Source organism: Sphingobacterium sp. B29, from assembly GCF_001952815.1.
GTDB classification, from domain to species: domain Bacteria; phylum Bacteroidota; class Bacteroidia; order Sphingobacteriales; family Sphingobacteriaceae; genus Sphingobacterium; species Sphingobacterium siyangense.
Window position 1 is genome coordinate 1,441,785 of sequence record NZ_CP019158.1, and the last position, 57,671, is coordinate 1,499,455.

Sequence of the window (57,671 nt, forward strand, 5' to 3'; positions counted from 1 at the left end):
CTAGCGCCGATCCAAATTTCGCAGTTATTTGAGCATATCTATCAGCTGCTTGAACCAACCTTGATCCAGAAAAATATTGATGTCGATATTATTCTGAAAAATACACGGCTAATCTTATCTGCCGATGTCAATTTGATCGAGCAGGTTATTATCAACTTAATGTTGAATGCAATAGATGCGGTTAAAAATAGGGAAGAAGCCTATATTAGTTTATCTGCTCTTGAAGTAGACGGAAAGGTGCAGATTCGGATTGAAGATAACGGGGCAGGAATTCCTGCTGATCTTCAGGAGCAGATCTTTACACCATTTTTTACAACGAAGAAGACGGGTACAGGGGTCGGCCTTACCCTGAGCAAACAGATTATGCTTTTGCACAAGGGAACTATTTTCCTCAATAGTACAGAAGGCGAGGGGAGTGTTTTTGTGCTTCAGTTTTAGGAGGGCATTCCTGCAAACTAAAACCTAATGTTCCATGTGAAAAATCATAAAATTTAGCGATGTTTGCAGCGAAATGAACTACATGCTTAAGTATTGGCGACATTATTTTGTATCCCATAGTCGCCATGGGACCCATTCTCCTTTTGTTTATAAATTGGTAGACGAAGTAATTTATCAAAAGACATCCAAAGCGAGCGTTTCAGAATTACCACAAACTATTCAAAACGAGAGCAAGGTAGAACAGAAAAAGTATGCATTAATCGATCGATTATTAAGGACATTTGCTTACGACAATTTTAGCTACTGGGCCGATCATCCGCGCGAAAGTTATAGGAGTCTTTTGCACGACCAATGTGGACGTTATGCGTACCGACATATTTATTATATTGACCAGGACGATCTTGACCTGAATTTTTTGGAAAATATTGGGGATCGAGATCTATTAATTATAAACGAGCCCCATTTATCAGTGAAAAGGGAAGTCTATTGGAATAAGCTGAAGGAGGATGATCATAGTGTAGTTACGATAGATCTATACCGAATTGGGTTGGTTTACTTTAGAAAAGGACAGCGAAAAGAGAATTTTCTGATTCGATTTTAGCCTTCTGTTCCGATCTAGCCTTCTGTTCCGACCTCTTTTTGAATGTCGATGGTCAGTCATCTACAGCGTTCCGTTGGGCATCAACTATTTTAGCTGAAGTTGAGGGAATTGGAGAGGAGGGGAAAAAGGAAAAGGTGGATGTCATTAGGCAAGAATAAACAAGAGCATCCATGCCTATATGGATGCTCTTGTTTATTAAAAAGCTTCACTTAGGGACAGATAGAAACCCGACTGTCGTTTTTCTCCGGGTCTTTGTTCACCAAAAGAATAATCAAAGCGTATGCTGCTATTGTGTTCGAGACTAAAGAAGTAGCGTAAACCACCACCATAACTTGCGACATATCGACTGCTATTTTCCTTGGAAAAGGTCGATCCGAGTCCTGAAAATCCAACGATGCCAAAGCGTGGATGAAAGCGATAACGCAGTTCAGCCTGTGAGGCAAGATAATTCTTGTCCCGGTAACGTCCGAGGTAATAACCGCGCATCATCATGTCTCCACCGAGCTCACGGTAGTTGTAAAATGGGACGGTTTTTCCAAATGTGGAACGAAAGATTCCTTGCAGGGCCAGCGTGACTTGGTTGTGCAGGGGAATAAAGCCACGGAGATCTACATCGAGGTTTGCCCCCGTAAAATCAGTACTTGTCCATAACTTTGGAGCATAGGCCAGCCGCAATTTAGCATAATACCCCTTTGTTGTATAAGAAACGTTGTCCCTATTGTCAAACAATTGCGAAAGACCTATGAGTAGCTGTTGTCCGCCATGCTTTCCAATAAGATCGGAATGATTGAAAATGCGATCGGCACTGTCGCTACGAATGGTGAAGTTATCGTATTGAATGTTGATACCCGAATACAGGTTGTTGCTGATTTTTTTCTCGGCTTCGAGTTTGACGCGAAATAATTTTTGATCAATGCGTTCTTCATCGGCTTTCCAAGTGTCCATACCGACGCCATAATAGTTAAAGGGCCAATTACGGTAGCGTATTTCACTAATCAGATGGTAGTCGTTGTTTTTAGTCCAAAGATCGGTCTGTAGTTTGAAGTTGGACTGACTATTGGATGTAAAGGTTCCCATGACCGTGACGGTGGAGGTGCGGATTTTGGGATCAGATTTGTCCAGATAAAAATTATACGCGCTCGCCAGGCCGTATTCAACTCCCGTTTCCTGCGCATAACCAACGGCCGGTAAAATCATAAAACTACCGGAACGTGTCGAATCTCTTTCAGCGGAAAGAAATTTTTTACTCAATTTTTGAATAATATTTTGAGCTTTCAATTCGGCCGATCCCATTAAAAGTACCGTAAATAGTACGGAGTATCGGGTAAGTTTTGAAAGTGATTGCGGTAAAATTTGCATGCCCAAAGATAGTATATTAGCCAAATAACCAAAACAGGTAAATATGGAACCAAAAATTATTGTGCTGCATATCAGTATAATTGCCAAAAACTGTCTTTTTTTTTTTGACAAATATTTTTGTAAAGTGAGTTTTGTGTCTATCTTTGCATCAGCAAACAAGGGAACAACGGTTCAAAACAACAAAAGTTTGCTTAGTTCTTTAAATGAAAAAAAATAAAAAAATAAACTTGCAGAAATCAAAAGTAAATTCGATATTTGCACTCGCTGAAAAGGTAGAAATGCTTGGTCAGACGTTGATAGATTGTAAGTTTAAATAAAGATATTAGAAGCCTCTTTAGCTCAGCTGGTAGAGCAACTGACTTGTAATCAGTAGGTCATTGGTTCGATTCCGATAAGAGGCTCTAAATGTAACGAAAGTTACAGGTCTGGAGGGGTTCCAGAGCGGTCAAATGGGACGGACTGTAAATCCGTTGCTTCGGCTTCGAAGGTTCGAATCCTTCTCCCTCCACACTTTATTTTAATTAGGGTGTTAGATTTACTCTAGTTTCTAATTATTAAGCGGAAGTAGCTCAGTTGGTAGAGCGATAGCCTTCCAAGCTATAGGTCGCGAGTTCGAACCTCGTCTTCCGCTCAAATTTTTCAAGTATTAAATTTAGTCTCTATCTTCTTTGATAATAATGTATCTAAAGGTGGGGGCATTAATACGTAAATAAGGTTTTTTAGTAAGCCGAAGTAGCTCAGGGGTAGAGCACTTCCTTGGTAAGGAAGAGGTCGTGGGTTCAAATCCCATCTTTGGCTCGTACTTGTGTAAAAGTTAAGCAAGAGTATATAACAAATAGAAATAATTTATAATTACTAATTCGCATAAACATGGCAAAAGAGAAATTTGACCGTAGTAAACCACACTTAAACATTGGTACTATCGGTCACGTTGACCACGGTAAAACTACAACTACAGCTGCTATCACTAAAGTATTGGCTGATAAAGGTTTGTCAGAAGCTCGTTCATTTGATTCAATTGACTCTGCTCCTGAAGAAAAAGAGCGTGGTATCACAATCAATACTGCACACGTAGAATATTCTACAGCTAACCGTCACTATGCACACGTTGACTGTCCAGGTCACGCTGACTACGTTAAGAACATGGTAACTGGTGCTGCTCAAATGGACGGTGCTATCATCGTAGTTGCTGCGACTGATGGTCCTATGCCTCAAACTCGTGAGCACATCTTGTTGGCTCGCCAAGTAGGTGTTCCTGCGTTAGTAGTATTCATGAACAAAACTGACTTAGTTGATGACCCTGAGTTGTTAGACTTAGTTGAAATGGAAGTTCGTGAGTTATTATCATTCTACGAATTCCCTGGTGATGATATCCCTGTAATCAAAGGTTCTGCTTTAGGTGCATTGAACGGTGAGCCTGAGTGGGTTGAGAAAATCATGGAATTAATGGATGCTGTAGATAACTACATTCCAATTCCTCCACGTTTGACTGACTTACCTTTCTTGATGCCAGTAGAAGACGTATTCTCGATCACAGGTCGTGGTACAGTTGCTACAGGTCGTATCGAAAGAGGTGTAATCAACTCTGGTGATCCAGTTGAGATCTTAGGTATGGGTGCTGAGAACTTGAAATCTACAGTAACAGGTGTTGAGATGTTCCGTAAAATCTTAGATTACGGTGAGGCTGGTGATAACGTAGGTTTATTGTTACGTGGTATTGAGAAAACTGATATCAAACGTGGTATGGTTATCTGTAAACCAGGTTCAGTAACTCCTCACGATCATTTCAAAGCTGAGGTTTACGTATTGTCAAAAGCTGAAGGTGGTCGTCACACTCCATTCTTCAACAAATACCGTCCTCAATTCTATTTCCGTACAACTGACGTAACTGGAGAGATCTCTTTACCAGAAGGTACTGAAATGGTTATGCCAGGTGATAACGTTACAATCAGCGTGAAATTAATTTCTGCTATTGCGATGGAAAAAGGTCTACGTTTCGCTATCCGTGAGGGTGGTCGTACAGTAGGTGCTGGTCAGGTAACTGAAATTATCTAGTCTTTAATAAAGATTTAGAATCACATAGAATAAGCTAATCGACTGAGGTTGATTAGCTTATTTTTTCGATAAGCGATTTATCGGATTAGAATAAAAAAAAGTGAAAAAAGATTTGCAGAAAGTGGTTTAAAACACTATATTTGCATCACAAAATAAGAAATACACGGGCATAGTTTAAAGGTAGAACGAAGGTCTCCAAAACCTTTGGTCTGGGTTCGAGTCCTGGTGCCCGTGCTTATAAAAACAGATAAACTAAAATGGCAAAAGTACTTGATTTTTTTAAAGACTCTTATGTAGAGATCACTGAGAAAGTGACTTGGCCTACATGGTCTCAGTTACAAAGTTCAGCTGTTATTGTGCTTGTTGCGTCTCTTCTTATTGCATTGGTTGTCTTTGTAATGGATAAAGCTTCAAGCGTAGGGTTAGAATTCTTGTACGGTATTGCTTCTTAATTTTTCAATCGTATTTATTTATGGCAGATCAAGGTTTAAAGTGGTACGTAGTTCGTGCTGTAAGTGGTAAAGAAAAGAAAGTAAAGCAATATATTGATGCCGAAGTTAGCCGTTTAGGTATTGAGCACTTGATTCCTCAGGTGTTGATTCCAATGGAAAAATACTACTTGATGCGCGATGGTAAGAAAGTTGCTAAAGAACGTAACTACTATCCTGGTTATGTTTTATTAGAAGCAGCTCTTGACGGTGAGTTAGAGCACATCATCAAAAATATCAATAGTGTAATTGGTTTCTTGGGCGATAAAGCTGGTAACGCGGTTCCTTTGCGCCAAGCAGAAGTAAATCGTATCCTAGGTAAAGTGGATGAAATGGCCGAGCAAGGTGAAACCATTAACGTTCCTTACTATGTGGGTGAAACAGTGAAAGTCAACGACGGTCCTTTCAACGGATTTACCGGAGAAATCGAAGAAGTCCACGAAGATAAAAAGAAATTAATCGTGATGGTGAAAGTCTTCGGTCGTAAGACGCCACTTGAACTAAACTACATGCAAGTAGAAAAAGAGTAAGATTAGTAATTAACGATAGAGAAAAGCTTTTCATGAAAATTGGAAGGCTTTTTTTGTATCTTACTACAAATGAAAAGGCCAACTATTTATCTATTCGTATTGGTGTATGTGCTGACATTGCTGAGCTGTGCAAATGTCGAGAAGTACAATCGATTTATTGAAACTCCCCTGGCGGTGGAAGCTATGCAGCAAGACATCAACTATGTTGAGCATAACTTATGGAAAATGCATCCAGACTTGTTTCTATATGTGCGAGAAGATCAGTTAAAGGGTAAGTTCGACAGCCTTCGTAGGGCGATCCGCCAGCCATTATTGCCCAATCAGTTTCAGTTGGCATTAGCATCTGTACTGGCTCAAGTTCGGCAGGGGCATATGACGCTGAGTCCCCTTATTTCCAAATTTGACCCGAAAGGTAAGGATAAAGTCCGTTATCAAAAAAGTAAGGGTCCCTTTTCACAACTGGGATTTCATTGGCAGGAAAATACACTCTATCTCTCAAAAAATGGAACGTTAGATTCAAGTTTGGTAGCAGGCTCTAAAATTCTTTCTATTGAGGGGATACAACCACAAAATCTGTACACAAAATATCGTCCAACCTTTACGTCGGACGGCTATAATACGACATTTATCGATCAGGCTTTTGAGCGTTTATTACCGCGGTATTACCAATTGGAACTGGGGTATAAAGATTCTATTTCGGTTTTGTTTTCTCGCGCCGATAGTACATATCAGCGGACTGTGGTCAGAAGGTTTGACAGTGTCGATACAAAGGCTAAATCAGGGATAAGGGCCTCGGTTGTGAAAAAAGTGAGCCAACCTGATCAGAAGAAAAGTGATCAAAAAAAGCAGCGTAAAATCTTTGGGTATAATGCCAACCTAAAAAGAATGAGTAAACAGCTCTCTTTCCCTGTTAAAGGCGATAGTAGTGTTGCTTTATTGAAAGTGGTTGACTTTTCGTATGGACGTCCAAAAGAAGCCTATAGAAGGATTTTTGATCGGCTGGAGCTTAATTCGGTCCAATACCTGATCTTGGATCTTCGTGGCAATTTGGGTGGACGTTTGTCCGATGTCCGTGAACTATACAGTTACTTAGTGGAAGAGGATAAATTCCAATTTGTTCAGCCGGCAGTTATCACCTCAAAATTCAACTTGCCGTTTTATCAGGTAAAAGGATTGCCGGGCTGGTCTTATCCCATTTTATCACCATTTATTATTCCAAGTGCTGTAGTATCCTGGACAAAGAGCTTCTCCAAAGATGGGATAAATTATACCCACCTTACAGGGAGCAAAGTCGAGAAATCAAAAGGCAGTCGCTATCGCGGTGATTTATTTGTATTGATTGATGGCGGTACTTTTTCTGCTGCGAGTTTAATTGCTACAAATCTAAAAGTTGGGAAGCGGGCTGTGTTTGTGGGCGAGGAGACAGGTGGGGCAGCTAGTGGCACAGTTGCGGGAGTTCTTCCAGTGCTGAAACTTCCAAACTCCCATCTGCGTTGGCGTTTTGGCCTAATGGATGTCAAACCTTATTATCAAGTAAACGAAGCGGGGCGGGGTGTCATGCCGGATATTCCTGTCGTGCGGAGTGTTGATGATGTTATCAAGGGGAAAGATCCAGTATTGGATAAGGTGTTGAAGTCTATTAAAAAATAAGGAGAAGTGTAAGCGGGGGATTAGGCTTTACTTTGAGATCGTTTCCCTTGAAATAAGGCAATTATTTTCTTTAGAACAAGTTTGCTATAATGATAGATTAAGCCAAATATATTCTCTCCTGTTATATCGCTAGCCAAAGCAGGTGGTAAAAGTTCATAGATCGTGATACCAAAATAATCCGCTATTTTGTATACCTGCTCTACCTTTAGCTTCGTCTCATTGCGTTCGATTTTTGAATAGGCAGCCTGTGATATCTCCAAAACGAATGCAACAGCTTCCTGTGATATCCTGAGACTTTCTCTTTTCTGCCTAATAATTGTTCCGATTTCTTCTCTTGCCATTCTTTAAAAACCCAAATTATCGAATGGCCTAATTTAATAAATATAACTTGAAGTTGTGAAGTTTTTCGATGTTAAAACTTCTAGTTATAGTCTATAACCCTAGGTTGTGGTAGCTCAGCCTCTTTTCCATGAATTTTGATAAAAATAAATATTGAGATATCATGGAAAAGAAATTAAAAGAAATTAATGTTAGCGAGTTGGATGCAAATGAAGTGTTGGAGATTGAAGGAGGATCGGAGCGGGAGGGTGAGAAAAATACAAATTGGTTAGAATCCATATGGAATTATCTTAAACCTTAAAATGCGTCTTTCAATTCGATAGCATAGGGGCTCATAATTAGTGCTAATATGGAGCCAAGAACAAATGCGACCAAGTGTAAGGATCTATTTATTTTGGATATTTTGATGAGGGAAAGTAGTACTGATGTTAGTAAAGCATATATCCAATAGTGCGTTGAATTATGAATCCATGGAATGAATAAATGATTCATTTTTTGCAAAGGGAAAAATAGTCCAGAAAAACCGAATAGTCCAAAGGAAAGGCCAGATGAACCCACAGCGGTAAATGTGAAGTCTTTCTTTTTAAAAAGTGTTTGGATGAGATTTGGTAGGATTATAAGAAGGAGAAAAATAAATATAGTAAAGACGTAAGCAATAGTAATTCCGTGTGCTTGATTTAAGACAGCACACATATCATACCCTAATCCAAAAATTACAATACAATTAAACAAGAGGTGAATCCAGTTGCGATGAATCAAAGCCGAGGTAAGCAAAGTATGAATACGCTTACCTCTTGCTATTTCGTAGGGGTGCAGGATCAGTGCATGGAAAAACGATTTATTATAAAATCCAATGATGCTGCATACCAATATAATCGGTACGACAATATAGGAATAGGGGGATTCGGCGAAAGTTGGGAATATATCAAAGAATTTCATTAAACACTATTAATTTGCGTTGTAAGTTAATTAATAAATTTTAAAATACAACCTCAGGTTGTGGTGGATGTAATGGGTAATGCCCAAATTTGTATCGTTGATCAACAGAAGCAGTTGCCGAAAAAGCTTTAAAATAGAGTAGGATTCAATAAATAATTTCTAATTTTATGAAAACAGTGAAAAAAAATTCTCTTGCCTTATTGGCGGTAATATTTACTCTTGTAGGTATTTCTAAGATTGATTTGGTGAAAGCATCAAATGCAGGCGTGAAAGTATGTCCTGGTGATGGCAAAGGTTGCGTTCTTTGGGGTGCAATTGAAAAAGGCGACGGTAGTGGCTTTATTGAAATTGGAAAGGACGACGAATCTCAGGATACACCAGCTGAACCAGGAGCCTAACTCTATTTTATAACAAGTCTTGTAGCTAAGGGCTACAAGGCTGTATTTAATTTAAGCTATTTTTTATGAAAATTATTTTAGTGAAAACTATAAGCACATTATGTGTTATGGTATGTGTATTTTTGTCTATGCATTCCTATGCGGGTACAAACGAGAAAGACCATGCTTCTACCTCCAATGGTGTTAGAATCTGTCCAGGAAGTGGCTCTTCTTGTATTCTGTGGGGTTTGGTTTATAAAGGTTCTGATAATTCTCATGTTGAACCAATGCCAGATGAGGAATCCCAACCAACACCCTCAGACAATCAGTAAAATTTAAGTATATAAATTCATCTAATGAAAATCCAATTGTTAATACCAAGTTTAGTGTTGTTGATTTCCTGTGGTTTAAAATCACCAAGCAGCTTCAATGCACTAGAAAAGCGAAATATTGTTGTTTGTGATGCACTTCAAATTGAAGGGAAGACCATCTACGGTGATTTGCAAAATGATTTGGAGGCTGTACCTTATACTAAATCATTAAAACCTGCAGATTTCGGTGATAAACTGTATCAAATAGCAAGTTCCAGTGTGGAACGGTATTATCTCAAAGAGAGTAATCAACAAGTTCATTATTGGGATGCTGCTAATCTTGAACATCATACAATGGACGTATCTAAAAAGTATCCTTTTGGATTGGTTATAGGACAAGATGAACATAGTATATATTTCTATAATTCATCTACAAAAGGAAAAAGTTTTGGTACGTATAACTTAGTTTCTGAAAAATTGAATATTGTCAATTTTGATGGATATACTGTAATTAGTACAGCCAAGCTCAGCAAGAAACCAGATATTTTGCTATCCACAGGAGTAAAGGATGAAAGATTGGGTTTTTACCTTATTGATACCTTGCAACAAACTCAAACATTGATAAAAGCAATTGAGACTAAAGATCCCGTTAATGGAGACCCTGGTGTCTATGGTGGTAAATTTTATGTATTCCAAGATCGTATACTGTATGTGTTCGATAATCGATCAAGCTTTTATGAATTTGATCAAGACGGAAGATTTGTTCGTGAAATTACCACTATAGATACCTTTGATTTTAAGGGGAAGTCCAATAAGGCATACAATATACAGCTGGAAGGGTTGTATAAAGGTCTAGAAATCTTTGACAATATTTTGTATGTACGGACAAATATTATCAGCACTAAAAATAGTTATATACTTTATGATCGGTATGATCTCGTGGAAGGAAAATATAAAGATAGCTTTAAGCTCAATTTTGATTTTGATATCAGTCAATATTCTTATCCCATCTTCACCAATCATTTAACGGCTGATAAGTTTAGCTTAATATTTGGGGATAAATATAGGTCTGGTCGTTATGCCAAGATTACGTTATTTTTCAAAAAATAACTTTATGAAAAGATATCTTTTATATTTTATTGTATCGGTTATACAATTTGGGCTTTTTGTGTTACTCATGATTTCTGTATATCAAAAGATTAAAAATTTTGAAACTTTCATGGATACATTAGTTGGAACTAATTTGTTTTATGTAAATTCCGTGAAGTATTTTGCGATAGCTGTGATCGTTGCGGAGTTGATTGTTGCTTTCTTCTTATTGGCCTATCGAAAAATAGGATTTTATTTGACTATTCTTCTTTTTGCAGTTTATACCCTCTATATTATTATATTAGAATTATACTATTTTTATCCTTCCTGCGGCTGTGGTGGTATTATGGCGCAATTACCATTCAAGGAACATTTAACTCTTAATCTTATTTATATAATTTTGGCTGCGATTAGTATTCTATTCGTGAAAAAATCAACATATGAAAAAAATATTGTTATCGTTTAGTTTTTGTATATATGCGTTACTTTGTGTTGCGCAAAATCAATATAAGATTACCTATAAAGGAACATTGCTTTCCTCTTCTCTCAATGCGAGATTGGAGCAAGAAGTAAATGATCCAGTGTTTTTGCAAGGATATAAAGATTTGATTGAGGGTTTCGAAGTACAATATGCATTGTATGTTGATGTATCCAAGGGGAGATCAATCCTCTTGGAACAGAAAGAAATTGGATTGGATGGTCCTCCCCCATTCAAACATTTATTCTCTTTTTATGATCAGGCCGGTAACCTATATTTTGAAGATCTATTCCGCGGTAAGCAATTTAAGGTGCGAGACTCGCCGGCAGTATTACAATGGGATGTAAAACAGGAAATAATGAAAGTTGGCAATTTTAATTGCCGTAAAGCAGTCCTTAAGAATGATCCTTTCAATACCGTAGTATGGTTTTGTGAAGATTATCCGATTAGTTTTGGACCCTATATCGGAGCTAAACTTCCGGGTTTGGCAGTTTTGTTGGAGAATGATTACTATGTTATCAAAATCGATAAAATAACAAAAGAGGCATTTTCCAAGAATATCGAAAATCAAATGAATGCAGCTCAGAAAAAGACTGGTATTTCTTACGCCAAGTATAGAGAACAGGTAGCCCCTTTGCTAAAAAAGATGAAAACTGAAAATATTATTGATTAGGACAACAAATGAGGTTTTGGTCGGGTATTTTCTTCATTTTATTCTTCATTTTTTCTTGTTATTGTGCTTCAGCTCAGCTGCTTGATGGTCGTGTAGTTTCCCGAACCAGTGGAGATCCGATTTCAGGAGCAATAATTAGTCTCTATAGTGTACAGGATTCTGATCGTATGCTGCACTATATGACGACGGACGACAAAGGCAGATACCGTTTGCGTGAACATGGATTTCCGTTCATACTAAAGGTGAGATCTATGTCTTTTCAAACTTTTCGAACTAAAGTGAGTAAAGCATCTGATTTTCCTGCAGTGATCATGCTAAGCGATGAGTCTATTCGCATGGATGAAGTATTGGTAAATATGAACAAAGGCTTTGCGTCCTTTAATAATGATACGACGGTCTATAATCTTAAGGCTTTGAATCTTCAAGATAGAGACAATCTGAAAGAGATTTTATTACGGATTCCTGGATTCAAAGTCGATGAAAATTACAAAATCGTGCATGGTGGGAAAGAGATTAATAAAATTCTGATCAATGGTAAAGAAGTCTTCGAGTTTCAAAATAAAATAGCTTTGGAGAACATGGAATCTGGAATGTTAGATCACATAAGAGTGATTGCCAATTATCAGGATCCATTTCGTGTCAATCTTGGCAATGAGCATGAAGAGAAAGTGTTGGATCTAAAGGTGAAAGATAGTTTTACGAATATATTGAAAGGAAATGTGGAAGCATTTCTAGGCTATAAGAATAAGTATAAATTTAAACCCTTTCTCTTTTATTTTGGCGACAATCTTTCTTTGTTTTCGTTGACGAATATCAATAATGTCTTTGATAAGGACTGGTCGAGTGAGGATTATGCAGGCGCAATACGTTCTAACAATGTCGCTTCAAGTTATTATTCCTCTCAGAATAAGAAGGTATTTTATACGAAGGACATTACGCTAAATAATGAATCTAGCTTATTGAATGCGACAATGATTAAAAAGAACACGGAGCGATATTCATTACAAGCGGTTCTGAATTTAAATTATTTGAAGTCCATCCGACTCTCTGAAGAGAATTCCAGATTTTTAGGAAATAATCTTTATGAAAAAAATAGTACGGATAGTTTGCGCGCTAGAATGATCGGTACTATGTTGAATTTCCGATATAAATTGAGTGAAAGTAGTATTGCCAAAAATATCTTTTCCAGTTATCAAGACCGTTTGAAAGGAGAGGGAAGTTACGAATCAATATATCCTCAAACAAAGGAGCTTTTTAATCTCGGAGAGATGACGGAGCAGAGGAGCAATATTTTATCAAATCGTTTGACTTATGAGACCAAGATAAATAATGCCTTAGCCTGGAATATGGGCTGGGACTGGAAAAATGAGATTTCAAGAGATACTTGGCAACTTCAATATTTAGAGACAACGAAAGAGCAGACTAATCGGAATAAACAGAATATTAAATTTTCAAGCAATGAAAGTATATTGCATACTAATTTGAGACAGCTTTTGGGAAAAGTAAATACACTTGTCTATGAATTATCTTATAGTAATATACATAATAGCTTTATTCCTGATAATATTAACCAAGCCAAAACGCGATATATAGCTCGCACAGAAGCAAATTTTAATTTAAAACGCTTTAACCTTCGTAGTACAATAGCCTTGCAGCGTCAAAGAATCGAAGTATTTGATTCTATATCTACTTCTACTTTTTTATTGGCTAACATTAATTTGGATTACTTTTTGGATCGATTTAAGAAAAATCGTTTAATTTTTAATTGGGGAAGAACTACCCAAGCACCTGACGTCAAATCAGGGCTAAGCCAGCGCGTAATCTCTTATGATCAGACAATACTTGGAAACCATCAATTGCTGCATGATATTTATGCAATCAATACAGTAAAGCTCGGCTATTTATATGATTTTCCATTTAAAGGGCAATCTTTTAGAATAAATCTCTATAGACAGCACAGTGAAAAAGCGCTGGTACAATTTATTGATATGACTTTTCCGCTTTTAAGAAATTTGAAATTGGTTCAGGGTTATCGAAATGTAGGGCTAGATGTCTCTTATGCACAAAATCTTTTTAAAGATCAGTTTCCTATGAATGTTTCCTTGCTCTATAACTATCAGAACAACCGCTCTTATCAGTTTTCGGGTGCTGGAGAATCGCAGATTAAGCAGCGGAATCATGGTTATATGCTAAATCTAAATTCTTTTTCCTCAGGAGCGATCAACATTTCTATGACCCTCAAAAACGATTATACACGGTATGGTTATCAAGATGGACTTCTAACGGATCAGAACTCACTAATGATTTTGTTGGGGCCAAAATTTAATCATAAAAGGACGGAATGGAAGACAATGCTTAAATATAGCGTTATAAATAGTGTTGATCAACGGCGCGAGTTTATGGATATAGATCTTTCCTCGGTATATATCATTAGTAAAAAGCTAGAACTGATATTGACTTGTGAAAACATGTTGCAGAATTTAGGTTTTAAAAACAACGCTGTTTTGTCTGTTTTTAATAATCAAAATGGAATTGAAAATTTTCAATCTTTTAAGAATTTAGTTGGATATAGTGCGGTGGGTGTCAAGTACAGATTTTGATGAAAATTTAAAAATACAACCTCAGGTTGTGGTGGATTTAATCAACAATAGACAGTTTTGTATTGTTGATTAAAACCAAGATGAAAAGAACAAATATTATATACCTGCTGCTGATAGTGGCTATAATTATAGGGTTGATATTATTACCGTTTATCAAAGTGCCGATTTCAATTTCGGCACAGGGAATCGTCAGGCCTACGATGGAGAATACAAAGATGCTATCCTTGGTCAGTGGCCGTATTATTGACAACCGTATAGTAGGCAACAATCAGCAGGTAAAACAGGGGGATACACTACTAATCATTGTTTCCGAAGATCTGGAAAATAAATTGTCTCTAAATAAGGGTTTAACGGATGACTATGCGAGGCAAATCGCTGATCTAAAACTTATTCTTGATGGTAGGGCAAAAAGTCTGCAAAGTGGACAATATCAACTGGAATATCTGTCCATGGAACAACGTATGTCTGAAATACAGTCGCAGCTTACCTTAGCACGCCGTGAACTGGACCGACATAATCAGCTATTCAGCCAGGGGGTGGTTTCCCAAGCAGAACTTGATAAAACACAATACTCTTTTGAACAACTTGAACATCAGTTTTTGACGATACGGAAGCAGCAGATGGCGCAATGGAGCGCTAAGTTGGTCGAACTGAAACAGAAGGCACAGTCGCTGTCGTCCGAGAAAAAGTCTATCTTGATTGATGGTCAAAATTATATTGTTCGAGCGCCCATAACAGGTACAGTGGTTAATTTTAAAGGATATCAAAAAGGAGGACAGCTCGTGCAGGGACAGGATATTTTGGAAATTTCGCCAGAGGATCAGCTTATAGCTGAATGTATGGTGCCTGCCAAATCGATCGGCTATATCAAAAAGAATCAATCGGTCAAATTCCAGATGGACACGTATAATTATAACCAATGGGGATTTCTTTCGGGGACAGTGCATGATATTGACTACAATCTGGTAAACGATCAACAAAAAGGATCCTTTTTTAAGGTCAGGTGCCGTATGGATCAAAACTTTCTGAGCCTCCCCAATGGAAATAAGGCCTTTGTAGGAAAGGGAAATACATTTAATGCGCGGTTTTACCTCTTGGACCGTACGTTATGGCAGCTCCTGTTCGATCGGGCCGACAATCTGTTCAATCCAAATCTTGGCGCTAAAACGAGCGCATTATAAAAATTTCTTTATTAATCTGACAACAGTAAATTTGTAATGAAAAAATCTCCTGTTTGCATTAAGCAGCACGATATCCGTGACTGTGGGGCGGCCTGTCTGGCTTCTATTGCGGGCTATTATGGTACACATATTCCTATTGCCAAGATTAGACAATTCTGTCACACCGATACGCGTGGTACCAATGTGTTAGGTATGGTTCAAGGACTGCAACAAATGGGTTTTAATGCCAAAGGTGTCAAGGGCGCTATAGATGCCATTCCGCAGATACCTTTACCAGCAATTGCCCATGTTGTGCTCAAAGAGCAGCTCCAACACTATGTGGTAATCTATCAGGTGGAAAAGGATAAAATTACGGTGATGGATCCTGGTTTGGGAAAAGTAGAAAAATATACCTTTGAGGCCTTTCAGAAGATTTGGACTGGGGTGTTGATCTTAATGGAACCCAATGAATATTTTGAACAGAAAAATGAGAAGATCGATGTTTACAAGAGATTCTGGAATCTGATCCGGCCGCATCGCTCGGTGATCGTTCAGGCACTGGTGGGAGCTGCTGTGTATACGCTGCTGGGGCTTTCAACATCGTTTTACATTGAGAAAATTACCGATTATGTACTGGTCGATGGCAATGTGCGCTTATTGAACCTTCTTTCGATCGGTATGTTGGTCATTCTGATTTTTCAGTTGCTCATTGGTACATTGAAAAGTGTCATGGTCCTGCAGACGGGGCAAAGGATCGATAAATACCTGATTTTGGGTTACTATAAGCACTTGCTGAGCCTTCCGCAACGCTTCTTTGATACAATGAAAGTAGGCGAGATTATATCGCGGGTCAATGATGCAGTCAAAATTCGTGCTTTTATCAACGATGTAGCCATACAAGCGGTCGTTAATGTGTTGATCGTAGTCTTTTCCTTTGCGCTTATGTTTACCTACTTCTGGAAGCTGGCTTTGATCATGCTGCTTGTTATCCCTTTTTATCTTGGGGTCTATTGGCTTTCGAATAAACTGAACAAAAAAGTAGAGCGCCGGATGATGGAAGAAGGGGCCGAACTGGAATCTCATCTGGTCGAATCGCTCAATTCGGTCAAGACTATCAAGCAGTTTGGTATTGAAACTTATTTTAATAGTGGTACAGACAATCGGTTTTCGCATGTATTGAAAACCATTTATGCCTCGGTGATGAATGGCTTGTTTTCCAGTACCTCTGGCGAGTTATTGTCACGGTTATTTACCATTATCCTCTTATGGGTTGGCTCATACTATGTGATCGAACGTACGATCACACCGGGAGAACTACTCTCATTTTACGCCCTGATCGGTTATTTTACAGGTCCGGTGACGCAATTGATCGGCATGAACAAGACATTGCAAAATGCATTGATTGCAGCAGATCGCCTGTTTGAAATTATGGATCTGGAGCGCGAAGAATCAGAAGAAAAATTACAGCTTACTTCGGATCTGGTTGGGGATATTGTCTTTGATAATGTTCGTTTTTCTTACGGATCACGGGTAGAGGTATTCCGAAATTTTAGCTGCCGGATACAACAGAGCAAGATGACGGCTGTGATCGGAGAAAGTGGAAGCGGTAAGACTACGCTGGGAGCGCTTATTCAACAGCTGTATCCATTACAGGAGGGGAAGATTTCTATTGGGCAATACGATCTGAACTATATTTCGAAGAGCTCCCTTCGGGAACGCATTGCCATCGTGCCCCAACAGATCGATCTTTTTTCGGGTAATGTTGTCAGCAATATTGCTGTTGGTGAGGATATCCCCAATTTTCAGCGTCTCTTGCAGGTGGTCAATGAATTGGACATGATGTCTTTTATTGAAAAGTTGCCAGCCGGTTTTGAAACTCAGCTGGGTGAAAATGGATCCATGCTATCCGGTGGACAGCGGCAACGAATTGCCATTGCACGAGCATTATACCGCAATCCGGACATTCTGATTTTAGACGAAGCAACTTCAGCTTTGGATACTTCAACAGAACAGGTAATCCAGCGGGCATTCCGTCGCTTTAAAGATTCGGGTAAGACGATGATTGTGATTGCCCATCGGTTGAGTACGATTGCCGAGGCCGATACCATTATGGTGCTTAAAGATGGTGTACTTATCGAACAGGGCGAACATGAGGAATTATTAACCCAAGAGTCTGCTTATAGGGATATGTGGAAAAAGCAATCGATCGTGTTAAATTAACTGTTGTTTTTTATTCAATGATGAACAAATATCAAAGAAGCAGGATAAAGTGCTGTTTTATTTTTTTAGCGGTACTGTTATCTACGAATGTGCTGGCGCAGCGAGCCTGGACTTTACAGGATTGTATCGATTATGCGGTGGCTCATCATCTGCCGATCAAACAGCAGGACATCAAGGCTAAGATAAAAGTGCTGGATCAGGAAATGGCACTGCGGGAACGCTTGCCAAGTGTGAACGGCTATGCAAATGGTTATACGACTTTTGGATCATCGCAGGATGTGTTTGGTACGATTCGGCGCAATGACAACCTGAATAGCAACATGGGGATCAATGCGGAGCTGACCCTATACCAATATAACTATTTTCGAAACCAAGCCAAGAAAGCCGCTTCCGAGGCGGAACAGGAACGTATAGAAAAGGAGATATTGAAAAGGAATCTTACCGTTCAGCTGATGGAAGCCTATCTGCAGACTTTGCTGGTTCAGGCACTGTTGGTGTCCCAGGATTCGGCCATGCAGTTTTCACAGCAGTTATTGGATAAAGCACAGAAAAGTACGGCAGTAGGGGCAACAGCAGTGTCGGTAGTTGCCGAAGCAAAAGCCAATCTGGCACGGGAGAAACAGCAATACCAACAATATCACAAAGATAGACAACAGTCCTTGCTCAAACTAGCCCAGCTGATGAACTACCCGGACTATAATAACTTAAGCCTGGCTGTCCCAGTAGCGGAGAGTGATCTTCTGCAAGAGCATACTTTTTCGGATATATCGAACCTGCGGGAAGAAGCTTATTTGCATAATCCGGTATTTGCTAAGTTCCGAAGTCAAGCTGTTGGACTTGAGGTCGAGTCCAAGTTGGTTAAAGCAGCGTTATTTCCGACGGTAAAAGGATCCGCTGGTTTGGGGAGTACCTATTTCAATGCTTTTAAAGCGGACAATACGCGATCTTTTTTTGTACAGAGTAAAGACAACTTTGCCCAGCAGCTCGCTGTGACGGTTTCGGTGCCCATCTTCAACAAAGGAAAAACAAATCGTCAGTTGAAGCAGATCGACTTGAACCAGCAAAATATACAATTGGCGATTGATAATGAAAAGTTTGCTCAGCAGCAGATCTTAGATAAGCTATTGCTTGAATTGGATGAGAACAGAAAGCAATATGGTATTGCGGTAGAAGCGAGCACGGCAACAGCGCAATCTTTGGATTACACCTTGCGGAGTTTTGAAGCGGGCAAGGCATCGATCTATGATGTCAATACGAGTAAAAGTAATTTGATTAAAGCGGAGTCGGAAACGATCCGCAGCAAATATACTGTGGTGTTCAATCAGCTCATGCTGCGCTATCAGATTTATGGATCGATAAATTAAAATCATTATGAAGCTATTTCAATATATAGATCGGATTAATTTGTTGGACAAGTTGATCCGCCAAAGAAGGACGGGGACGCAGTCAGAACTAGCAGTCCGCCTCGGGCTTTCTGTGTCACGATTGGCCCGTATTATTGAATATCTTAGAGATATTGGTGCTCCAATTACTTTTGATAGATCGCTTAATACGTATTACTATGAAAAAGACTATTCAATCCAAATCAAGGTAGAGGTTCAGCAGGAAAATATTCATTTGCTGGATTTAAATCAGATGAGACAAGCAAATGCGGGTGATAATTTTATTTCAAATCATTTTCTGAATGCTTTTTTTGTGCATTGAGCAAAAGTAATTTAGTAGTGTTGATCAATAGAGCAGGAATCCGAAAAGGCTAACAATAGAGTAGGGACTAATTTTTTATAAATCAAAAAAAATGAATACATTAGATTTAAAAGGTTTCGGTGTTCAGGAAATGGATGCGAAAGAAATGGAAGTAGTTGATGGGGGATGGTGGCAAGCTGCTTTGGGGACATTTTTATATAATGTCGTTGCTGATTGGAGACAAAACGTTGCTGCATTTGAAAGAGGAATAAATGGTGAAGCTTTATAAACTTGTAAATTTATGAACAAAATAGAACTAACAGAATTGACTAATTCTGAGATTATTGAAGTAAACGGTGGAGATGGTATGACAGAAGCTTTTTTTTGGGTTTTAGGTCGATTTTTTCAGGCTCAACAGAGAGATCTAGATGGATCCATTGGTGGCCCTACAGCAATTCATGGGTAATTTAGTGCTTTGAAAATAAAAACTATTTTACGTAAGAACCTAAGTACTTTACTACTTAGGTTCGTCCTAATTTTGATTTATTGAAACAAAAAATAAAACTTTTAATATTTGGTACTTTACAATCAAGTATTATATTGATTGTGTTTTTTCTATTGTTTGGCTTAGATATAGCCTCCAATACTATTACCATGTCTGATCAATTTAATATCTTTCTAATATGTATCTGTACAGCTTTTTTTGAAGAGATTGTCTTTCGGTATTATTTGATTCGCGGGTTGAGTAGATTTTTTAATAAGAAAAAATCAGTAATAATTTCCGCTGTGTTATTTGCTGCATGTCATCTAGGAAATTCTCATTTTACGACCACAGCATTTGCTTCCCATTTTCTAGGTGGTATAATTTATGCATATGCTTATATTCATACGAAATCTATATATTATCCTGTTGGATTACACTTCGGTTGGAATTATATTCAATGGTTATTTTCACTTCCAATGAGTGGAACAACAAAAAGTGGTTTATATAGTCTTATTTTGCCAACCAATGATTATTGGTTGGGAGGAAATTATGGGATAGAAGGAGGGTTTGCAAGTCTTCTGATTAGGAGTATCTTGTTTGGCGTTATCTTATTTACAGTTTCCAGATATGAAAGAAATGCACACGTGAATTATTAGGTTTCGGTTTTCTATTAATGTTAACATTTTATTTATATATGGGCCCAAAATAAGTAAAAAAGGGGAGAGTAGCATGATATTGAAATTATTAAAAAGTTGTGAATATAAGAATTATTCCATTGGATTGGGCTTTAAATTAAGATATTTAAATTATGTTGTTAGTAAAAAGTCATAACTTGATTATTATATTTGGCTATCGAATTTTTCTAATTTTGCTACTTATCCGTGCAATGGTTGCACATAATCAAAAAAATAAAGCCCGTATATAAATTAATACCACTAAATAATGATGAATCGCAGGCTATAAGAATAAACTATGGTATAAATTTATAGGAGAAAAACATCTTCTATAAATATAATTTGAAGACATTATTACTTTTTCTACCCTAGTTCAAAGAAAGTAATGGTGTTTTGACTTGTGCTATTGGCAATTGAAGAGTAGTTGATGAGAATAATGTGAGAAAATTAATGAATGAATTAATAGATTATCCAGGGTTTGTTGTAGAGCCGAGATTGATTAGTATGTCTAAAGCTAACATGATAGGCATGTTGTTTTTCGCTGTTTTCATTCTCTTATACGGGATACCTTTTTGTTTACTGTGGGATCTAAAGGAAGAGCTGGCGGCAATTAAAGATAGCCTATATAATAAAGCTTCGAATGCATGGTGGGTTTATGGTATTGTCATTATTATCGGTGTCGTTCTTCATGAATTGATTCATGGCATTGTATTCGCATCCTTTGCGAAGCAAGGTTTCAAATCCATAAAGTTTGGAATTATTTGGAAAATGCTCACTCCATATGCTCATTGCAAAGAACCGTTACGGGTAAGACCTTATATGTTAGGTGTAGTTATGCCTTTTCTCCTTGTTGGCTTTTTACCCGCGATTTATTCAATTTTTACTGGAAATTTACCACTTTTATTTTTTGCAATTTTCTTCTCTGGTGCGGCAGTCGGAGATTTCATGATTTTAAATTTAATTTATAAAGAGAATAAAGATAACCTGGTACTCGATCACCCTACTGAGGGAGGTTGCTTTATTTTGAAAAAGGTTACTAATCCAGCGGATTTGTGATTACAAAACGATATTTGATCTGAGAGTCTAGCCTAAATACTTGTGTGATAAATTCTTAACTTCCTTCTAATTCCTTTAGCCCCACCATTGTAATAGGAGACTCTTGGTTTTCTTCATTACTTATGTAATAAACTGTTTTGTTGCTCTTTTTTCCATAGAAAATTTATTGAAATACAACCACAGGTTGTGGTATAGATATATCCTAATGTTTATTTTTGGGACAGTAACTAAATCTAAATATTTATGGAAACTAAAACAATTTTAAAATTTGTAGTAATAATAGCTATTCTGGCATTTTGTGTTTATCTGCTATCTAATGTCGGCGAATTTATTCGAGGATTTGAAGATGGTTTTAATGCGGCCAAAAATAAATAAAAACCTTAAATTTAAACGGATGAAAAAACACTTTATTCTTCTATTACTTTTTTTTATAATCACTTTTAGTGGTTTTGCGCAGGGGAATTCGATGCTGTGGAAAATCTCGGGAAATGGACTTAAACAAGATTCCTATCTGTTTGGTACGATCCACATGTTGTGCCCTGACGATTTTGAGATCAAACAAAAATGCCTGGATGCGCTTAATTCGAGTCAGAAAGTCGTATTTGAAGTGGATCTGTCGAAACCTGAAAATATGGAGGTCCTACAGGCATTTGCCGTACCTGACCCTAGTTTTATTAAAAACTTTACCGATAGCGAAGTGCGTAAAATGGATAGCGTCTTGTTGGCACAGCAGCTTTCAATTAAATTATTGGATCATGTTTCACCGGTAACAATGGCTTCCTTATTTTCAATGAAGGGCTTTAATTGTCCTGATCCAACAAAGTTGAAATCATATGAAATTGAACTATCGGCTCTGGCCTCCGCTCAGAGTAAAACAATTGGCGAACTTGAAACAGCAGATTATCAATTCGGGTTATTGAAAGACTTGATTACGCCAAAGTTATTTATGGACTGGGTATTGCAGTTGGATAAATATCCCGCTCTAACGGCCAAAATGGTCAATGCCTATAAAAATGAAAACCTCAAAGAATTAACTGCATTGATTGAGGATCCTACATGGATGTCTGTCGAACAGAAAGAAAAGCTCTTGACAGGGCGGAATATAAACTGGACAACGATTATTCCGAATTTGATCAAAGACCAGGGTTGCTTTATTGCTGTGGGAGCTGGACACCTGTCTGGTGAAAAGGGCTTGATCTCGTTACTTAGAGCAAAAGGTTATAGCTTGACGGCAATTGATTAGGATTGTTATTTTTTGAGATAAAGGAAGTATAGTCCCTTGATAGAATACGCTTATTGTTTTTCGATGGTCTCATCGTTTTATATGGAGTGCCCTTTTATTTATTGTGGGATCTAAAGAAAGAGCTGGCGGCAATTAAAGATCGCCTATATCATAAAGTTTCGAATGCATGATGGGTTTATGGCATTGTCATTATTATCGGTGTCGTTCTTAATGAATTGATTCATGGTATTGTATTCGTATCCTTTGCGAAGCAAGGTTTCAAATCTATAAAGTTTAGAATTATTTGGAAAATGCTCACCCCATATGCTCATTGCAAAGAACCGTTACGGGTAAGACCTTATATGTTAGGTGTAGTTATGCCTTAAAGTTTTAATTTATAACTTATGAAGTCGCTTAAGATCACTATCTAAAATGAAAAACGGACAATTTACGATGTGAAAATTGTCGTTTTAGCTGGTTAAATTATTCTTTCATAACTTACTGTTGTAAAGGTTTATCCATATAGACTTATCATACAGTTTCATCAAAAAGGAAATACATGTCAAAATATATAAATCGATTGTTGAAATTACCTGTGCTTTATTTATATACTCTTATGATAGTTTCTTATCTGAGTATTGATGTTTTGTGTCACGTAATACTTATTGATTTATTCAAGTTTGAATCGGTTTCAAATGCGGTAACTCGAGATCAAAGTATATTGAAAATATTCATATATGCACTAATTTTAGGGCCATTTTTTGAGACATTACTATTTCAATTTATACCCGTAAAACTTCTGTCTACATATGTTTTTTTTAAAAAGAAAAAAATATGGATAGTTTTAATTTCTGCCCTTCTTTTCGCTTTGACTCATTTATATAGCTCTTATTATTTCATTTATACTTTTTTGATGGGTATAAATTTAGTCTTATTCTTTTTTATTATGGAGTTTAAGAATAAAGGTTCAGGACTTTGGCATACCACATTGCTACATGCTATTATTAATCTAATGGTTTTTATCCATCAATATTTTAGATAAGAAAATTTTGGCGTGCAGTAATCGATTTCCAAAAAAATAGTCGAAATTGATGGGGGATAAGCTACATTGTACATTTTATAATGGTGTTTCTGATTGGAGCCAAAATGTTGCTATATTTGAGCGAAGTCTAAATAGTTGAGCTTTATAAAAGATGTATGCTACGAACAAAGTAAAGTTAACAGAATTCTGAATATAAACTGGATAACGATTATTCCGAATTTGATCAAAGATCAGGGTTGCTTTATTACTGTGGGAGCTGGACACCTCTCTGGTGAAAAGGGCTTGATCTGGTTACTTAGAGCAACAGGTTATAGCTTGATAGTAATTGATTTTATCTATGGATTGGGTTTACATCTATTGGTGAGCTTTATAGCCGTTCTCATGAAAATATAGGTATAAAAATAATGAGTTGCGCTACAGGCATGGCCAATATAGTAGCCTTTTAGTAGGTTGACTATGCATATGAAACTAAAATTTACATTTATTCTGATCTGTTTGTTAGCCGGGCTATTATGCAAAGCTCAGATACAGTTTGTCGGCGCTCAGAATAAGTTGCCAATTCCCTCATTAAATATTTACAATGAAAAAGGGACATTGATTGGATTTACAGATAAAACTGGTGTAACTCAGTTTCTCGATAATGGAGTGAAGAAGCAAAAACTACCATTAGCAGTTACGGTACAACATATCTCCTATGAAAACAAAACCTTTTCATTAGTATCGCTGGACGATAAACAACTATATTTTTTGGAGTCAAGACCTCAAGTCTTAAAAGAAGTCACTGTTACGGCAAAGCCAAAAGAAGTCGTGGTATTGAAAGGGTATTTCCGCTCCCTAGAGACATTTGATCATCAGTATAAGTATTTTTCGGACGGAATTGTAGAGTTTTATATTCCGTTGAAGAAGGGTAAACCTAAATATAGATTGATTGATTATCGTGTGTTTGTAGATTCTATTGTCGCTAAGGATTATAATGCAAAAATGCGATCTTTCTTCCAGATTCCTAGGATTACGGAAATAGATAATAGAAAATTAGCGGATCGATTAAATGATCTCGTTAAGGAAAACGATACGTCTAGCCGTATTCGCTTGTTGAAAAAAGGAAATGAGGTAGGGCACCTGACGACAGATGCTGATCGAAGTAATGTTCAATTGTATTTGGATAAGGTGTTGCCAGATACTGTAGTGAATGAAAAACTTTTTAGCCTAGAGGCGAAGACGTTTCACGAGGTTACAATTGAAAATTATAATGCAACCGAATTAAACAGCATGACGCCTTTCAATTTAACAGCCCTTTACCAAAATATTGTTGCGTCTTTAAAACGCAAAAAGGAATACGGCCATATCCCTTGTGAGATACTTAATGAATTTTATGTCATGGAGAATGGGTATATAACGGAAGAGGAATATAAATCTAATCAAAAGGGCTTGACGAAGAGTATTTACACAACGCTCCAAAAAAGCAATTATAAGACACGATTTTGGGAGAAGTTGGAAGACTATCATATTCCAGCGATCAACGATGGACTGGTAAAACAACTTGGTGAAAATCTCCAATTGATTAATTGATATTTAACGGTAATTTGTCGCTATATAACCACAGGTTGTGGTACAACTATATCATAATGTCTATTTTTGGGACAATAGTTAAATCTAAATAATTATGGAAATTAAGAAACTTTTAAAATTTGCAGCAGTAGTAGTGGTGCTCGCTCTCATCGTTTATGTCATCATGAATAGTAGCGCCTTTATTGATGCATTTAATGAAGGGTATAATAGGACCAGAAATAAATAAGTAGAATTATAGAAGATTATTGGATACTGTTAATCCCTAATTAATTAATAAAGGCCAAATAAAAAGGACTGAAATGAAATTTGAAATAAGAATAGGATTTGTTATCGGGATATTAACGATGATTTCTGTCTTGGCCAATGCACAAATTAAAGTCATTGATAGCCTAACACAGGAACCTATAAGTGGTGTCAATCTGTATGCGGATAACGGTAGCTTACTTGGTGCAACAAATATAGCCGGAGAAGTTGTGTTGGATTCGTTGAAACAGGAAAAAACCGTGAATCTAACTTTTCAGCATGTTGCCTATAGTAGTTTGATGGTGCCTTTTTCGGAAGTAAAGACGATGGGCAAGATCAAAATAGTTCCCCGATCAATTAAGATTGATGAGGTAGCGATAGGCGATCGGAGTAAGGCTGACTATGTTGTTTTAAAAGGGTATTTTCGGAACCTTACTTTACTTAATGATAAGATGGGATATTTTGTCGATGGCATAATTTCGTATTATATTCCACTAAAGAATAAGAAAGAAAAGGTTCGGTTTATTCTGAAGGGGTACCGCATTTTTGAAAATAAAAGTGCTACGCAAGATCTCGCAGATAAGATGGGAACTTTTTTTTCCTATAATCCAAGCGTGATCAATCTTAAAAACACTTCGATCGCCTATCAGTTGCCGAAAGGATTTCGGTTGGAGAAGGATAAAGGTCGGCGGTTTATAAAACAAGGGAGTACAAACATGGGCTTTGTACAAGTTTCCAACGAGGGAAAAGGGCAGGTATATCTAAATCGGGTAGCGCCGGGTACCTCAATTGACCGAAAGATATTTAAAATACAGGGCCGTCAACATAGTGGCGTAACGATAGAAACGTATGCGCATGTAACTCCGGATAATTTAACAATGGATCATTTGGTCAGTGTGGTTAGGTCATCTGTCGGTGGTCTTAAAAAAAAGAGCCAAACTGAATATATGCCGATAGAGTCATATGATGAATTTTATGTGCTAGAAAAGGAGTATATCACCACAGATCAATTTACTGAATACAAAAAGCAATTTGCAAAAAGTATATTTCTGAAAGGAAGCAGTGATTATCAGAGCACCTATTGGAATGATCTCGATAGGTACGGAATCCCCGCTTTGCCTAAAGGGGTTAATGGTCAACTGGGAAATATTTTAAAAATTAGAGAGTAGCCTTATCGGGGCTTACCATCGAATTATCAAAAATTGAAACCTAACCCGATGAAATACATGCTATATACGTTGGTTATTAGTGTTTTTTTTATTGTATTTGTAAATAGTTTTGATGGCTTTTATGCTCGGGGTGAATAGAGAGGTCGGTGATATATTTGAAAAATAAACGAATGGATGCCAGCTTTTTAAAAAAAAGTATAAATTCCTGAAAAATTAAAAGTTAGATACTTGCAGGATTCAAATCTTCTTATTAACTTTGCACCTCGGTTGGGGTGTTACGTCCTGGCCGATGAATGTTACGTTATTTGCTTCCAACTTACTAACAGACATTTAACAAAATTAAATTCAAAACAAAATGGCAAAAGAAGTCAGTGCGTTAGTAAAATTACAAGTTAAGGGCGGAGCTGCGAATCCTTCACCTCCAGTAGGACCTGCATTGGGTGCTAAAGGTGTGAATATCATGGATTTCTGTAAGCAGTTCAACGCTCGTACGCAAGACAAACCAGGTCAAGTATTGCCTGTTGTCATTACAGTTTACGCTGATAAATCATTTGATTTTATTATCAAGACTCCACCGGTAGCAGTTCAGTTGAAAGACGCTGCGAAATTAAAAAGTGGATCTGGCGAGCCTAACCGTAAAAAAGTTGCGGCTATCACTTGGGAACAAGTTGAGACAATCGCTAAAGATAAAATGCCTGATTTAAATGCATTTACTGTAGAGGCTGCTATGAAAATGGTAGCTGGTACAGCACGTAGTATGGGTATTACTGTATCAGGTAATGCTCCTTGGAACAATTAATTAAGAAATCAATTTAAGAAAAGTGGCTAGATTAACAAAAAATCAAAAAGCGGCACTATCCAAAATTGAAGCTGGTAAAGCATACTCTTTGAAAGAAGCTTCGGCTTTAGTTAAAGAAATCTCATTGACCAAATTTGATGCTTCTGTGGATATCGACGTTCGTTTGGGCGTAGATCCTCGTAAAGCAAATCAAATGGTTCGTGGTATTGCAACATTACCTCACGGTACTGGTAAAACTGTTCGTGTTTTAGTTTTATGTACTCCTGATAAGGAAGAAGAAGCTAAAGCGGCAGGTGCAGACTACGTAGGTTTAGATGATTACATCAGCAAAATTGAAGGTGGTTGGACTGACGTTGATATCATTATTACTATGCCTAGTGTTATGGCTAAAGTTGGTAAATTGGGTCGTATTTTAGGTCCAAGAAACTTGATGCCTAACCCTAAAACTGGTACAGTTACAACAGAAGTTGGTAAAGCTGTAACAGATGTAAAAGGTGGTAAGATCGATTTCAAAGTTGACAAAACCGGTATCATCCATACTTCTATTGGTAAAGCGTCGTTCGATGCAGATAAGATATATGATAACGCACTAGAGGTATTACAAACTCTAGCTCGTTTGAAACCATCTGCAGCTAAAGGAACTTACTTTAAAAGTATTCACATTTCCTCAACTATGAGTCCTGGTATTCATATTGAGACTAAATCAGTAGCAGGTATTTAATCATGAGAAAAGAAGAAAAACAAGAAATTGTTCTAGCTTTGGCCGAACAGATTAAATCTTACGGTAACTTCTACATTACCGATACTGCTGAGTTGTCAGTTGAAAAAGTGAATAACATTCGTCGTAAATGTTTTGAACAAGGCATCGAGATTAAAGCTGTAAAAAACACTTTAATCAAGAAAGCATTAATCGAAGCTGGTGTTGATGAAGAAGAAATCTTTGGAACGCTTAAAGGAGCGTCTACAATGATGTTTTCAGAAGTCGCTAATGCGCCTGCGAAATTAATCAAAGAATTGCGTAAATCAGGTGAAAAACCGTTGTTAAAAGCGGCTTTCATTGAAGCAACTGCATTCGTTGGAGATAATCAATTAACTGCATTAGTTAATCTTAAATCTAAAAACGAACTTATTGCGGACGTTATCGCAGCCTTGGAATCTCCTGCGAAAAATGTTATTTCAGCTCTTCAATCAGGAGGAAATACTGTTGCAGGTTTAGTAAAAGCTTTAGAAGAAAGAGGTTAACGAATCCTCTAGAACAGAAACATTCGTTACAATTTAATTAACAATTTTTATAAAGTACATTCAAAAATTCAAAATAAAATGGCAGATTTAAAACAACTTGCTGAACAGTTAGTTAACTTAACAGTAAAAGAAGTTAAAGAATTAGCTGATATCTTAAAAGACGAGTATGGCATCGAGCCTGCTGCTGCTGCTGTTGCTGTAGCTGCTGCTCCAGCTGAAGGTGGTGCTGCTGCTGCAGAAGAGAAAACTTCATTTGACGTTATCTTGAAAGAAGCTGGTGGTCAAAAATTAGCTGTAGTTAAATTGGTTAAAGATTTAGCTGGATTAGGCTTGAAAGAAGCTAAAGATTTAGTTGACGGAGCACCTAAAGAATTAAAAGCTGGTGTATCTAAAGACGAAGCAGAAGCTTTGAAAAAACAATTAGAAGAAGCTGGTGCTGTTGTTGAGATTAAATAATCTCAACTAATTAGCCCGAAAAGGTTTAGACTCTGACGATTTTTCGTCAGAGTCTATTCCTATTTATATCAATACGCCACTATGCTGTGTATATGCTGGGCACAGTGGAAAGGTGGTTTACAGCATAAGTGTAAGCGCAGTTTTTTTTAAAACTAAAATTCATATTCCCTTGGCAAACAATAATATTCAACAAGAAAGAATAAACTTTGCGACAAGTAAGAAAGTATTGGAATATCCAGATTTCTTAGATGTGCAATTGGAATCTTTCAAGGAGTTTTTTCAATTAGAAACTACTTCTGACAACCGCCATCAGGAAGGGCTGTTCAAGGTATTCTCGGAAAACTTCCCTATTTCTGATTCAAGAAACATTTTTGTGCTAGAGTTTTTGGATTATTTCATTGATCCACCACGTTATGATATCCAAGAGTGTATCGAGCGCGGCTTGACTTATAGCGTTCCTTTAAAGGCTAAGTTAAAGTTATCTTGTAATGATGAAGAACACGAAGATTTCGAAACTATTGTTCAGGATGTATATTTAGGGACTATCCCTTATATGACTCCTAAAGGTACTTTCGTGGTAAATGGTGCAGAGCGTGTCATCGTATCGCAATTACACCGTTCACCAGGCGTTTTCTTTGGTCAAAGTAGACACACAAATGGTACTAAACTTTATTCTGCAAGGGTAATTCCTTTCAAAGGATCTTGGATCGAATTTGCAACTGACGTAAATAACGTCATGTATGCGTACATCGACCGTAAAAAGAAATTCCCAGTTACGACCTTATTGCGTGCTATCGGTTACGATTCGGATAAAGATATCTTAGAATTGTTCGATTTAGCGGATGAAGTAAAAGTTAGTAAATCTGGTCTTAAAAAATATGTTGGTCGTCGTCTTGCGGCTAGGGTATTGAAAAAATGGGTAGAAGATTTCGTGGATGAGGATACAGGTGAAGTTGTATCTATCGACCGTAACGAAATTATCCTTGAGCGTGAAACTGTTCTAGAAGAAGATCACATTGATTTGATTATCGAAGCTGGCGTTAAGTCTATTATCCTAGCGAAAGATGATGAATCAAACAATGCGGACTATTCTATTATATATAACACTTTACAAAAAGATACGTCCAACTCAGAAAAAGAAGCGGTAGAACATATCTATCGTCAATTGCGTAACGCTGAACCACCAGATGAGGAAACTGCTCGTGGTATCATCGATCGTTTATTCTTCTCTGACAAACGTTACGATTTAGGTGATGTAGGTCGTTACCGTATCAATCGTAAGTTGAAGTTGGGAACTCCGGATGATACGAAAGTATTAACCCGTGAGGATATCATTGCGATTGTGAAGTATTTGATCAATTTGATCAACTCTAAAGCTGAAGTAGATGATATTGACCACTTGTCAAACCGTCGTGTACGTACTGTAGGTGAACAATTATATGCTCAATTTGGTGTAGGTCTATCTCGTATGGCCCGTACAATCCGTGAGCGTATGAACATTCGTGATAATGAGGTGTTTACGCCAACCGATTTGATTAATGCTCGTACACTTTCGTCCGTAATCAATTCGTTCTTTGGTACAAACCAGTTGTCTCAGTTCATGGACCAAACTAATCCTCTTGCTGAAATTACGCACAAGCGTCGTTTGTCAGCTTTAGGTCCAGGTGGTCTTTCTCGTGAGCGTGCAGGTTTCGAGGTTCGTGACGTTCACTATACACACTACGGTCGTCTTTGTACAATTGAAACTCCTGAGGGTCCAAACATCGGTTTGATCTCCTCATTGGCTGTACATGCGAAAATTAACCACTTAGGATTTATCGAGACTCCTTACCGTAAGGTAAAAGATGGGGTTGTTGTGGTTGACGAGCCAGTCGTATATTTATCTGCTGAGGATGAAGATGGTAAAACAATCGCACAAGCGAATGCTTTGTATGATGACAAAGGTAATTTCGAAGATGCGAAAGTGAAAGCCAGATATGAGGGTGACTTCCCAATTATCGAGCCTAATATGCTTGATTATATGGACGTTGCTCCAAACCAAATTACATCTATTGCGGCTTCATTAATTCCTTTCTTGGAACATGATGATGCCAACCGTGCATTGATGGGATCGAACATGCAACGTCAGGCCGTGCCTGTATTGCGTCCACAAGCTCCTATCGTAGGTACTGGTCTTGAAGGTCGTGTAGCGAAAGATTCACGTACATTGATCAATGCGGAAGGTCATGGTGTAGTAGAATATGTAGATGCTGATGAAATCAAAATCCGTTACGACAGAAACGACGATGATCGTCTTGTATCATTCGATGATGATGTCAAAACGTATAAATTGATCAAATTCAAGAAAACCAACCAAAATACATGTATGAACTTGAAGCCTATCGTTAAGAAAGGTCAACGAGTTGAACCAGGACAGGTATTATGTGAAGGTTATGCAACTGAAAATGGTGAATTGGCATTAGGTCGTAACTTGAAAGTAGCGTTCATGCCTTGGCAAGGATATAACTTTGAGGATGCGATCGTAATTTCTGAGCGTGTAGCGAAAGAAGACTGGTTTACTTCTCTTCACATTGAAGAATTCGAACTTGAAGTTCGTGATACAAAACGTGGTGAGGAAGAGTTAACAGCTGATATTCCTAACGTATCTGAAGAAGCGACAAAAGACTTAGACGAAAACGGTATCATCCGTATCGGTGCTGAAGTTGGTGGTGGTGATATCTTAATTGGTAAAATCACACCTAAAGGTGAGTCAGATCCTTCTCCAGAAGAGAAATTATTGCGTGCAATCTTTGGTGACAAAGCTGGTGACGTGAAAGATGCTTCATTGAAAACTCCACCGTCATTAAAAGGTGTTGTTATCGATACGAAGTTATTCTCGCGTGCGAAGAAAATGTCTAAAGAGGTTGAGCGTAAAACTTTAGAGAAACTAGAGGTTGCTCACGATAGAGCAGTTAAATCATTGAAAGATCGTTTGGTTGAAAAATTATTCACTGTCGTGAATGGTAAAACAAGCCAAGGGGTATACAATGTCTATAAAGAGTTGTTGGTTGCTAAGGGAGCTAAGTTTACGCAAAAAATCCTGGCTGAATTAGATTACAACAACATCAACCCAATGGGATGGACAACTGACGAAGATAAAAACGAGTTGATCAAAATGGCCCTTCATAATTACAATATCAAAATTAATGAAGAGCTAGGTTCATTCAAACGTGATAAATTCGCAGTATCTGTCGGTGATGAACTTCCATCAGGAATTGTGCAGATGGCTAAAGTTTACGTTGCTAAAAAACGTAAGTTGAAAGTAGGGGATAAGATGGCCGGTCGTCACGGTAACAAAGGTATCGTTGCACGTATCGTACGTGATGAGGATATGCCATTCTTAGAAGATGGAACACCGGTTGATATCGTGTTGAACCCACTAGGGGTACCTTCACGGATGAACTTGGGACAGATCTACGAAACCGTATTGGGTTGGGCAGGTCAAAAATTGGGTGTGAAATTTGCTACACCTATCTTTGATGGTGCTGAAATGGATCAAGTACAAGATTGGGTTGCGAAAGCTGGCCTACCAAAATCTGGACGTACATATTTGTACAACGGATTGACAGGTGACCGTTTCGATCAACCGACGACAGTGGGTGTAATCTACATGTTGAAATTAGGTCACATGGTTGATGATAAAATGCACGCACGTTCAATCGGTCCGTACTCATTGATCACACAACAACCTCTGGGTGGTAAAGCGCAATTCGGTGGTCAACGTTTCGGTGAGATGGAGGTTTGGGCATTGGAAGCATTCGGTGCGTCTAACATCCTTCAAGAAATCTTGACTGTGAAATCGGATGACGTGGTTGGTCGTGCCAAAACTTACGAGGCAATCGTAAAAGGTAACAACCTTCCGACACCATCGGTACCAGAATCGTTCAACGTATTGGTACACGAGTTACGTGGATTGGGTCTAGATATCACATTGGATTAATTAAGCAAATAGGGCTTTGAAGGGCTCAGTCCTTCAAAGCTTCTTTATAAAGCTTTAACTTTTGAATAAGTATGTCTTACAAAAAAGATAATAAAATTAAAAGCAACTTCACTTCGATTACGATCAGCTTGGCTTCTCCAGAAACTATTTTGGAACGCTCAAGTGGTGAAGTTACAAAACCGGAAACGATTAACTATCGTACCTACAAACCAGAACGTGACGGTTTATTCTGTGAGCGCATTTTTGGTCCTGTGAAGGACTACGAATGTCACTGTGGTAAATACAAACGTATCCGTTATAAAGGTATCGTATGTGACCGTTGTGGTGTTGAAGTAACTGAGAAAAAAGTACGTCGTGAGCGTATGGGACACATCAATTTGGTTGTTCCTGTTGCACACATCTGGTACTTCCGTTCTCTTCCTAATAAAATTGGTTATTTATTGGGGCTTCCTACCAAGAAATTGGATATGATCATTTACTACGAACGTTATGTGGTTATCCAAGCTGGTATTAAGGAAGAAGATGGTATCAACTTTATGGACTTCTTGACTGAAGAAGAATATTTAGATATTTTAGATACCTTACCAAAAGAAAATCAATATTTAGACGATAACGATCCTCAAAAATTCGTTGCCAAGATGGGTGCTGAGGCGTTAGAAGATTTGTTGAAACGTATTGATTTGGATCAATTGTCATACGATTTACGTCACCAAGCTGCTAACGAAACTTCTCAACAACGTAAAAATGAAGCGTTAAAACGCCTTCATGTGGTTGAGGCTTTCCGTAGTTCACGTGAAAATATCGAGAATCGTCCAGAATGGATGATTGTGAAAATCGTTCCAATCATTCCACCTGAATTACGTCCTTTAGTGCCTTTGGATGGTGGTCGTTTTGCGACTTCGGATTTGAATGACTTATATCGTCGTGTGATTATCCGTAACAACCGTCTAAAACGTTTGATCGAAATCAAGGCTCCTGAAGTAATCTTACGTAACGAAAAACGTATGCTTCAAGAAGCGGTAGACTCTTTGTTTGACAACTCACGTAAAGTGAACGCTGTTAAGACAGAAGGTAACCGTGCATTGAAGTCTTTATCTGATATTTTGAAAGGTAAACAAGGTCGTTTCCGTCAAAACTTGTTAGGTAAGCGTGTGGATTATTCGGCTCGTTCGGTAATTGTTGTAGGTCCTCACTTGAAATTACACGAGTGTGGTCTTCCTAAAGATATGGCTGCAGAACTTTACAAACCGTTTATCATTCGTAAGATGATCGAGCGTGGTATTGTAAAAACAGTAAAATCAGCTAAAAAAATCGTTGATCGTAAAGATCCTGTGGTATGGGATATCCTTGAAAATGTATTGAAAGGTCACCCTGTATTGCTAAACCGTGCACCTACGCTTCACCGTTTGGGTATTCAGGCTTTCCAACCTACATTAGTAGAGGGTAAAGCTATTCAATTACACCCATTAGTGTGTACAGCGTTCAACGCCGATTTTGACGGTGACCAGATGGCAGTCCACTTACCGCTTGGTAATGCTGCAGTTTTGGAAGCCCAAATCTTAATGTTAGGTGCGCACAATATCTTAAACCCTGCGAATGGTTCTCCAATCACAGTACCATCTCAAGACATGGTATTGGGTCTTTACTATATTACTAAAGGCCGTAGAACTGCTGGCGATCACATCGTAAGAGGTCAAGATATGACTTTCTATTCGGCTGAAGAGGTTATCATCGCTTTAAATGAGAAGCAAATTGACCTTCACGCTTGGATTAAAGTAAAAACAAAAGTTAGACAAAAAGATGGTAGCATCGTTGATACCTTATTAGAAACAACTGTAGGTCGTGTGATCTTCAACCAAGTTGTTCCTGACGAAATGGGATTTGTCAATGAATTGCTTACGAAAAAATCTTTGCGTAATATCATCGGTGAAATTGTGAAGACTACGGGTATGGCCCGTGCAGCACAGTTCTTGGATGATATGAAAGAATTGGGATATCAAACGGCCTTCAAAGGTGGTCTTTCGTTCAACTTGGAAGATTTGAACATTCCTGCTGCGAAAGCTGAATTGATTCAACAAGCAACTAACGAGGTTGAAGAAGTAATGAATAACTATAACATGGGTTTCATTACAAACAACGAACGTTACAACCAAATCATCGATATCTGGACGCGTATCAACAACAGATTGACGGCACACGTTATGGATATTCTTTCGAATGATAACCAAGGATTCAACTCAGTTTACATGATGTTGGATTCTGGAGCCCGTGGTTCGAAAGAGCAGATCCGTCAGTTATGTGGTATGCGTGGTTTGATGGCGAAACCTCAAAAATCAGGTACTTCTGGTGGTGAGATTATCGAAAACCCGATCTTGTCAAACTTTAAAGAAGGTTTGTCCGTATTGGAGTACTTTATCTCTACCCACGGTGCGCGTAAAGGTCTTGCCGATACGGCATTGAAAACAGCGGATGCGGGTTACTTGACACGTCGTTTACATGACGTAGCGCAAGATATGATCGTTGTGGAACAAGATTGTGGTGGTTTACGTGGTATTTATACAACAGCATTGAAAGATAATGATGATGTTGTTGAACCATTGTTCGATCGTATTTTGGGTCGTACACCATTGCATGATGTTCTTCATCCGGATACTGACGAATTGATCGTTTCTGCAAATGAAGATATCACTGAGGAAATTGCCGAAACTATCGAAAAAGCAGGTATCGAAGGAATTGAGATTCGTACGGTATTAACTTGTGAGTCTAAGCGTGGTGTTTGTGCTTGTTGTTACGGACGTAACTTGGCGTCAGGTAAGCGTGTTCAGTTAGGTGAAGCTGTGGGTGTTATCGCCGCTCAATCAATTGGTGAGCCAGGTACACAGTTGACACTTCGTACATTCCACGTGGGTGGTACGGCATCGAACATTGCTGCTGATTCAAGTATCATTTCTAAATACGATGGTAAAATCGAATTTGAAAACGTACGTACTGTTTCGCAAACAAACGATAATGGCACACATCAGGTAGTCTTAGGACGTTCTGGTGAGGTTAAGATCATTGATGCACATAATAAAATCGTATTCCAACAAAATATCCCTTATGGTTCACAGTTGTTCGTTGAGGATGGCGGTACAGTAGCTAAAGGCGATAAATTGGTCGAATGGGATCCATATAATGCAGTAATTATTTCTGAATTTGCTGGTAAAGTTGAATTTGACGCAATTATCGAAGGTGTTACCTTCCGTGAAGAGTCAGATGAGCAAACTGGTCACAAAGAGAAGGTAATTATTGAAACACGTGATAAAACGAAAAACCCATCCATCAAGATTCTTGATAAATCGGGAGAGGTTATTCGTACCTACAATATCCCGGTAGGCGCCCACGTTGCAGTTGCTAATGGTGTAACAGTGAAAGAAGGTGGTATCCTCGTTAAAATCCCTCGTTCTACAGGTAAAACGCGAGATATCACAGGTGGTCTACCACGTGTAACGGAGTTATTCGAAGCACGTAACCCTTCTAACCCTGCTGTAGTAACAGAAATCGACGGTGTGGTAACATTGGGTGGTGTGAAACGTGGTAACCGTGAGATGTCTATCGAGTCTCGTGATGGTCAAATCAAGAAATACTTGGTACCTCTTTCTAAACATATCCTTGTTCAGGATAATGACTTTGTGAAAGCTGGTATGCCATTATCAGATGGTTCGATCTCTCCTGCGGATATCTTGTCGATCAAAGGTCCATCAGCGGTGCAACATTACATTGTGAATGGTATCCAAGAGGTATACCGTCTGCAAGGTGTGAAGATCAACGATAAACACTTCGAGACGATCGTTCACCAAATGATGCAAAAAGTTAACATCGAAGATCCAGGAGATACTCGTTTCTTAGAAAAAGAAGCCGTTAACAAATGGGATTTCATGGAGGAAAATGATTCCTTGTTTGACAAGAAAGTTGTTGTTGATGCAGGAGACTCCAATAATTTACGTCCAGGACAGATTGTTTCTTTACGTAAGTTGAGAGAGGAAAACTCAAGCTTGAAACGTCGTGACTTAAAACTTGTTGAAGTTCGTGAAGCAATTCCGGCGACTTCAAGTCCATTGTTGCAAGGTATTACCAGAGCTTCATTGGGTACAAAATCGTTCATCTCTGCTGCCTCTTTCCAAGAGACTACAAAAGTGTTGAACGAGGCTGCTATCGCAGGTAAACGTGATAACTTATTAGGTTTGAAAGAAAACGTAATTGTTGGTCACTTGATCCCTTCTGGTACAGGTATCCGTCAATACAGCAATTTAATCGTGGGCTCTCGCGAGGAGTACGATCAATTGTTGGCTTCGAAAGAAGAAGATTAATCTATCATAGATTATTTTATATAGAAAGGTCCAGGCAATATGTCTGGACCTTTTTTGTTTCTATAGCGACTTTATATGGTATAGAAGAACGTCGTAAAATATATTTAGCTTGCTCTTTTAGCGGTGAAATTGTTTGTTAAGGGAAGGGGCGAACTGAAATTTATAGCAAGCAGCTTGGCCGTTTAATTGGTTAATTTTACCTGATAGGACGGTTTAAAGCATAGCTATCTTAAATGAATCGTTCAATGTTACAGTTAGTTAACTTTAATATTAAAAAATAATAAACAAAAGGCTTGGAAGTTTGTTAGTAAACTTCCTATCTTTGCACCACTCCGCAAGGGAGGGACGGTTACCTCGAAAGAGGGAATCATGAAAAAAGAAGGGTTTAAGAGAAGCCTGGCAGGATTTAAAATCCCGCCCGGTTTAAGTTTAAACGCGGAAATCGAAAAAAGGGAAAAGAAAAAAAAACTTCAAAAAGTTTTTGGAAGTTCAGAAAAGATTTCTACCTTTGCAGTCCCAACGGAAACGAAGGGAAAAACAAAACGATAAAGAGGGGCGCAATGCCTATCGGAATAAAGCAGATACGGAAGTTGAAGCGACAAAGTTCTTTAAGAAAACACAATCATGTAAGCGTGACGAGTAGACAAACGAAAGTCATGAACAAATTCAAGTAATTCGTTCAATTCGATCCAAGATCAGAGATATAAAAAAAGAATTCTGATTATGTAAATAGTTGGAATCAAAAACTTCATTTTACAATGGAGAGTTTGATCCTGGCTCAGGATGAACGCTAGCGGCAGGCCTAATACATGCAAGTCGGACGGGATCCATCGGAGAGCTTGCTCGAAGATGGTGAGAGTGGCGCACGGGTGCGTAACGCGTGAGCAACCTACCTCTATCAGGGGGATAGCCTCTCGAAAGAGAGATTAACACCGCATAATATAATTTCCCGGCATCGAGGAATTATTAAATATTTATAGGATAGAGATGGGCTCGCGTGACATTAGCTAGTTGGTAGGGTAACGGCTTACCAAGGCGACGATGTCTAGGGGCTCTGAGAGGAGAATCCCCCACACTGGTACTGAGACACGGACCAGACTCCTACGGGAGGCAGCAGTAAGGAATATTGGTCAATGGGCGGAAGCCTGAACCAGCCATGCCGCGTGCAGGAAGACTGCCCTATGGGTTGTAAACTGCTTTTGTCCAGGAATAAACCTCTTTACGAGTAGAGAGCTGAATGTACTGGAAGAATAAGGATCGGCTAACTCCGTGCCAGCAGCCGCGGTAATACGGAGGATCCGAGCGTTATCCGGATTTATTGGGTTTAAAGGGTGCGTAGGCGGCCTATTAAGTCAGGGGTGAAATACGGTGGCTCAACCATCGCAGTGCCTTTGATACTGATGGGCTTGAATCCATTTGAAGTGGGCGGAATAAGACAAGTAGCGGTGAAATGCATAGATATGTCTTAGAACTCCGATTGCGAAGGCAGCTCACTAAGCTGGTATTGACGCTGATGCACGAAAGCGTGGGGATCGAACAGGATTAGATACCCTGGTAGTCCACGCCCTAAACGATGATAACTCGATGTTGGCGATAGACAGCCAGCGTCCCAGCGAAAGCGTTAAGTTATCCACCTGGGGAGTACGCCCGCAAGGGTGAAACTCAAAGGAATTGACGGGGGCCCGCACAAGCGGAGGAGCATGTGGTTTAATTCGATGATACGCGAGGAACCTTACCCGGGCTTGAAAGTTAGTGAAGAGTGCAGAGACGCACTCGTCCTTCGGGACACGAAACTAGGTGCTGCATGGCTGTCGTCAGCTCGTGCCGTGAGGTGTTGGGTTAAGTCCCGCAACGAGCGCAACCCCTATGTTTAGTTGCCAGCATGTAATGGTGGGGACTCTAAACAGACTGCCTGTGCAAACAGAGAGGAAGGTGGGGACGACGTCAAGTCATCATGGCCCTTACGTCCGGGGCTACACACGTGCTACAATGGATGGTACAGCGGGCAGCTACATAGCAATATGATGCTAATCTCTAAAAGCCATTCACAGTTCGGATTGGGGTCTGCAACTCGACCCCATGAAGTTGGATTCGCTAGTAATCGCGTATCAGCAATGACGCGGTGAATACGTTCCCGGGCCTTGTACACACCGCCCGTCAAGCCATGAAAGTTGGGGGTACCTAAAGCATGTTACCGAAAGGAGCGTGTTAGGGTAAAACCGATAATTGGGGCTAAGTCGTAACAAGGTAGCCGTACCGGAAGGTGCGGCTGGAATACCTCCTTTCTAGAGTATCGAAGATCGGTGCTCGTCACGTTACATATGATTGCAAGAAGAAAAAACATCAGAAGAAAGTGCCCGCCCCGAAAGGAGCAGGACCGAGAGAAAGAGATGAACAAGATAAGCTAGTCCCGTAGCTCAGTTGGTTAGAGCACTACACTGATAATGTAGGGGTCAGCAGTTCAAATCTGCTCGGGACTACGAAAACGATTGGGGAATTAGCTCAGCTGGCTAGAGCACCTGCCTTGCACGCAGGGGGTCAACGGTTCGAATCCGTTATTCTCCACATCACCGGTGAAGTATAAAAGATATACTTCAGGATACCGGAAAAAGAGTTCTTTGACATATTGAAAGAGAAAAAAAATTACAAGAGAAGACAACAGTATAGAGACAATACGTGTATGTGTTCGATGTAAAGAGGAGACCCTCGGTCAAGGCCGAACGAATCTTTACGTAGCATACGGGTATATATATCAAAAGCAGCCGCATAGTAGCAAAAGGCTATGCCGGTGAAGAAAGTAAATAAGGGCACACGGGGGATGCCTAGGCTCTCAGAGGCGAAGAAGGACGTGATAAGCTGCGATAAGCTTTGGGGATTGGCAAATGCGACTTGATCCAGAGATTTCCGAATGGGGCAACCTGACTATTTGAAGAATAGTCGTATAAAACGCGAACGCGCTGAACTGAAACATCTAAGTAGGCGTAGGAGAAGAAAATAACAATGATTTCCCAAGTAGTGGCGAGCGAACGGGAAAGAGCCCAAACCGATCATGTTACGGCATGGTCGGGGTTGTAGGACCACGAGATTGTACAGCGCTATGAACTGGAAGCAGGTGGGAAACTGCGCGACAAGGGTGAGAGCCCCGTACAGGTAAAGAATGTTGACATAGTGGTATCCTGAGTACCGCGGGACCGGAGAAATCCTGTGGGAATCCACCAGCACCATCTGGTAAGGCTAAATACTCCTGAGAGACCGATAGTGAACCAGTACCGTGAGGGAAAGGTGAAAAGAACCCCGAACAGGGGAGTGAAAAGAACCTGAAACCGTGTGCTTACAAGCGGTTGGAGCAGGCAGGTCCTGTGACAGCGTGCCTTTTGCATAATGAGCCTACGAGTTACTCTTGTCTGGCAAGGTTAAGTCCTTCAGGGACGCAGCCGAAGCGAAAGCGAGTCTTAATAGGGCGCATAGTCAGATGAGGTAGACGCGAAACCTTGTGATCTACCCTTGGGCAGGTTGAAGTTGCAGTAACATGTAATGGAGGACCGAACCGATAAACGTTGAAAAGTTTCCGGATGACCTGAGGGTAGGGGTGAAAGGCCAATCAAACTGGGAAATAGCTCGTACTCCCCGAAATGTTTTTAGGAACAGCGTCGGCGTAGAGTTTGATAGAGGTAGAGCTACCGATTGGGTGCGGGGGAGTCAAATCCTACCAAATCCAGACGAACTCCGAATGCTATCAAATATAGCCGGCAGTGAGGCTTTGGGTGCTAAGGTCCAAGGCCGAGAGGGAAAGAACCCAGACCATCAGCTAAGGTCCCCAAATTCGTTCTAAGTTGAACTAACGAGGTCCGGTTGCCCAGACAGCTAGGATGTTGGCTTGGAAGCAGCCATTCATTTAAAGAGTGCGTAACAGCTCACTAGTCGAGCGGCCGGGCGTGGATAATAAACGGGCATCAAGAACGGTACCGAAGCTATGGATTTGTACTGAAAGATGTGCATCTGGTAGGGGAGCATTCCATCGCCGGGGAAGCAGTTTGGCAATGAACTGTGGAGGTTATGGAAAAGCAAATGTAGGCATAAGTAACGATAAGGCGGGTGAGAAACCCGCCCACCGAAAGACCAAGGTTTCCTGATCAACGTTAATCGGATCAGGGTCAGTCGGGACCTAAGGCGCACCCGAAGGGGGCAAGCCGATGGACAACTGGTTAATATTCCAGTACTCTTCATAACTGCGATGTGGTGACGGAGTAGTGACACTGCCGCGAACTGACGGAATAGTTCGTTGAAAGGCGTAGGTATAGGGACGGTAGGCAAATCCGCCGACCCTGCTGAACCCCAATAGTACAGCAAAGCTCCGGTGGCGCTGATAGAGCAGGTAAACAGACTTCCAAGAAAACCCGCTAAGCTTCAGGTTATGAAGACCCGTACCGCAAACCGACACAGGTGGTCGAGGAGAGAATCCTAAGGTGCTCGAGTGAGTCATGGCTAAGGAACTCGGCAAAATGGCCCTGTAACTTCGGGAGAAGGGGCGCTGTCTCGTAAGAGCAGCCGCAGTGAAAAGGCCCAGGCGACTGTTTAACAAAAACATATGGCTTTGCAAAATCGCAAGATGAAGTATAAGGCCTGACACCTGCCCGGTGCTGGAAGGTTAAGAGGGGATGTCATCGCAAGAGAAGCATTGAATCGAAGCCCCAGTAAACGGCGGCCGTAACTATAACGGTCCTAAGGTAGCGAAATTCCTTGTCGGGTAAGTTCCGACCTGCACGAATGGTGTAACGATCTGGGCGCTGTCTCAGCCATGAGCTCGGTGAAATTGTGGTATCGGTGAAGACGCCGATTACCCGCAACGGGACGGAAAGACCCCATGCACCTTCACTATAGCTTAACATTGAGATTGGGTACAGGATGTGTAGGATAGGCGGGAGATGTTGAAGTGGCTTCGCCAGGAGTCATGGAATCAACCTTGAAATACCGCCCTTTCTGTATTCGGTTTCTAACTCGGCAATGCCGAGGACATTGTTTGGTGGGTAGTTTGACTGGGGTGGTCGCCTCCAAAAAGGTAACGGAGGCTTTCAAAGGTAAGCTCAGTACGCTTGGTAACCGTACGTGGAGTGCAATGGCATAAGCTTGCTTGACTGTGAGACCGACAAGTCGAACAGGGTCGAAAGACGGACATAGTGATCCGGTGGTTCTGTATGGAAGGGCCATCGCTCAAAGGATAAAAGGTACGCTGGGGATAACAGGCTGATCTCCCCCAAGAGCTCATATCGACGGGGAGGTTTGGCACCTCGATGTCGGCTCGTCACATCCTGGGGCTGGAGAAGGTCCCAAGGGTTGGGCTGTTCGCCCATTAAAGTGGCACGCGAGCTGGGTTCAGAACGTCGCGAGACAGTTCGGTCCCTATCTGTTGTGGGCGTTGGAAGTTTGAGTGGATCTGACCTTAGTACGAGAGGACCGGGTTGGACAGACCTCTGGTGAACCTGTTATGCCGCCAGGTGTACGGCAGGGTAGCTACGTCTGGAATAGATAAGCGCTGAAAGCATCTAAGTGCGAAACTAGCCACGAGATGAGACTTCCTTATAGGGTCGTAGAAGATGACTACGTTGATAGGCCATAGGTGTAAAGGTTGAGAGACCAAAGCCAAGTGGTACTAATAGCCCGAAGCTTTCTCAAGCAGACAGACACTGTTGTCTTCCTCTTTAATTTTTAAGAAACAAACAGGAAACGAACCTCTTTCAATAGCTATGTCAGTTGGCATGAATCACATGATAAGAATATCATAGATCATCCAATAAAGATTTTTAGGTGCCTATATCGGCGGTGTCTACCTCTTCCCATTCCGAACAGAGCAGTCAAGCCCGCCAGAGCCGATGGTATTGCCGTAACAGGTGGGAGAGTAGGTCGGTGCCTTTTTTTACACGGAAGCCCTTGCTGGAAACAGTCAAGGGCTTCTTTCGTTTAGATACTTCCGTATTTCCCTGTACAGGCTATGGCAAATCCTCCGCCTATCGGTTATCGCAGCACAGGACCGTCGGTGAGCCGGTCCATCGGCAGCTGTTCCGCAAACGGTAGCAGTCCTGCAGCCTGCACTGACCGTGTCAAATCCTATTACTTTTTACCTGTATCCTATAGCTGCATATCGGCAAGTACAACAAGGGCTACTCCTGCTACTAGCCTTGTCAAGCTATATTGTTTTTCGTCTGTATCGTATTGCTGCATATCAATTGGCCTTGCAGTAGCTACTTGTAATACTATATATGCGATCCGACTGTTGGGAAGTATATAGGTAGTGGTTACAGATATAGCTATCAGAATTACATGTTATACAGCTATTTTCCACTATTATTAAGCTTTATGGGCAAATATCCCTGTCTCAGCTGTGCTGTCTCGATAACTTACAGATGGGAGAAAATCTCCCTTTCTAGGTATATCATTCGTATTTTTACGAGATATTATCTAATTTAGTTGTTATTACATTATATGATGATAAAAGTAAAACAGGTATTGGTTTTTGGTTTTTTAATCGTATTCTTTTTGAAGAATAATCGATTAAATGCGCAAAATAAATCTTTAGATGATGGTGTGCTACGAATATTGGCCATCGGTAATAGTTTCTCGGAAGATGCTATTGAACAGAATTTATATGAATTGGCGAAAGCCGGGAAGAAAAAGATAGTGATCGGCAATCTCTATATTGGGGGAGCTCCTCTAAGTTTACATGTAAGTAACGCAAAAGAAGATAAGCCGGCTTATCGCTACCGCAAAATAAATCTTGACGGGCAAATGTCCGAGAAAACAAATGAGCGCTTATCTGAAGCGCTTATCGATGAGGCTTGGGATTATATTAGCTTTCAGCAAGCAAGTCCGCTATCAGGAGATTATGATTCGTATGCGAAGGACCTGCCGCCTTTATATGATTATGTAACAAAACATATTCTATTTCCTGAAACTAAGTATATATTGCATCAAACTTGGGCATATCAGAACGGTTCATCGCATGAAGGTTTTGTTCGTTATAACCGTAACCAAGATAGTATGTATAGCGCTATTGCCAATACTTCGCAAGAGGTGTTTAACTGGGGTAATTTCGATCTGTTGATTCCTTCGGGTACAGCTGTTCAGAATGCACGTTCGAGTTTTGTGGGGGATAATTTTACACGTGATGGTTATCACCTAAATCTGAACTATGGACGTTTCGTTGCTGCCTGTACCTGGTATGAGGCGTTATTCCATGAAAATGTACTGAACAATACATTTTTACCGCTAAAGGTAACCTATGTAGAGGGAGAAATTGCGCGAGCAGCAGCACATAAGGCAGTGGAATTCCCCTATGCTGTTACCGTATTAAAAGATTTTCAATTAATGAATTAGTATTTATATATCAAAAAGAGCTATTTGATCGAATTGGATCACGAAACAAAAAATACCAAACGTATTCTAGAACGGATACCGGACGATAAATTGGATCGGCGTCCACACGAAAAATTGATGAGTTTGGGCGAATTTCGCCGAACCGGATTGGTTTAATGAATGGGTACTTAAAGCTGGGGAACATGAGATTGCCCGTTTGCCACGAGCGGGAGCGATACGTTTTATTGTCAATAATCATATCGTTCATCATCGTGGTCAGTTGACTGTTTATTTGCGATTATTGGATATTGCTGTACCAGGCTTATATGGACCATCGGCAGACGAAGCAATGTCTAGTTAATGTTGTCATCTAATTATTAGGTATAAAAAAAAGGGAATCAAATTTGATTCCCTTTTTTTATATGCTCGATGGTCTAATTATTTAGCCAATTCTTCTGCGATTGCTTTTCCAATTTCAGCTGGAGATTCAACAACACGAATACCACACTCACGCATGATTTTCATTTTTGCAGCAGCAGTGTCATCTGCACCACCTACAATTGCACCAGCGTGTCCCATACGACGTCCTGGAGGCGCTGTTTGACCTGCGATAAATCCAACAACAGGTTTAGTACCGTGTTCTTTGATCCAACGAGCAGCTTCAGCTTCCATTCCACCACCAATTTCACCGATCATGATGATCGCTTCAGTTTCAGGGTCATTCATTAATAATTCAACAGCTTCTTTGGTTGTTGTACCAATGATAGGGTCACCACCAATTCCGATTGCTGTTGTGATACCTAATCCTGCTTTTACAGTTTGATCTACGGCTTCGTAAGTTAAAGTTCCTGATTTAGAAACAACACCTACATTACCTTTTTTGAAGATAAATCCTGGCATGATACCGATTTTAGCTTCGCCTGCAGTGATGATACCTGGGCAGTTAGGACCGATCAAACGAGAGTTTTTGTCGCTCAAGTAAGATTTTACTTGGATCATATCTTTTGTTGGGATACCTTCTGTAATACAAACAATCACTTCGATACCAGCAGCGGCAGCTTCCATGATCGCATCTGCAGCAAATGCTGGAGGTACAAAAATAATAGAAACATTAGCTCCTGTAGTGTCAACTGCATCTTGCACAGTATTGAATACAGGACGGTCTAAGTGTTGTTGACCACCTTTACCAGGAGTAACACCACCAACTACATTTGTTCCGTACTCAATCATTTGAGTAGCATGGTAAGTACCTTCGTTGCCAGTGAAACCTTGAACGATTACTTTTGAATCTTTATTAACTAATACACTCATTTCTTCTTTAAATTTTGCACACAAATCTACTATTTTGCTTTCTAAAATGGAAGCAATGTGAATAGGAATGTGACCTTTATTGATAAATTTTTAATTGAAATTGCGTTTTTGGATAAAATCCCAAAGAATAATGCCAATTGCGACAGATACATTTAAGGAATGTTTGGTTCCGTATTGGGGGATTTCGATGCAGGTATCAATTTTTTCCATGACATCTTCATCTACTCCATTGACCTCATTTCCAAAAATCAATGCATACTTTTTGTCATTTTCTGGTTCAAACTGATGTAACATAACACTATCATCTGCTTGCTCGATGGCAATAATGACATAACCTTCTGACCGAAGCTGATCAACAACAGCTGTGGTATCTTTGTGGTATTCCCAAGCAACTGATTGAGTAGCCCCGAGGGCGGTCTTTTCGATTTCGCGATGGGGAGGTGTGCCCGTAATGCCACACAAGTATATTTTTTCAATAGCAAATCCGTCTGCAGTACGGAAGGCCGAGCCTACATTATGCATGCTCCGTACATTGTCCATAACGATTGTGATAGGAGTTTTTTCTTGTTTTTTAAACGATTCAACATCTGTACGTTGAAGTTCATCCATCGATAATTTTTGCATGTCGCAAATATACTAAACCTAAAAAATAAAATAGATTTTGAATATTGAAAATAAGGTGTTATTTTTGCAGTCCGAATTACAAGAAAAAATTGAATAAAAATTAGCTAAAAAAAATGGCAAATCATAAATCAGCGATCAAAAGAATTAGAGCAAACGCTACTAAACGTTTAAGAAACCGTTACCAAGCAAAAACTACACGTAACGCAATCAAAAAATTACGTCACACTACTTCTGCAGAAGAAGCAAAAACATTGTTACCACGCGTAATTTCTATGCTTGATCGTTTGGCAAAGAAAAATGTGATCCACAAGAAAAAAGCTTCTAACAACAAATCTAAGTTAACAAAATTTGTTAACGGTTTAGCGTAAGCTTTTCGTATAGATATAGAGGGGTACAGCTCGCTGTATCCCTTTTCTTTATGTTATATACTTTGGATTTCTCTTTCCAAGCGAATGGTAAATAAAAAAGCATCGATATTCGATGCTTTTTTATTTTAAAACTGACTTGGAGTGTTTTTTATTGTTGCAAATTTGGAAGTAGCTCCGCGATGACCTTTTTCAATTTGTTGGGATCTTTCATGTAAGGTTCTAAATCGTAAAGTTCCACTTTTTTAAAGTCAATGGGATGACTCTCACTCTGCAGTGAAATAGTCCCCTTACTTAAAAGCTGACCATCCTTTTTCACTTTAGGATCGAAACCACTTACATTACCGCCTCCAATTTGCGGTTTATTATACTGTAATACGACCTTGTTTTCAAGGATATGTTGCACAAGTGAGTCTCCCAATACCAAGAAATCAGCAGTTACCCATTGATCTCCAGCATAGGTTTTTGATGTTGAGCTGATGCAATGTGGTGTAAATAGCTTATTGTCGATCACAACGTTTGTGCCTGGTGTACAAAGGTTACTTGTGGTCCGTTCGTCCTTGCCATTTCCACCCAGCAGTTGCCCTTCGATCGATATTGGAAAGTCTTGATCCACACCCATGGTATTAGGATCCTGTCCATGTAGCATGGCTCCGCTATTACGCCAGGCCCAACCTTCTCCACCATTTACCTGTTCACCAACAAATCTGTAAGTGACGCGCAATAAATAAGCTGAGAATTCTTTATTGTAGAATAGATGGCCATACTGAAAATTAAAATTATCATAACCATCATATCTTACTTTGAGTAAACCGTCTTCTACACGAAATGTATTTTTATAATTATCCCCAACTTTGTGGTTTCTGATTTTTGGGGTCCAGTTCTTCAAATCTTTCCCATTAAATAACTGAATGGGTTTGGGTTTTTTATCTTGAGATTTGGCAAATAAAGAAGTGCTGAGCAATAAAATTCCAGCACTATAAATGATATGTTTGAATTTCATCCTGAATTAGGTTTATTGACCTAAATTAGGTAAACATTTTTAAATAAGCAATTCTTTTTGTTTGACATATTCGCTTGGACGGATACCGACGACCTTATTGAATGTGTTACTAAAGGTGGGGAGACTATTGTATCCAACTTTGAGTGCAACTTCATTTACACTTAGTTTTTCGTCTAAAAGGAGCTTAAGAGCAGTCAGCATTCTGAGAATCGTGTAGTACTGGATAAAAGACATATTTAATTCTTTTTGAAATAGTCTGGCTAATGTACGTTCACTAATGTTAAATAATCCGGCAAGTTTTTTAAAGCTGACATTTTCCTCTATATTCTCTTCGAGGTAAGTAACGATATCCTTTAATTTCTGATGATTAGGATAGGGCAAGGCCAATGGAAGCTCATGCAGCGATAATTCCGGCAAGATAAGTTTAAATGCAGTAGCAATACTATATTTAGGTTCTTCGACCGGAAAGATATTGCCATTCCAGCGGTTGGTAAACATAATCAGCTCTATCAAAAGATCATTTACTGGATAGATTCCCATTTTGCTATAGAAGGGTGCGTCATTATTGGTTTTGGGAAAGTACAAATTACGCATAACGACCTCCGGTGTACTTGGATGAATACTATGTTTTATGCCAGCGGGAATCCACAAATAATGTCGGGCAGGTAGAAAATATGATTTTTCCTCTGTCTTAACAAATACGACACCGCCTTCTGTATATAAAAATTGGTCCTTATCGTGGCAATGTTCGGAAATATGATTCTCTGCAATAATAGCGTGGTGACAGTAAATGCTATCTTCAAATGAGTCTACTTCCGTCATATAATAACGGTTGACATATTTAGCATCTGTCGTTATATCTTGTGTATTCATTTTAACCTATAATACTATGTCACAAAGGTAAGACTTTTTTACTAGACCCCACCTTTACTTCTTGAAAGTGAGTGTATGCTTACGTTAAAATGGCAATTAATCGACGAGAGAGTTAGTCTTTACTTACTTTAGTTTTGCCTTTGTTATTGTAAGTTATTTGTTATCAGTGTGATATATATTATCGATCAGTGTGATATAAAATATTTTTTTATTATGATTTGTTGTATATTTTTGATTTATAGCGAGTTGTGTCTTTTTAGTCTCGTTTGGATAATTTTGTGTCGAATGGTAATAAATATGCAGTTTAAAAAAATGCTAAAATTGTTTGGTTAAGAGGTGGGAAAATATAACAAAGAACTTTACAAATAAGGGAAATATATAGGTTTCAATTTCTTAAGTTTACAATAATGGAATAAAATCAAACTATAACAATATGGCTTACGAAAGAATAAAAGTTCAAAGCTTACATGATAAAGTGATTACAGCGGAAGAAGCTGCTAAGCTATTTCAAAACGGAATGGTCGTTGGATCGAGTGGTTTTACTAAGGCTGGAGACAGTAAGGTTGTGTTACCAGCCTTGGCTGAACGTGCAAAAGTGGATCCATTGAAAATAACCCTGATTACTGGGGCTTCGTTGGGACATGGAACAGACGGTAAATTGGCGGAAGCGGGGGCACTATCCAAGCGGATGCCTTTTCAGGTAGATCGTATTTTACGTAATAAAATTAATGCCGGGGATGTGCTGTTTATTGATCAGCATCTAAGCGAAACAGCCGAATTGCTGCACAATAAGAATTTGCCTCAGGTGGATATTGCTGTTTTGGAAGTAGCAGCAATAGAATCAGACGGAAGTATTGTTCCAACGACTTCTGTGGGAAATTCGGCTACTTTTGCTGCATTGGCTAAGCAGGTTATTTTGGAGGTCAATACTGCGATACCGATGACGATTAAAGGGATACATGATATTTACCAAGCAGAAGATTACCCTCGCCGTAATGTTATTCCGATTGTAGCACCTGAAAATAAAATTGGGCGTAAAACTATTCCTTTGGACGCAAGCAAGGTGGTGGGAATTGTGTTTACGAATGAGCTTGATAGCCCAGCCGATATTGCTGAACCGGATACCAAAACTACAGCGATAGCGAAGCATATTTTACAGTTTTTCGAAAATGAAGTAGAGCTAGGTCATTTGTCAGAAAGCTTGATGCCCCTCCAAGCGGGTATTGGAAAAGTAGCTAACGCTGTTCTAACTGGATTTATACATAGTAAGTTCCGTAATCTAACGATGTTTTCTGAAGTGTTGCAAGATAGTACCTTTGACCTTATCGATGCTGGAAAACTGGATTTTGCTTCTGCTTCTTCAATTACTGTTTCGGAAGAGTGTTATTCAAGAGTGTTCGATCATTTGGATCGATACCGCGATAAAATTGTATTGCGCCCACAGAACATTTCCAATACACCTGGACTGATCAAACGTTTGGGAATTATAGCAATTAATACAGCCATAGAGTTTGATATTTATGGAAACGTAAATTCTACCCATACTTCGGGAACAAATATCATGAATGGTATCGGTGGATCGGGTGACTTTGCACGTAATGCTTATTTGAGCATCTTTGTTACACAGGCAGCCTCTAAAGGGGATGCAATTTCTCATATTGTTCCTATGGTTTCTCACGTAGATCATACCGAACATGATGTCGATATTTTGGTAACAGATTATGGTTTGGCAGATTTGCGTGGTTTAGCGCCTCGTGAGCGAGCGAAAGTAATTATTGAGAACTGCGTACATCCCGATTATAGGGAGCAGCTATCAGACTATTATAACCGCGCTTGTGAAAGGGGAGGGCATACACCACATTTGTTAGAAGAGGCTTTTAGCTGGCATATTAATCTTCGTGAAAAAGGAACAATGAAAAAAGATCACTAACCGAGGGCGCGCGGTTACATATAGATTAAATGTATAAAGAAAGGCGAGGTTTAATGGTAGACTTCGCCTTTCTTGATGTATAACTATCACAAAGAAAATCACGTATTCATTTTATTGGCACGTTCGCCGATGATATCACAGACGTACCATTGATTGCCCATGGTTATATAGGTGCAGGCTTTATGGATGGATTCATAACTTCCCATTTCTGTTGTGGCAATGAGACGATCTGTCAAGTGTAACTGCTCGGCCTCAGGAACGAATAGCATAATTTCCCTGGCCGCAAACTCCAGAAGTGGAAATCGAACTTTCTTTTTCAGTAAACACTCTTGTGAGCTTAATATACGGCATTCAATACCGGATTGCTGTCCTTGCTGTTTCGCAGCTGCGACAATTTCTCGGATCTGTACTTTACTGGTAATTTGGTCCATAGCGCTGCTCGAATCCCTATTCTTGATCTTTATAAATATTCCAATAATTAAAGTCTGTCATTGGGGCATCCGTAATTCCAATAGCTCGACCCATTGTAACGATTTGTCCCCTATGATATGTTCCGTGGAGGATCAGCTGTTGTATGTATTCATACTTCGTGAAATCGCATTGAAACCATGGTGATTCCACTTTGATATTTTTTTCAAGATCTAACTCCGATAGCTTGTTTATATAATCCACAAGTTGGACTGAACTTCTTCTTAGCGCTTCAAATATTTCTTCTTTTGTGGTTCGCTTTTTTTCAAAATCGAAATCATTGCTTTCTGAAATGTGGCTCCACCAATATTCCTGTGTCTGCAAGATGTGGTTTAAGGTTTTCAAAATGGTCGGGAAGCTTGAAGGTACCTCCTGGTTAAGTTGGTCGTCCGATTTATCAGCCAGCCAATTGATGTATTTATTGACAACCCAGTCGTTATACTCGGCACTTTTTGTGATTAAGGTCTTTAAACTCATAATTTCAATCTATAGTATGGTTTTTAATGAAATATTTACTAAATATAAATCCTTTTTGGAAAGAATTTATATTAAATTTCATAGCAGATAGACTGTTTGATAAGCTGCTTTGGAAGTTTTCATTTTTGTAAAATTGAGGCAGGTATAGCCCTGTACGCTAAGCGTAACTTCTTTGCAATAAATAAAAAGTGTTGTTCATATTTTTTATATTTATTTTGCAATAGCAGAATGGTTTAGCATTTGTCGAATGCGCAAGATACCAATAGAAGATTTGACAGCCGCTTGAGCTTGTTGGATTAACCAATTATAATAAATATGATAAAAGCAACGCATTGTATTCTTTCTCTACTAGCCATGTTGTTTATGAACATGGGGAACGCCCAAGTTAATAATTTACAGGAATCCAAAAAGGATTTTGATGAACGGATGCATTGGTTTAGGGAAGCAAAATATGGAATGTTTATTCATTTTGGGCTTTATAGTCAACTTGGAGGGATATATAAAGGGAATTCAACCAAAGGATATGCCGAGTGGATACAATCGGAAATGAATATTCCGAAGGCAGCCTATTCGGAGCTGATTAACACATGGAACCCCAAGGACTTTAATGCAGATCGTATTGTTCAATTGGCTAAAGATGCCGGAATGAAGTATATTGTCCTGACGACCAAACACCATGAGGGGTTTTGTCTGTGGGATTCCCCCTACACAGATTATGATATAGCTTCGACGCCAATGAAAGGAAGAGATCTCGTGCGGGAGTTGTCCACAGCTTGTAAGAAAGCTGGGATCAGATTTGGTACCTACTACAGTATTATCGATTGGCATCACGATTCGCAATATGTCGATCCTAATGGTAAAGGCGATTGGGGCCAGATCCTCATCAAGCCAGAACAGAAAGCTGCTTATATTCAATACATGAAAAATCAATTGAAAGAATTGGTTGTAAAGTATGATACCGACATCCTTTGGTTTGATGGGGATTGGGTGAACTGGTGGGATATGGCCGCAGGAGAAGATCTTTATCAATATCTACGCAAATTGAAGCCCTCTCTTATCATTAATAACCGCGTAGCAAAGCGTGATCAATTTAAGCGAGATTTTGGAACGCCTGAACAAGAACATCCTGGAGCGTTACTGGATTACGATTGGGAAGCCTGCTATACCCTTAACAATTCTTGGGGATATAAAAAATCAGATAATAATTGGAAATCTCCCACAGAAGTAAATACTAAGCTACGAGAGATAAATGAAAAAGGTGGAAATTTGCTGCTCAATATTGGACCTGATGCTAACGGAAACGTGCCGGTTGCTAGTAAAGAAATTTTGTTGAAAGCAGCCGCAGAGCGCAAAAAGAACTAATCTAAGCAATATTCGCTGTTTATTTACTCATGGCAAATGTTTTGGAAAAAAGAGTGTTATTTAATCTTACTTATCAACAAATATGAAAACAAAGATCATTTTAGTTATGGTTTTGGTAACCATGCTGTTGGGGTTCCAGTGCAATGTAAAAGCAGATCCACCTTTTCATAAAAAAGGGATGATCAAGGTATCGATCTTTTATCGTAATGGCCCTGGAAAGACATTTGATTGGAATTATTATCTCCCTAAACATATTGCGCTTGTCAAAAAAGTTTACGGTAAAGCACTGAAAGGCGTAACCATTGATAAAGGACTTTCGGGACGTAGCTCAGCAGAAGGTCCGATCTATTTGGCCATTTGCCATTTGTATTTTGATTCTGTTGCGGCCTATCAGGATCCTTTAAAAGAAAATGGGAAAAAGTTTGCCGAAGATTTTCCAAAGTACACGAATATTACGCCAGAGGTACAGATCAGTGAAGTGATTCAATAGACCATTCGCTAATTAGGCGAAATACCATTGTTTTGTGAAATATAAACCTGATCGAATGAAACACGAACTGAAAAAGTCGTTTGTGCATAGCAAACGACTTTATTTTTATGGACTTATAGACCTAACTATATAGCAGGTTTATAGTCGATGTAATCTAGCTAAAACTATATGAACGATTAAAATTATGAAGATATCTTGTATGCTATTTCCTAAATTATTATTTATTGGCCTTACCGGTGTCACTTCGCTTAGTGTGCATGGGCAACAGGCTGGCTCGGTCAAACGTATTTATATCAGTACAAAAGGAAGTGATAGAAACCAAGGAACTATGGCCAGTCCCTATGCCACAGCTGAAGCCGCATTGCGATCGGTAGAAAAACAGAAGCAAGGGAAAAATACACCAGGCATCGAAATCATCTTTATGGCAGGCACCTACCAGCTGGATAAACCGATTGAATTGTCTGCTGGGATATCGGGTACAAGAAGGCAACCCTTGCGGATTAAAGCTGAGGATGGAGCACAAGTTACGCTGAGTGGTGCCAAATCGCTTAACCTCAAATGGAAACAGGGCGATCATGGTATTTGGGAGGCTAAAGTCCCAAGAGGAGTAAACTTCCAAAGTCTATACGCTAATGATAAGCATCTTGTCCGGGCACGTTATCCAAACTACGATCCCACAGTCTTGCCATTTCAAGGCTATGCTGCAGATGCATTAAGTCCCGAACGTGTCGCAACCTGGAAAAACCCTAAGGGGGGAATTGTACATGCTTTGCATGCTGGTCGCTGGGGAGGATTCCATTATAAGATTACCGGAAAAGATGGCTTATCAACAGTTACACTTGAAGGTGGACAGCAAAATAATCGTCCCAGCAAAATGCACGAGACCTATCGCTTTGTAGAAAATATCTTTGAAGAACTCGATACCTTTCAGGAGTGGTATTTGGATGAGGAGAAGGCACTCTTATATTATATGCCTGCTAAAGGAGTTGATCCCAACCAGCTGAAGTTTGTAGCACCACAATTGGAAAATTTAATCTATCTTTCAGGTTCATCTTCCAGACCAGTGCATGATATTGAGGTTAGTGGCCTTCGCTTCATGTATACTGCTCCTACCTTTATGAAAACAAGCGAACCTCTCTTACGTAGTGATTGGACGATCTATCGACAGGGAGCCGTAAAGATTGAAGGTGCGGAAAACTGTATCTTCCGCGCGAATGATTTTATCGCTTTGGGCGGCAATGCAATATTTATTAATAATTATAACCGCGGCGTCAAAATCGAAGGAAACCGGATTGAACAGATCGGCGCCGGAGCAATCAATTTTGTAGGAGATCCAGCAGCAGTACGCTCACCGGAATTTCGATATGAAAAATTTGTTCCGTTTGACCAAATGGATACCATCAAAGGGCCAAAAACCGATAATTATCCTATGGACTGTGAGGCGAGTGACAATCTGATTCATAACATTGGATTGATCGAAAAACAAGTAGCAGGTGTACAGGTCTCTATGGCTGAATCTTTACGAATTTTGCATAATACCATTTACAATGTGCCGCGAGCAGGTATTAATGTAGGTGATGGTACCTGGGGCGGTCATGAGATAGCTTACAATGATGTTTTTAATACAGTCCTGGAAACCAGCGATCATGGAGCCTTCAACTCATGGGGGCGCGACCGATTTTGGCATCCTAATCGAAAGGAGATGGATGAACTGACGGGGAAACATCCCAATTTAATATTGCTGGATGCAGTCAAAACAACTAAAATCCATGATAATAGATTTCGCTGTGATCACGGTTGGGATATTGATTTGGACGACGGATCTTCCAACTATGAAATTTACAACAATCTTTGTTTAAGTGGGGGACTAAAACTAAGGGAAGGATTTTATCGCAAAGTGTATAACAATGTGATGATCAACAATGGTTTTCATCCACATGTCTGGTTTCAAAATAGTCACGATGTATTCCGTAATAATATTGTGATGGAGTCCCATCAGGATATACAGGTCAAGTATTGGGGGGAAGAGGTAGACCATAATATCTACGGAAGGAAGGATGACCTAGACAAAGATCGGGCGAAAGGCATAGAAAAACATGGTCGTGTTATTCAATTGAACTTTACGAATCCTGCACATGGCGATTTCCGATTGAAGAACTGGAAAGATCAGGATTTTAAAAATTTTGACATGCTGCATTTCGGGGTTATGAGTAAAAGACTTAAAACTCATGCCGCTAGTCCTGAAATACCTCAATTGATCCAATCCGAAGCAAAGGAACAGGGGAGCAGATTGGCCTGGAAGTCGGGCTTATTTAAATCAGTGGAAACTTTGGGAGAGCAGTCGGCTGCGGGCCTACCCTCGATAAACGGCGTGCTGCTACTTCAGTTGGATGAAAAAGGCAATCTTTATAAAAGCGGTTTGCGTGTCGGTGATGTTGTGCTGAATTACCAGGGCGAGAAAATAAATCACTTAATAGACTTGCAACAAGCGATAAAAAAGCATGTACACGCAGACCAGCCGAAGGTGTTAATTTTTAGAAACCAACAGCAGCAGGAATTAGCGCTGCAGCTGTAGCAAATAGTTTTTATTTCCATTAGACTATTGAGCATCTTGGTCGTCATTATAACAGTGTGTAATCATTTAATGGAGGAGACACATGATATTAAATTCTTATTCGTATTAATTGATGTATAAGGCTGTACAGCACCCATGTGCTGGCAGCCTTATTGATTTAACTGTGCAATGGATTTAACCACAGCTGATCGCCGAACGATGAGCGAGGAAGTGAAGGTACAACACCGGTTATGACAATGAGGGGAGTCTTTGTGGGTATGGGATGGTTGAAACAAGTTTCTTAAACTGGTTTAAGTTTGGACTGTTTTTGTTCTCTTAAATTTGATTTATATCGTTTATACCATATTTATATAATTTATACCATGTATAATCAACTTTTTGTACGTATAGCTGTATCGACAGCATTTTTGTCTGCTGTTGCAGATCGTTGGGGGCTGTGGGGGGCACCGGGGGCATCACATGTTTCCTGGGGAAATTGGGCCAATTTTGTAGCCTACTCAAATACCCTTAATTTTTTTGTGCCTGAATCTTTCGGTAATATACTTGCTATAGGTGCAACATTATTAGAGGTTGTCTTAGCAATCCTATTGCTGATCGGCTATAAACTGCGTTTTACTGCATTCGTAGCCGGGATGCTACTGATCAGCTTTGCGATAGTGATGACCCTCTCATTAGGAATTAAATCGACGTTCGATTATTCGGTCTGGGTGGGAGCAGCGGCCTGTTTTCTTCTGCGTACTGCCGATAATTTTCCCATTAGCATAGACCGCTATATTGAACTTCGAAAAAAGTAAATGGATAGATGATCTTCTCATTTTAGGAATAGATCTCAAAAAAAATAAAAAATGCCGTTAAACGAGTCTGTTTAACGGCATTTTTAGGATTACATTTCCTTTAAGTTTACCTCTTTTTTTTCGCCGTCTTTGTCGATGGTAACGTGTTTCTCAACATTGGCTTTGTCGACATAAGATGATCTTGCCGTACCGTAATTTGTCGTGGAACCTGTATAACCCCAATAGTTATAATAATTGGTGTAGCCTGATACATAGGAATAGTTGTAAGAATTGGTGAAATCGAAGCTCGCCATAATCACGTATGCGCCTGGCATGAGATCTGCAAATTCGAAATGCCCCTCATCATCATACACTTTTGCTTTTTTAACCGCATAGCCAAAATCAGGATCTAATGGAACTTCCTGGACCTTTTTCTGTTTTCGGATCTTTTTATTGACTTCAAGCCATTCTTCGTAATAGGCCGAGTTGGCGAATAGCGTAATTTCTGTTCCTTTTGGAGCATATTGCTTTTTTGCAGTATTCACGAGCCCGCCAAGTTTTTTTCCGGAGCTAGATCGTGCGTAAGCCGTCCCGATAATAACACTGTTCCCTTGAGAAATCTGTTGGGCAGCCTGTTCTTTGTTGAATCTATTTTTAATAGGTTGATAGTCCAGTTCTTCGTTTACGGTAATTTCCCACTTTCCGTTTCCCATGGACATTTCCCTTTGCCATAATCGGCGATCTTTTTTATCGATGACATAATTGTAGATGGCTCCGGTACTTTCTTCTAAAAGTG

General features: G+C 39.4%; 53 protein-coding genes, 7 tRNA genes and 3 rRNA genes (2 of these 63 cut by a window edge). 53 read left to right on the forward strand and 10 right to left on the reverse strand.

The genetic code is table 11. The features are described 5' to 3' along the window. Together BV902_RS06005 and BV902_RS27985 are read left to right on the forward strand one after the other, a co-directional pair. Positions 1-438: the end of a sensor histidine kinase gene (locus BV902_RS06005; RefSeq protein WP_075991171.1), read on the forward strand. The gene continues 882 nt to the left of window position 1, outside the view; only the last 438 of its 1,320 coding nucleotides appear in the window; its start codon lies beyond the left edge, outside the window; it ends in the stop codon at positions 436-438. A gap of 82 nt (positions 439-520) precedes the next feature. Next, positions 521-1,039 carry a hypothetical protein gene (locus BV902_RS27985; protein WP_075991172.1) on the forward strand — a complete coding sequence of 173 codons (519 nt, stop codon included), beginning with the start codon at positions 521-523 and terminating at the stop codon, positions 1,037-1,039. Positions 1,040-1,234: 195 nt separating this feature from the next. On the opposite strand, the gene BV902_RS06015 is transcribed toward BV902_RS27985, so the two are convergent. Further along, positions 1,235-2,398 (reverse strand): BamA/TamA family outer membrane protein, encoded by a 1,164-nt coding sequence (locus BV902_RS06015; RefSeq protein ID WP_075991173.1) that lies wholly within the window; start codon positions 2,396-2,398, stop codon positions 1,235-1,237. A gap of 328 nt (positions 2,399-2,726) precedes the next feature. Between BV902_RS06015 and BV902_RS06020 the strand changes: the two genes are divergently transcribed. The 9 genes from BV902_RS06020 to BV902_RS06060 all read left to right on the forward strand — a co-directional run bounded on the left by BV902_RS06020 (position 2,727) and on the right by BV902_RS06060 (position 7,121). After that, positions 2,727-2,799: transfer RNA gene (locus BV902_RS06020), tRNA-Thr, on the forward strand. Positions 2,800-2,825: 26 nt separating this feature from the next. After that, positions 2,826-2,906 (forward strand) — tRNA-Tyr (locus tag BV902_RS06025). 50 nt (positions 2,907-2,956) lie between these two features. Next, positions 2,957-3,029 (forward strand) — tRNA-Gly (locus BV902_RS06030). Positions 3,030-3,124: 95 nt separating this feature from the next. Continuing rightward, a tRNA-Thr gene (locus tag BV902_RS06035) sits at positions 3,125-3,196 on the forward strand. Between the two features lie 72 nt (positions 3,197-3,268). Continuing rightward, positions 3,269-4,453, forward strand: coding sequence for an elongation factor Tu (tuf, locus tag BV902_RS06040; RefSeq protein ID WP_075991174.1), 1,185 nt, complete (start codon positions 3,269-3,271; stop codon positions 4,451-4,453). Positions 4,454-4,616: 163 nt separating this feature from the next. Continuing rightward, positions 4,617-4,687: transfer RNA gene (locus BV902_RS06045), tRNA-Trp, on the forward strand. A 23-nt stretch (positions 4,688-4,710) separates the two neighbouring features. After that, a complete protein-coding gene (secE, locus tag BV902_RS06050; protein ID WP_028072657.1) occupies positions 4,711-4,905 on the forward strand; it encodes a preprotein translocase subunit SecE in 195 nt (64 codons plus the stop codon). A 20-nt stretch (positions 4,906-4,925) separates the two neighbouring features. Next, a complete protein-coding gene (nusG, locus tag BV902_RS06055) occupies positions 4,926-5,471 on the forward strand; it encodes a transcription termination/antitermination protein NusG (RefSeq protein WP_046672242.1) in 546 nt (181 codons plus the stop codon). A 69-nt stretch (positions 5,472-5,540) separates the two neighbouring features. Further along, complete coding sequence (locus BV902_RS06060; RefSeq protein WP_075991175.1) at positions 5,541-7,121, forward strand: S41 family peptidase; 1,581 nt, start codon at positions 5,541-5,543, stop codon at positions 7,119-7,121. A gap of 20 nt (positions 7,122-7,141) precedes the next feature. Here the strand turns inward: BV902_RS06060 and BV902_RS06065 are convergent, their stop codons facing one another. Then, a complete protein-coding gene (locus BV902_RS06065; RefSeq protein ID WP_075991176.1) occupies positions 7,142-7,462 on the reverse strand; it encodes a helix-turn-helix domain-containing protein in 321 nt (106 codons plus the stop codon). Positions 7,463-7,623: 161 nt separating this feature from the next. On the opposite strand from BV902_RS06065, the gene BV902_RS27235 reads away from it, so the two are divergent. Next, positions 7,624-7,761: a hypothetical protein gene (locus BV902_RS27235; protein WP_157625900.1), complete on the forward strand. Its 138-nt coding sequence runs from the start codon at positions 7,624-7,626 to the stop codon at positions 7,759-7,761. On the opposite strand, the gene BV902_RS06070 is transcribed toward BV902_RS27235, so the two are convergent. Further along, entirely contained in the window at positions 7,758-8,399 is a 642-nt protein-coding gene (locus BV902_RS06070) for a rhomboid family intramembrane serine protease (RefSeq protein ID WP_075991177.1), read from the reverse strand. The two genes, BV902_RS27235 and BV902_RS06070, sit on opposite strands and share 4 nt — an antisense overlap. 167 nt (positions 8,400-8,566) lie before the next feature. On the opposite strand from BV902_RS06070, the gene BV902_RS06075 reads away from it, so the two are divergent. The 35 genes from BV902_RS06075 (at position 8,567) to BV902_RS27990 (ending at position 44,985) form a co-directional block, all read left to right on the forward strand. After that, the gene (locus BV902_RS06075) at positions 8,567-8,797 is read left to right on the forward strand and encodes a hypothetical protein (protein ID WP_075991178.1); all 231 of its coding nucleotides are present in this window, start codon (positions 8,567-8,569) and stop codon (positions 8,795-8,797) included. 80 nt (positions 8,798-8,877) lie between these two features. Further along, positions 8,878-9,108, forward strand: a complete 231-nt coding sequence (locus BV902_RS06080; protein ID WP_145329971.1) for a hypothetical protein — start codon at positions 8,878-8,880, stop codon at positions 9,106-9,108. A 24-nt stretch (positions 9,109-9,132) separates the two neighbouring features. Then, positions 9,133-10,197, forward strand: a complete 1,065-nt coding sequence (locus BV902_RS06085; RefSeq protein WP_075991180.1) for a hypothetical protein — start codon at positions 9,133-9,135, stop codon at positions 10,195-10,197. A 4-nt stretch (positions 10,198-10,201) separates the two neighbouring features. Continuing rightward, on the forward strand, positions 10,202-10,642 hold the full coding sequence (locus tag BV902_RS06090) for a MauE/DoxX family redox-associated membrane protein (protein WP_157625902.1): 441 nt from the start codon (positions 10,202-10,204) through the stop codon (positions 10,640-10,642). Next, complete coding sequence (locus BV902_RS06095; RefSeq protein ID WP_070566299.1) at positions 10,617-11,327, forward strand: GLPGLI family protein; 711 nt, start codon at positions 10,617-10,619, stop codon at positions 11,325-11,327. Before BV902_RS06090 ends, BV902_RS06095 begins: the two co-directional genes overlap by 26 nt. Before the next feature lie 8 nt (positions 11,328-11,335). After that, positions 11,336-13,927, forward strand: a complete 2,592-nt coding sequence (locus BV902_RS06100) for a carboxypeptidase-like regulatory domain-containing protein (protein ID WP_075991182.1) — start codon at positions 11,336-11,338, stop codon at positions 13,925-13,927. Between the two features lie 80 nt (positions 13,928-14,007). Further along, positions 14,008-15,108: an HlyD family secretion protein gene (locus BV902_RS06105; protein ID WP_075991183.1), complete on the forward strand. Its 1,101-nt coding sequence runs from the start codon at positions 14,008-14,010 to the stop codon at positions 15,106-15,108. 36 nt (positions 15,109-15,144) lie between these two features. Continuing rightward, a complete protein-coding gene (locus BV902_RS06110) occupies positions 15,145-17,307 on the forward strand; it encodes a peptidase domain-containing ABC transporter (protein ID WP_075991184.1) in 2,163 nt (720 codons plus the stop codon). A 17-nt stretch (positions 17,308-17,324) separates the two neighbouring features. After that, a complete protein-coding gene (locus tag BV902_RS06115; RefSeq protein WP_157625904.1) occupies positions 17,325-18,671 on the forward strand; it encodes a TolC family protein in 1,347 nt (448 codons plus the stop codon). A 7-nt stretch (positions 18,672-18,678) separates the two neighbouring features. Then, positions 18,679-19,011: a hypothetical protein gene (locus BV902_RS06120; protein ID WP_070566309.1), complete on the forward strand. Its 333-nt coding sequence runs from the start codon at positions 18,679-18,681 to the stop codon at positions 19,009-19,011. Positions 19,012-19,102: 91 nt separating this feature from the next. Continuing rightward, positions 19,103-19,279 (forward strand): hypothetical protein, encoded by a 177-nt coding sequence (locus BV902_RS27240; RefSeq protein WP_157625906.1) that lies wholly within the window; start codon positions 19,103-19,105, stop codon positions 19,277-19,279. A 12-nt stretch (positions 19,280-19,291) separates the two neighbouring features. Further along, positions 19,292-19,456: a hypothetical protein gene (locus BV902_RS27245; protein ID WP_157625908.1), complete on the forward strand. Its 165-nt coding sequence runs from the start codon at positions 19,292-19,294 to the stop codon at positions 19,454-19,456. An 80-nt stretch (positions 19,457-19,536) separates the two neighbouring features. Further along, the gene (locus BV902_RS06125; RefSeq protein ID WP_070566311.1) at positions 19,537-20,130 is read left to right on the forward strand and encodes a CPBP family intramembrane glutamic endopeptidase; all 594 of its coding nucleotides are present in this window, start codon (positions 19,537-19,539) and stop codon (positions 20,128-20,130) included. Between the two features lie 468 nt (positions 20,131-20,598). Then, a complete protein-coding gene (locus BV902_RS06130; RefSeq protein ID WP_070566313.1) occupies positions 20,599-21,204 on the forward strand; it encodes a DUF3267 domain-containing protein in 606 nt (201 codons plus the stop codon). A 243-nt stretch (positions 21,205-21,447) separates the two neighbouring features. Beyond that, positions 21,448-21,579: a hypothetical protein gene (locus BV902_RS28435; protein ID WP_257787016.1), complete on the forward strand. Its 132-nt coding sequence runs from the start codon at positions 21,448-21,450 to the stop codon at positions 21,577-21,579. Between the two features lie 19 nt (positions 21,580-21,598). Beyond that, the gene (locus BV902_RS06135) at positions 21,599-22,447 is read left to right on the forward strand and encodes a TraB/GumN family protein (RefSeq protein WP_172840648.1); all 849 of its coding nucleotides are present in this window, start codon (positions 21,599-21,601) and stop codon (positions 22,445-22,447) included. Between the two features lie 194 nt (positions 22,448-22,641). Beyond that, entirely contained in the window at positions 22,642-22,812 is a 171-nt protein-coding gene (locus tag BV902_RS28640; RefSeq protein WP_443019323.1) for a metalloprotease family protein, read from the forward strand. Between the two features lie 230 nt (positions 22,813-23,042). Continuing rightward, positions 23,043-23,468 carry a CPBP family intramembrane glutamic endopeptidase gene (locus tag BV902_RS28645; protein ID WP_075991187.1) on the forward strand — a complete coding sequence of 142 codons (426 nt, stop codon included), beginning with the start codon at positions 23,043-23,045 and terminating at the stop codon, positions 23,466-23,468. Positions 23,469-23,603: 135 nt separating this feature from the next. Further along, positions 23,604-23,861 carry a TraB/GumN family protein gene (locus BV902_RS28650; RefSeq protein WP_075991188.1) on the forward strand — a complete coding sequence of 86 codons (258 nt, stop codon included), beginning with the start codon at positions 23,604-23,606 and terminating at the stop codon, positions 23,859-23,861. Between the two features lie 69 nt (positions 23,862-23,930). Then, positions 23,931-25,037, forward strand: a complete 1,107-nt coding sequence (locus BV902_RS06155) for a hypothetical protein (protein ID WP_145329983.1) — start codon at positions 23,931-23,933, stop codon at positions 25,035-25,037. Positions 25,038-25,336: 299 nt separating this feature from the next. After that, on the forward strand, positions 25,337-26,449 hold the full coding sequence (locus BV902_RS06160; RefSeq protein WP_157625910.1) for a hypothetical protein: 1,113 nt from the start codon (positions 25,337-25,339) through the stop codon (positions 26,447-26,449). 355 nt (positions 26,450-26,804) lie between these two features. Beyond that, positions 26,805-27,248, forward strand: coding sequence for a 50S ribosomal protein L11 (gene rplK, locus BV902_RS06165; protein ID WP_070566323.1), 444 nt, complete (start codon positions 26,805-26,807; stop codon positions 27,246-27,248). Positions 27,249-27,270: 22 nt separating this feature from the next. Then, the gene (gene rplA, locus BV902_RS06170; RefSeq protein ID WP_046672240.1) at positions 27,271-27,969 is read left to right on the forward strand and encodes a 50S ribosomal protein L1; all 699 of its coding nucleotides are present in this window, start codon (positions 27,271-27,273) and stop codon (positions 27,967-27,969) included. A 2-nt stretch (positions 27,970-27,971) separates the two neighbouring features. Beyond that, positions 27,972-28,490 carry a 50S ribosomal protein L10 gene (gene rplJ / locus BV902_RS06175; protein WP_046672239.1) on the forward strand — a complete coding sequence of 173 codons (519 nt, stop codon included), beginning with the start codon at positions 27,972-27,974 and terminating at the stop codon, positions 28,488-28,490. Positions 28,491-28,568: 78 nt separating this feature from the next. Next, positions 28,569-28,946 (forward strand): 50S ribosomal protein L7/L12, encoded by a 378-nt coding sequence (gene rplL / locus BV902_RS06180; RefSeq protein WP_002992785.1) that lies wholly within the window; start codon positions 28,569-28,571, stop codon positions 28,944-28,946. Positions 28,947-29,115: 169 nt separating this feature from the next. Beyond that, positions 29,116-32,925 (forward strand): DNA-directed RNA polymerase subunit beta, encoded by a 3,810-nt coding sequence (rpoB, locus tag BV902_RS06185; protein WP_046672286.1) that lies wholly within the window; start codon positions 29,116-29,118, stop codon positions 32,923-32,925. Between the two features lie 71 nt (positions 32,926-32,996). Then, entirely contained in the window at positions 32,997-37,274 is a 4,278-nt protein-coding gene (gene rpoC, locus BV902_RS06190) for a DNA-directed RNA polymerase subunit beta' (RefSeq protein ID WP_070566328.1), read from the forward strand. 369 nt (positions 37,275-37,643) lie between these two features. Beyond that, the gene (locus tag BV902_RS06195) at positions 37,644-37,823 is read left to right on the forward strand and encodes a hypothetical protein (protein ID WP_075991191.1); all 180 of its coding nucleotides are present in this window, start codon (positions 37,644-37,646) and stop codon (positions 37,821-37,823) included. A gap of 206 nt (positions 37,824-38,029) precedes the next feature. After that, positions 38,030-39,559, forward strand: a 16S ribosomal RNA gene (locus tag BV902_RS06200). A gap of 121 nt (positions 39,560-39,680) precedes the next feature. Next, positions 39,681-39,754, forward strand: a tRNA-Ile gene (locus tag BV902_RS06205). A gap of 11 nt (positions 39,755-39,765) precedes the next feature. Then, positions 39,766-39,839 (forward strand) — tRNA-Ala (locus BV902_RS06210). 226 nt (positions 39,840-40,065) lie between these two features. Further along, positions 40,066-42,947 (forward strand): 23S ribosomal RNA (locus BV902_RS06215). A gap of 128 nt (positions 42,948-43,075) precedes the next feature. After that, a 5S ribosomal RNA gene (rrf, locus tag BV902_RS06220) occupies positions 43,076-43,187 on the forward strand. The 16S, 23S and 5S rRNA genes sit together here with 2 tRNA genes alongside, the layout of an rRNA operon. A gap of 567 nt (positions 43,188-43,754) precedes the next feature. Beyond that, positions 43,755-44,645, forward strand: a complete 891-nt coding sequence (locus BV902_RS06225; RefSeq protein WP_232475682.1) for a DUF4886 domain-containing protein — start codon at positions 43,755-43,757, stop codon at positions 44,643-44,645. A gap of 259 nt (positions 44,646-44,904) precedes the next feature. Then, positions 44,905-44,985, forward strand: a complete 81-nt coding sequence (locus BV902_RS27990) for a hypothetical protein (protein WP_335682273.1) — start codon at positions 44,905-44,907, stop codon at positions 44,983-44,985. Between the two features lie 77 nt (positions 44,986-45,062). On the opposite strand, the gene sucD is transcribed toward BV902_RS27990, so the two are convergent. Both sucD and BV902_RS06240 read right to left on the reverse strand, forming a co-directional pair. Further along, positions 45,063-45,935 (reverse strand): succinate--CoA ligase subunit alpha, encoded by an 873-nt coding sequence (sucD, locus tag BV902_RS06235; RefSeq protein WP_070564656.1) that lies wholly within the window; start codon positions 45,933-45,935, stop codon positions 45,063-45,065. Positions 45,936-46,025: 90 nt separating this feature from the next. Further along, positions 46,026-46,559, reverse strand: a complete 534-nt coding sequence (locus BV902_RS06240; RefSeq protein ID WP_070564659.1) for an RNA methyltransferase — start codon at positions 46,557-46,559, stop codon at positions 46,026-46,028. Positions 46,560-46,672: 113 nt separating this feature from the next. Here BV902_RS06240 and rpsT point away from each other — a divergent pair, with 113 nt between their 5' ends. Next, a complete protein-coding gene (gene rpsT, locus BV902_RS06245; RefSeq protein WP_046671646.1) occupies positions 46,673-46,927 on the forward strand; it encodes a 30S ribosomal protein S20 in 255 nt (84 codons plus the stop codon). A gap of 148 nt (positions 46,928-47,075) precedes the next feature. On the opposite strand, the gene BV902_RS06250 is transcribed toward rpsT, so the two are convergent. Beyond that, the gene (locus tag BV902_RS06250; RefSeq protein WP_075991192.1) at positions 47,076-47,927 is read right to left on the reverse strand and encodes a 3-keto-disaccharide hydrolase; all 852 of its coding nucleotides are present in this window, start codon (positions 47,925-47,927) and stop codon (positions 47,076-47,078) included. Positions 47,928-47,966: 39 nt separating this feature from the next. Continuing rightward, complete coding sequence (locus tag BV902_RS06255) at positions 47,967-48,800, reverse strand: AraC family transcriptional regulator (protein WP_075991193.1); 834 nt, start codon at positions 48,798-48,800, stop codon at positions 47,967-47,969. 433 nt (positions 48,801-49,233) lie between these two features. Here BV902_RS06255 and BV902_RS06260 point away from each other — a divergent pair, with 433 nt between their 5' ends. Continuing rightward, a complete protein-coding gene (locus tag BV902_RS06260; protein WP_070564668.1) occupies positions 49,234-50,730 on the forward strand; it encodes a succinate CoA transferase in 1,497 nt (498 codons plus the stop codon). Positions 50,731-50,828: 98 nt separating this feature from the next. On the opposite strand, the gene BV902_RS06265 is transcribed toward BV902_RS06260, so the two are convergent. Both BV902_RS06265 and BV902_RS06270 read right to left on the reverse strand, forming a co-directional pair. Continuing rightward, the gene (locus BV902_RS06265) at positions 50,829-51,161 is read right to left on the reverse strand and encodes a hypothetical protein (RefSeq protein WP_075991194.1); all 333 of its coding nucleotides are present in this window, start codon (positions 51,159-51,161) and stop codon (positions 50,829-50,831) included. A 16-nt stretch (positions 51,162-51,177) separates the two neighbouring features. Beyond that, positions 51,178-51,675, reverse strand: coding sequence for a DinB family protein (locus BV902_RS06270; RefSeq protein WP_075991195.1), 498 nt, complete (start codon positions 51,673-51,675; stop codon positions 51,178-51,180). A 315-nt stretch (positions 51,676-51,990) separates the two neighbouring features. On the opposite strand from BV902_RS06270, the gene BV902_RS06275 reads away from it, so the two are divergent. The 4 genes from BV902_RS06275 to BV902_RS06290 all read left to right on the forward strand — a co-directional run bounded on the left by BV902_RS06275 (position 51,991) and on the right by BV902_RS06290 (position 56,896). Beyond that, on the forward strand, positions 51,991-53,037 hold the full coding sequence (locus BV902_RS06275) for an alpha-L-fucosidase (protein WP_083663493.1): 1,047 nt from the start codon (positions 51,991-51,993) through the stop codon (positions 53,035-53,037). Between the two features lie 82 nt (positions 53,038-53,119). Further along, positions 53,120-53,527 (forward strand): EthD family reductase, encoded by a 408-nt coding sequence (locus tag BV902_RS06280; RefSeq protein WP_083663494.1) that lies wholly within the window; start codon positions 53,120-53,122, stop codon positions 53,525-53,527. Positions 53,528-53,711: 184 nt separating this feature from the next. Next, the gene (locus BV902_RS06285; protein WP_075991197.1) at positions 53,712-56,102 is read left to right on the forward strand and encodes a PDZ domain-containing protein; all 2,391 of its coding nucleotides are present in this window, start codon (positions 53,712-53,714) and stop codon (positions 56,100-56,102) included. Between the two features lie 362 nt (positions 56,103-56,464). Further along, a complete protein-coding gene (locus BV902_RS06290) occupies positions 56,465-56,896 on the forward strand; it encodes a hypothetical protein (RefSeq protein WP_075991198.1) in 432 nt (143 codons plus the stop codon). An 89-nt stretch (positions 56,897-56,985) separates the two neighbouring features. On the opposite strand, the gene BV902_RS06295 is transcribed toward BV902_RS06290, so the two are convergent. Next, positions 56,986-57,671: the 3' portion of a hypothetical protein gene (locus BV902_RS06295; protein ID WP_075991199.1), read on the reverse strand. Its footprint extends 607 nt past the window's final position; the window shows 686 of its 1,293 coding nt (coding positions 608-1,293); its start codon lies off the right edge, out of view — the gene reads right to left on this strand; the stop codon is at positions 56,986-56,988.

Excerpts from the sequence above, each read along its gene's own strand:
- BV902_RS06065 (WP_075991176.1), bottom strand. The coding sequence starts at position 7,462 with ATGGCAAGAGAAGAAATCGGAACAATTATTAGGCAGAAAAGAGAAAGT.
- BV902_RS27235 (WP_157625900.1), top strand. The coding sequence starts at position 7,624 with ATGGAAAAGAAATTAAAAGAAATTAATGTTAGCGAGTTGGATGCAAAT.
- BV902_RS06105 (WP_075991183.1), top strand. The coding sequence starts at position 14,008 with ATGAAAAGAACAAATATTATATACCTGCTGCTGATAGTGGCTATAATT.
- BV902_RS06195 (WP_075991191.1), top strand. The coding sequence starts at position 37,644 with ATGAAAAAAGAAGGGTTTAAGAGAAGCCTGGCAGGATTTAAAATCCCG.
- BV902_RS06075 (WP_075991178.1), top strand. The coding sequence starts at position 8,567 with ATGAAAACAGTGAAAAAAAATTCTCTTGCCTTATTGGCGGTAATATTT.
- BV902_RS27240 (WP_157625906.1), top strand. The coding sequence starts at position 19,103 with ATGAATACATTAGATTTAAAAGGTTTCGGTGTTCAGGAAATGGATGCG.
- BV902_RS06265 (WP_075991194.1), bottom strand. The coding sequence starts at position 51,161 with ATGGACCAAATTACCAGTAAAGTACAGATCCGAGAAATTGTCGCAGCT.
- BV902_RS06135 (WP_172840648.1), top strand. The coding sequence starts at position 21,599 with ATGAAAAAACACTTTATTCTTCTATTACTTTTTTTTATAATCACTTTT.
- rplJ (WP_046672239.1), top strand. The coding sequence starts at position 27,972 with ATGAGAAAAGAAGAAAAACAAGAAATTGTTCTAGCTTTGGCCGAACAG.
- BV902_RS27985 (WP_075991172.1), top strand. The coding sequence starts at position 521 with ATGCTTAAGTATTGGCGACATTATTTTGTATCCCATAGTCGCCATGGG.
- BV902_RS28645 (WP_075991187.1), top strand. The coding sequence starts at position 23,043 with ATGATAGTTTCTTATCTGAGTATTGATGTTTTGTGTCACGTAATACTT.
- BV902_RS06115 (WP_157625904.1), top strand. The coding sequence starts at position 17,325 with ATGATGAACAAATATCAAAGAAGCAGGATAAAGTGCTGTTTTATTTTT.
- tuf (WP_075991174.1), top strand. The coding sequence starts at position 3,269 with ATGGCAAAAGAGAAATTTGACCGTAGTAAACCACACTTAAACATTGGT.
- BV902_RS06280 (WP_083663494.1), top strand. The coding sequence starts at position 53,120 with ATGAAAACAAAGATCATTTTAGTTATGGTTTTGGTAACCATGCTGTTG.
- BV902_RS06110 (WP_075991184.1), top strand. The coding sequence starts at position 15,145 with ATGAAAAAATCTCCTGTTTGCATTAAGCAGCACGATATCCGTGACTGT.
- BV902_RS06085 (WP_075991180.1), top strand. The coding sequence starts at position 9,133 with ATGAAAATCCAATTGTTAATACCAAGTTTAGTGTTGTTGATTTCCTGT.
- BV902_RS06090 (WP_157625902.1), top strand. The coding sequence starts at position 10,202 with ATGAAAAGATATCTTTTATATTTTATTGTATCGGTTATACAATTTGGG.
- sucD (WP_070564656.1), bottom strand. The coding sequence starts at position 45,935 with ATGAGTGTATTAGTTAATAAAGATTCAAAAGTAATCGTTCAAGGTTTC.
- BV902_RS06275 (WP_083663493.1), top strand. The coding sequence starts at position 51,991 with ATGATAAAAGCAACGCATTGTATTCTTTCTCTACTAGCCATGTTGTTT.
- BV902_RS06240 (WP_070564659.1), bottom strand. The coding sequence starts at position 46,559 with ATGCAAAAATTATCGATGGATGAACTTCAACGTACAGATGTTGAATCG.
- secE (WP_028072657.1), top strand. The coding sequence starts at position 4,711 with ATGGCAAAAGTACTTGATTTTTTTAAAGACTCTTATGTAGAGATCACT.
- BV902_RS06100 (WP_075991182.1), top strand. The coding sequence starts at position 11,336 with ATGAGGTTTTGGTCGGGTATTTTCTTCATTTTATTCTTCATTTTTTCT.
- BV902_RS06095 (WP_070566299.1), top strand. The coding sequence starts at position 10,617 with ATGAAAAAAATATTGTTATCGTTTAGTTTTTGTATATATGCGTTACTT.
- BV902_RS06070 (WP_075991177.1), bottom strand. The coding sequence starts at position 8,399 with ATGAAATTCTTTGATATATTCCCAACTTTCGCCGAATCCCCCTATTCC.
- rpoC (WP_070566328.1), top strand. The coding sequence starts at position 32,997 with ATGTCTTACAAAAAAGATAATAAAATTAAAAGCAACTTCACTTCGATT.
- rplL (WP_002992785.1), top strand. The coding sequence starts at position 28,569 with ATGGCAGATTTAAAACAACTTGCTGAACAGTTAGTTAACTTAACAGTA.
- BV902_RS06270 (WP_075991195.1), bottom strand. The coding sequence starts at position 51,675 with ATGAGTTTAAAGACCTTAATCACAAAAAGTGCCGAGTATAACGACTGG.
- BV902_RS28435 (WP_257787016.1), top strand. The coding sequence starts at position 21,448 with ATGGAAACTAAAACAATTTTAAAATTTGTAGTAATAATAGCTATTCTG.
- rplK (WP_070566323.1), top strand. The coding sequence starts at position 26,805 with ATGGCAAAAGAAGTCAGTGCGTTAGTAAAATTACAAGTTAAGGGCGGA.
- BV902_RS06250 (WP_075991192.1), bottom strand. The coding sequence starts at position 47,927 with ATGAAATTCAAACATATCATTTATAGTGCTGGAATTTTATTGCTCAGC.
- nusG (WP_046672242.1), top strand. The coding sequence starts at position 4,926 with ATGGCAGATCAAGGTTTAAAGTGGTACGTAGTTCGTGCTGTAAGTGGT.
- BV902_RS06155 (WP_145329983.1), top strand. The coding sequence starts at position 23,931 with ATGAAACTAAAATTTACATTTATTCTGATCTGTTTGTTAGCCGGGCTA.
- BV902_RS06290 (WP_075991198.1), top strand. The coding sequence starts at position 56,465 with ATGTATAATCAACTTTTTGTACGTATAGCTGTATCGACAGCATTTTTG.
- BV902_RS06015 (WP_075991173.1), bottom strand. The coding sequence starts at position 2,398 with ATGCAAATTTTACCGCAATCACTTTCAAAACTTACCCGATACTCCGTA.
- BV902_RS06255 (WP_075991193.1), bottom strand. The coding sequence starts at position 48,800 with ATGAATACACAAGATATAACGACAGATGCTAAATATGTCAACCGTTAT.
- BV902_RS27245 (WP_157625908.1), top strand. The coding sequence starts at position 19,292 with ATGAACAAAATAGAACTAACAGAATTGACTAATTCTGAGATTATTGAA.
- BV902_RS06285 (WP_075991197.1), top strand. The coding sequence starts at position 53,712 with ATGAAGATATCTTGTATGCTATTTCCTAAATTATTATTTATTGGCCTT.
- BV902_RS06060 (WP_075991175.1), top strand. The coding sequence starts at position 5,541 with ATGAAAAGGCCAACTATTTATCTATTCGTATTGGTGTATGTGCTGACA.
- BV902_RS06130 (WP_070566313.1), top strand. The coding sequence starts at position 20,599 with ATGAATGAATTAATAGATTATCCAGGGTTTGTTGTAGAGCCGAGATTG.
- BV902_RS06225 (WP_232475682.1), top strand. The coding sequence starts at position 43,755 with ATGATGATAAAAGTAAAACAGGTATTGGTTTTTGGTTTTTTAATCGTA.
- rpsT (WP_046671646.1), top strand. The coding sequence starts at position 46,673 with ATGGCAAATCATAAATCAGCGATCAAAAGAATTAGAGCAAACGCTACT.
- BV902_RS06120 (WP_070566309.1), top strand. The coding sequence starts at position 18,679 with ATGAAGCTATTTCAATATATAGATCGGATTAATTTGTTGGACAAGTTG.
- BV902_RS06260 (WP_070564668.1), top strand. The coding sequence starts at position 49,234 with ATGGCTTACGAAAGAATAAAAGTTCAAAGCTTACATGATAAAGTGATT.
- BV902_RS06160 (WP_157625910.1), top strand. The coding sequence starts at position 25,337 with ATGAAATTTGAAATAAGAATAGGATTTGTTATCGGGATATTAACGATG.